The sequence below is a fragment of the Wolbachia endosymbiont (group A) of Volucella inflata genome (assembly GCF_947250665.1).
Classification (GTDB): Bacteria; Pseudomonadota; Alphaproteobacteria; order Rickettsiales; family Anaplasmataceae; genus Wolbachia; species Wolbachia pipientis.
On sequence record NZ_OX366338.1, the window covers coordinates 1,268,773 to 1,326,443 of the forward strand.

A 57,671-nucleotide genomic window follows, 5' to 3' on the forward strand; every position below is an offset into this window, starting at 1 on the left:
TTAGTGTTAATTTGGCTACCAGTATTCATTTGTCTTTGAATAATTCTGCTTGACGTGTTTTTTGATAGTGTGGAAAATTAGGTTAAGGGCTCTTCGAGCTAGAGTATTTATGAGGTGCACAAAAAGGATACCCACCCTTTTAATTATTGCAGTTTTAATAATAATGGTTTTGTTATCTCATTATTATTCTCACCTTCACGAAGACGTAGTGCACTTAAAGAGTGACAATAAAGAATTCAAAAAAAAGCCAGAAAATTCCATAGAGTCGACCATACTACATAGAGAAAAGGAAGTGTACGATCATGTTTTCCATCCTGATGATTAATTTGTAAATAAAATAGCAATTTATGTTTGCATTTTCTTATTAAAGAAGTAATATTAGCGTATTAATTATAGAATCAATCATTATGTTTGATGATAATAATCCTTGGAATCTGGGAAAGAAACCGGTAGGGAACAAAACTCCTAATAATGAAGATATTTTAAGTAAAGCTGTATCTGATATAAGGTTCTTTCTTAATGGATTAACCAGAAACAGGGGCAAAAAACCTTATTTCATCATTTTCATTATTTTGCTGTTCTATGCTTGCACTGGCTTTTATATTGTCCATCCTAGTGAAGAAAGTATAGAACTTACCTTTGGTAAATATTCTAATACAGAAACACCTGGTTTGCGTTATCACTTCCCCTACCCTATTGGCAAGGTTTTTAAAGTGAACGTTAAGGAAGTAAATCGTGAAGAAATTGGGGTAAGTAGTTCTTATGGGCGAGATACAGATCGCGGTGAAGGCGTGATGCTAACTGGAGATGAAAATATAGTCAACGTTAACTTCGAGGTTCAATGGCGCGTTAGAGATGCTAAGGACTATTTATTCAAAGTGCGGGATTACAAACCCGGTTTCAGTGTTAAAAATGCTGCTGAAAGTGCCATGAGAGAAATAATAGGTAAAAACACGATCTCTTTTGCACTTGGTCAAGGCAGACCAGAAATTTCTAGAGATACTAGAATTCTATTGCAGCAGATTCTTGATGGATACCAAATGGGCATAGAGATTTTATCTGTTCAAATGAAAAAAATTGATCCACCAGAAAAAGTAATCAGTTCGTTTAGAGATGTACAAAGTGCTCGTGCAGACAAAGAGCGTACTATAAACGAAGCATATGCTTATAATAATGATATTATACCTCGAGCAAAGGGTGAAGCGATAAAGATAAAATTAGATGCACAAGCATATGAAAATGAAGTAATAAATGAAGCAAAAGGTAATGCAAATCGCTTTTTATCTCTTTATGAGGAATATAGACAGAATCCTTCTCTCGTTAAGAACCGTATTTATCTTGAAACTATGGAAAATATTTTCAGTAAGGTAGATAAAGTTGTTGTAACTGATGATCTGAAAGGTATGTTTTCTTATTTACCTCTTACGAATTTAGGAAAATAACCATGAGTAGTAATATTAAAATTGTTTTTGTTTCTGTATTTGTTGTTTTATTGATTGTTTTATTTAATTCAATATTTGTTGTGCAAGAAACAAAGCAAGCGATAGTTATACAACTCGGTAAAGTTGTAAGAGATGTTAGGGAAAGTGGCTTATATTTTAAGTTACCATTCATAAATAGTGTAGAGTTTCTTGATAAAAGAGTTTTAGATTTAAGTCCTGATAAGATCCCAAGGGAAGTGATAACAGCGGATCAAAAACGTATTATAGTAGATGCATATGCAAAATATAAAATAACAAATCCTGTTATTTTTTACCAGGCTGTGAGGAATGAATCAGGGCTGGTTAGAAGATTATATCCGGTTATAGAAGCACACATAAGAGAAAATATAGGCAGATTTTCGTTGATTAGCTTGTTGAATGAAAAAAGATCAGAGGTTATGCAATTGATTCAGCGTGGAGTTTATTCTGAAGCTGAAAAATTTGGCATAGAAATAATAGATGTAAGAATTAAGAGAGCAGACTTACCAGAAGAAAATAGTTCTGCAATATTTCGCCGTATGCAAACTGAAAGGGAAAAAGAAGCAAAAGAAATTAGAGCAGAAGGAGAGCAAGCTGGGCAGGAAGTTAGATCAAAAGCTGATAAATTAAAAAGGGAAATTATCTCTAGTGCAGTAAAAGAATCGTACGAAATAAGGGGCCGTGGTTATGCTGAAGCAACTAGAATTTATAATGAGGCATTTAAGGTCGATGAAGAGTTCTTTAACTTTTATCGCTCTATGAGCGCTTACAGTAAATCATTTGCCGAAAATAATACTAAATTTGTACTTTCACCAAACAATAACTTTTTAGATATTTTAAATAAAGGATGGAAATAGTTTATGAAAATTATTTTATCTATATTTGCATGTTTTTTAATTGCGTTTTCTTCATACACTAATGTGTTCGACTGGAACGCAAAAAAAGTTGTTGATGCTAACACTCCTGCATGCAGATGTGGTCAAGGACTTGCCGATTTAGTGGAAGAACTCATTCCTGCGGTTGTAAATATTTCAAGCGAACAAATCATCAAACAAGAAAATAATAGCAGAACTAGAGTTCCACCTATGCCAAGAAATAATTTCTTTGATGATTTTAGAGAGTTTTTTGAGCACTTTGATCAGTTTTTTATGGATAGGGGCCCTAGTGTTAACAGAGAGGTGGTGTTGCTTGGCTCTGGGTTTATTATAGATAAAGATGGAACCATAGTAACCAATTATCACGTTATTAAAAACGCCCAAGATATCACAGTTACTATGAATGATAATACTCATTTTAAAGCAGAAGTTTTAGGCTATGACGCAAGAACTGATCTTGCTGTGCTTAAGATTCATTCTGATAAAGATCTTTCTTCTGTTGCATTTGGTGATTCTGATAAAGCAAGGGTTGGTGATACGGTTATGGCAATAGGTAACCCATTTGGTTTGGGTGGCTCTGTAAGCACAGGAATTATATCTGCAAGGTCTAGAGACATTAGTATCGGCACTATGAATGAATTTATTCAAACCGACGCTGCAATTAATAGAGGCAACTCTGGAGGGCCATTATTTGATTTAAATGGAAAAGTTATAGGCATTAACACCGCTATCTATTCCCCATCTGAGTCTGGCGGTAACGTGGGTATAGGCTTTGCTATACCATCTAATTTAGCTATGTCAATTATTGACACATTAAAAAGTGGCAAAAAAATAAAACATGGTTGGCTTGGTGTGCAAGTTCAGCCTATAACGAAAGAATTCGCTAAGTCCTTGGGTTTAAAAGATACAAAAGGTGCACTGGTTGCAAGTATAGTAAAGGATAGTCCTGCAGAAAAAGGTGGAATTAAGGTGGGTGACATATTATTAGAATTTGATGATAAAAAAATTGATAGAATGACACAATTGCCTCAAATGGTTTCAAGAACTGAACCTGGAAAAAAAGTACAAATTAAGTTACTTAGAAAGGGCAAAGAGGTCAATATTAAGGTTATGATTGAAGAATCTGTAAATGATGGTCAATGTAATAATCAAGAAGAAAATAAATCAACATCTGATCACATAACTGGGTTAATTGTTTCAAACCTGCCAAAAGAATCAAAAGAAAGTAATCCTACAAAAGGTGTGATAGTTACCAATGTAGATAGTAACAGTAATGCCACGCTGCGTGGTATTAAAAAATGAGACATTATTATCCAATTAGATGGAACCGATATAGAAAATACTAATGATTTTCAAAAACAAGTTGATTCAGCAGTAAAGAAAAACGGTAAAGATTCAATAATGTTGCTCATTTACCGCAATGGAAATCAATTCTTTACTTCGATAAAGTTGAAGAAGTAATTTTATTCACTAAATTTACAAAACAGTAGTGTTGTAAGCTCGCTACTGTAACACTTCAATCTTATAAAATAAATAAAAATCTACACTAGATTTCTTGCATAACCATATAAAAAACCAAAGGATGTCATCCCAGTGCCCAGACACTGGAAACTTCACTGTAATGAGCACATTGAGCAGCTGTATAATAAAAACTGGATTCCAGTGTCAGCTACTTGCATGACGCCGTCATAAAGGAACCAGTGTCGGCTACTTGGATGACACCATAGGGGTTACTTGGGTGATATACTATAGGAGGTCTAACATGAACTTTCTAAAATTCATTGAACTGTGCTTTCAAACAGTGGTGCCGGGATGTGAGTATAATGATTATCAGTACATAAAAATCATAGCAGACAGGCTGAAAGCAGCGAATGCTGGCGAAGTAAGGCGCATAATATTCAATATGCCTCCGCGTTCAATGAAGTCCATATGTGTGAGTGTTGCGTGGCCCGCATGGATACTGGGAAATCAGCCAACTGCAAGAATAATAGTTGCAAGTTATTCTAAGTTGCTTAGGCTCTGTGGACAAAATTTTAGAGAAGCCATACAAGAGCTCCAACAAAATTGAGAAAACCCATAAAAACCTCAGCAGTTTTATCAAATCTGGAAAAAATGCGCCTAAAATTTTTAATTTTACCAAAAAAACACTCAATCAAATGACGTTCTTTGTAGATATGCTCATCGTAATACCTTTGCACTTTTCGATTCCGTTTTGGCGGAATAACTACTGTACATCCCTTGTCTTCAAGACTTGTAACAAAGGCATTGCTATCGTAGCCCTTGTCAGCTACTACAGTAGAGTTATAGATACTTTCGGTCAACACTTGTGCCTGCGTAATTTCATTTCTTTGACCAGGAGTCAGAGTAAATTTAAGTGGATTTCCAAGTGCATCGACAAGCGCATGTATTTTAGTTATAAAGCCACCTTTGCTCCTCCCTAAAGCTTCTTGATCCTTGGAGTTTTTTGTATATCCAGATGAACATGGATGGCCTCGGATGATCGTACCGTCGATTATAGCAACTTCTAAATCAGGCTCTTGTTTAGTATATTCAAGCAATTTTTTCCAGACATCTCTTTCACACCATCTTTTAAATCGCTTATGTATACTCCTGTAATTACCATAAGTTTTTGGTAAAAGTCTCCATTGGCAACCACTTCGCACTATGTACCACACTGCCTCTATGAATATTCTTAAACGTTTTTCATCTTTGCTGTGCATTCCTTTTACGCTTTTTATGAACTCTAAAATTTGTTTCCAATTTTCCTCTTTGATGTAATATTGCATATGGTAGTTTCTCCATTTTTTACCTATTAGGCTAAACTACCATCTTTTTCTCTCTTTTCATATTTTTTGTCCACAGAGCCTAGTGAAAAACATTCGCTTGATACGAGGTGCATAATGCAATCTGATTGGTATAAAGAGCTGTTTCCAGAGGTAAAATTATCCAAAGACCAGAACACTAAATATAAATTCCAAACAGTGCAGAGAGGATTTAGAATCGCAACATCAGTTGGAGGAACATTAACCGGTGAAGGTGGTGACTTTATTATTGTGGATGATCCGCTTAACCCTGCTCAAGCTTTGAGTGAAACATTTAGAAAACGTGCCACAAACTGGTTCGATCAGACTTTAGTAACGAGACTCAACGATAGAAAAAAAGGAGTAATTGTGCTTGTGATGCATAGGCTCCACCTGGAAGACTTAACTGGGCACCTCTTATCCAAGCCAAAAAACATATGGCATCACATTTGTTTGCCAATGATTTCTGAAAATAAGGAGGTTATTTATTCAATTAATAACCATACTGGTGTCATTCCAACCCCCCCTCCTGTCATCCCAGTGCCCAGACACTGGGATCCAGAAAATTCAACCGCAAAAGACTGGATTCCAGCATCAAGTGCTGGAATGACACTACCTGCAAGAGTATTATACTCAAGAGAAGAGAATGAGTTATTATATCCCCTGGAGGGAGGAAGAGAAGAAGTTGAGATGATAAAAGTTGAACTCGGGAGTTACGCTTTTGCTGCTCAATATCAACAAAACCCCCTGCCGCTTTCAAGTGGTATAATAAAACAAGAGTGGCTAAAGCGCTATAAAAATTTCCCTGATAATCTCTCACATGTATAGCTCTTTTCATAATGGTCCAAACGGGTTAAAATAAGAGTTTATAGTAGTGAAGGTAAGTATGCCAGCAGCATATAGTTATGATTTAAGAAAAAAAGCAATGGAAGTGCTAGACGAAGGGGAAAGCAGAGAAACGGTAGCAGCAAGATTTAAAATTGGAAGAACTACATTATGGGAGTGGCAGCAAAGAAAAAAAGAAACAGGAGATTTTCAGTCGAAAAAACTTGGAAATGGAGGTTATAATCACAAAATTACCGACTGGAATAAATTTACTGAATTTGCCAAAAAACATGGTGGAAAAACTCTATCGGAAATGGCTAAGCTTTGGAGTAATGTTAGTATCCCAACGATTCATCGAGCTCTTAAAAAAATTGGACTCACACGCAAAAAAAGACATATGGATACAAAGAAAGGAATGAAGAAAAACGTGCTGAATTTTTGAAAATTATAGCAACAAAAGAACCTCAAAACTTAGTATATATAGATGAATCTGGTATTGATAATACCGAAGACTATCCCTATGGATATTCTCAGAAAGGACAGCGGTTTTATGCTCTAAAATCTGGTAAAAAAATTCAACGAATCAGTATGATTGCAGCCTTAAACGGCAGAAAAATAGTTGTTCCGTTAACATTTGAAGGCCACTGTAATATGGATATCTTTAATAAATGGTTTGAGCAGTTCCTAGGCTCTGTGGACAAAATTTTAGAGAAGCCATACAAGAGCTCCAACAAAATTGAGAAAACCCATAAAAACCTCAGCAGTTTTATCAAATCTGGAAAAATGCGCCTAAAATTTTTAATTTTACCAAAAAAACACTCAATCAAATGACGTTCTTTGTAGATATGCTCATCGTAATACCTTTGCACTTTTCGATTCCGTTTTGGCGGAATAACTACTGTACATCCCTTGTCTTCAAGACTTGTAACAAAGGCATTGCTATCGTAGCCCTTGTCAGCTACTACAGTAGAGTTATAGATACTTTCGGTCAACACTTGTGCCTGCGTAATTTCATTTCTTTGACCAGGAGTCAGAGTAAATTTAAGTGGATTTCCAAGTGCATCGACAAGCGCATGTATTTTAGTTGTAAAGCCACCTTTGCTCCTCCCTAAAGCTTCTTGATCCTTGGAGTTTTTTGTATATCCAGATGAACATGGATGGCCTCGGATGATCGTACCGTCGATTATAGCAACTTCTAAATCAGGCTCTTGTTTAGTATATTCAAGCAATTTTTTCCAGACATCTCTTTCACACCATCTTTTAAATCGCTTATGTATATTCCTGTAATTACCATAAGTTTTTGGTAAAAGTCTCCATTGGCAACCACTTCGCACTATGTACCACACTGCCTCTATGAATATTCTTAAACGTTTTTCATCTTTGCTGTGCATTCCTTTTACGCTTTTTATGAACTCTAAAATTTGTTTCCAATTTTCCTCTTTGATGTAATATTGCATATGGTAGTTTCTCCATTTTTTACCTATTAGGCTAAACTACCATCTTTTTCTCTCTTTTCATATTTTTTGTCCACAGAGCCTAACACCGATTTTGGAACCTGGACAAACTGTTATCCTTGATAATGCTACTTTTCATAAGTCTAATAAGATTACTGAACTTGCTAAAGGAGTTGGTGCAGAAATTTTATATCTACCGCCTTATTCTCCCGATTTTAACAAAATTGAGCATCATTGGTTTGCTATAAAAAACAGAGCTAGGAAAAACATTCCTCTATTCACATCTTTTCGTCATGCTGTTGATTCTGCTTTTCTATGAACTTTCCGGACTATTATGAAAAGAGCTATAACTCAAAGCTGGGACACTGCAGTTTCAACAAACGATTCCAGCGACTTTAGCGTCTGCACCACCTGGGCAAAAATAGATAATAAATTCTATTTACTTGATGTATATCGAGCAAAGCTTGAGTACCCAAAGCTTAAAGAGCAAGTTCTGTCACTAGCTGCAAGATGGACGCCACACGCAATTTTGATTGAAGCAAAAACGAGTGGTCAACAATTAACACAAGAGCTAAAGGCAAATAGCGATCTACCCATTATCGAAATAATTCCACACAATGACAAACTCACTCGATTTTATCAAATTGTTCCGGTGATAGAGTCTGGCAGGGTTTTTTTGCCACAGCAAGCAGTATGGCTCAATGATTTTGAGTACGAAATTTTAATGTTCCCAGAAGCTCGCCACGATGATCAAGTGGATAGTACCGCGCAATATCTGCAATGGACAAGAAAAACTAACACCAGTGCTTTCAGGGTCAGGGACTTTGGCCCTAACCCTAATAAAACACTTGGGTGGCTCAGAGCGGTGGATTAGATTAATAAACCTAAATTACTTACCTGCCTCAAGAGAGAAAAGACTACCAACTCTGACTTTTTTTATAACAGAGGAGACCGACTTAGAACTGGGGCTCGATGAGACCGACAACCTACCACTCTGCGAAAACCCACCACTAGCTTCTAGTTTATCTTTATCACTTCCAGTATCACTAGTCGATTTTTGTGAAGACGATCCTGAATAACAACCACTATCTGCAGAACTTGTAGAAACGTTACGACTAATTTCTTGTTCATCATCAAAGAATTTAAAAAGTAAGCCTTTTTTTGTCTTAAAAGGTAAATCTGAGTGTAGTTGCTTCCCCTTCTCAGGAGGAAGAACTGAGCACACTTGCTCTGCTCTCTCAGAAGTAGAAAGAAGTGAACGCAGTGTCTCACTATCAACATAAAGTAAGTGTAGTAACTTCTCGTACCTAGGAAGAAAAAAGCCGGAGTTTAGCTTCTCCTTCATCTCAGGAGAAAGAACTTTGCATAGTTCCTCCCTCTGATCAGGATCAAGACGTTGTTGCCACTCTGATCCACCTTCATGCGTAGGAGAAGTCACTTCTGAGGGTGGATTACTTTTTGCTTTTATTCTAGTTGGGAATGAAAAAAATGGCTTAGACACAGATGATTTTTCAGTTACATGATACACAAGATCACTTTTACTTGAACACATCGTATCACGCTCTACGCTACGTCGCTTAAAAGGCGATAACTTTGCTAGTATCGGCATTCCTTTTTTACAGAACAAACCACCCCCATGTTTCTCCGGAGATTCACTTTCTTTTGACTTTGGTTCAGAACACTCATCACGACTTTTTTGATCACTTTTACCAATAACTTTCTGTTCTTTATGTCCCTCATTACAAATGTTCTCCGTATCTTTTGGAGAATCTTCAGAAACCCCAAGATTTAAGAATATTGAATCATCCCATGCTGTAGGAAAAGGAATCGATGGTGGTCTATATCTCACTTGCTGACCCCGAATCTCTATTAGCATACTTTCATAAGCACCTAAAGATAGCTGTGATTGATCACAAGTGGATTGACTTGGATCTATTTCCTCCAGCACCACCTGAAACAGCCCCCCTTTTCCTCCCTCTCTTTCTGATCCTTGCCTGGGAGGCCTCTCTAACCCTTCACCACGACTTTGCATGGGAGACCTCTGTGCCTGTGGTTGCTCAAACAATGATCTTGGAACACCACTTGGAGAATGTGCAACAGAATCCTTAGGTTGTGGAGGTGAATCACCAAGACCACTATCGCTGTCTCCTCTAGATTCAAAAAACCTACGTCCAGTTTGTTCAGGCGGTGTTCTTGGTGGTTCTGGAGGTGTAGGAGAATCGAGTGGTGATTGCAGTTGTGATGACTCTGCACTATTTGTACGTGTAGGAGAAGTTACTGTTGAGGAGGATTGACTACCTCTTATCGAATCACGTCTCCTAAAATTTCCAGGATCAACTGCAAATTCAAAACGTTTGTTTTCTTTATTATATGTAATTGCAGACTCCATAATTTTAGGAAGTAACTGAGCAATTCCTTTATTAGAGAAAGCGTAAATTGGGTTTTCACAACTGTTAATATCTGGATCTGCTGTCTTGCCTCTGATATCACTCATAAGATTTTTATATTCTATATTAATTTTGTACACATCCTTACGCTTTAAAAATTCAAGCTGACCACTATATCTTTCTGTTAAAGGTATAAGAACAAAACTTTCACCGTTCTATATTTTCTTTTCGCCTGTAAAAATATCATAAGCGTTAATTGATTTCCTTATCTGTTCAAAAATAAAATTGCCAAGAACATCCTTAAAATTCTCAACTTTAGAATCTTCTGTGCCTGGAGTTCTAAAATCAAGCGCTACTCGCTCTCTAACATATTCTGCTACACTCCTGACTACCTTATCGCCAATGTTTTTAATATACAACATATCATTCTTATATTCATAAAAGTCTGAGCTCTTAAGGCCACAGTTTTTTAACCTTGAGTTAAACTCTTTAATATACTCCTCTTTAAGTAATTCAAAAGTCTCTGAATCATATCTCCTCTTAAGGTATTCATCGCTAAAAGCAATACAGTACAAATAAGGCATGCCTATTGCTCCCGTTCCAACAGTTCTATTGACCCATTCATATGCTTCTTCCTCAGATATCTCTACTTCTTCTTGTAGACGTGCAACCACTTTTGCTTCCACAGCCCTCTTAAACTCATTAGCAAAATGAACCTTCAAGTTACGAATTACTTCATTATTTGTAGAATCTGTAAGCTCCACTTTCTTTACATTTTCGTCTATATCTTTTTCCTTCCCACTATTTACAAACGGAAAATAGTTTAAGTTATAATATTTACGTGCTACCTCACTTCCACCACTGTAGTGCCGCTTTATTATCTCCTCTCCTACTCCTCGCAGATATTCTTTTGCATTAGTATTACTAACAAATAAGCCAACAATCTTTTTACCTTCCACAGTAAAATTAGTATTGATCTTATCAGAAGCATAATTATTTAAATTAAACGCATTAACCAGCTCTTTTATATCCATAACTACCTCTATTAAAATTGTTAAGAAACAACACTACTTGCTTTTATCTTTACTACTACCGGCACTAGTAGCACTACTACTACCCAGTTGTGTATTAGGCTTACTGCTTTCACGTTGCCGCTCGTAGTTTTTATACTTATCAGGACCAATCCATTCCAACCTTTCACTTGGAATCCACGAACCATCAGGTTGAGGTCCTGATTTGCTTTTTTTATCATTATCATTTGGCATATTACCCTCCAGTAAAAATATTATGTAACTAATATACTAAAAATAAAATTAAGTGCAAGCACTTTTTTATATTTTTTTTTAAAAATTTTTATTCACTCTTTTTTCATAACTCTAGTTTCTAGATTCCAGCGTCACGCGCTGGGATGACAAGAAAGAGGTACCAAAAAGAGACCTTTTCTTGTCGCCTTAGTAGCCATTCTAACATAGAATGTCATCCCAACTAAGAAGGGTGTCATCCCAGTGCCCAGACACTGGGATCCAGTGTTCTTTATCACACAAGTAGCTAACACTAGCTATCTCAATGGTGTATTACCATTTCCTCTTGCTGCAGGTTCCTCAAGTACATCAGTAAATTTTGACTTAGGATTTTCTTTAGCATCACTTGCAACACTATGCTGACCAGCACTAGACTTTTCATTATCAGCAAATTCCTTTCTTTGAGCAACTTTTTCTCTAAGTTTAGCAAAAGGGTCATTTGTTTTATGCTCATCAGTAGACTTGGATTCTTTCCCATCAAATTTTTGCTCATTAGTAGGCTTGAGTTCCTTTTCATTAAAATCGTTAGTAGTACCACATTTATTGGTAGACGTGGTTCTTCTTCCATTAACACTAGTATTCGTATCCCTTTTTTCGAAACTAACATGCCTTGCTGTACCAAAATCAAATTTTATTCCACTTGCCACAGGCTTCTCCTCCACAGTTTTCTGTGGACACACCTCTTTCTTCGGTTCCTCAGGCTTCGCTTTTTTATCTTCTTTATTTACTTCTTGTTTTGGCAAATTCTCAATATCCTCCTTACCTCTATCATGTGTTTGCACAAAAGGCACTCGATCTTTCAGAGAATTCGACAAAAGATCAAGATCTGGTTTGCTCAGAGGGACTGGCCTTACAAATCCTGGTGAAACGTCAAAAAGGAAAACTGGCACTTTAGGCTTTTCTCTTTCATCTACCTTGATTTCTATATCTTTATGAACTTCTTTAATTGCTTCTTCCTTTAATGATGTTTTTTCTGCTTTTTTATCTTCTTTTTCTGTAGATGCTTCTACCGCAGCCGCCAACTCAACTCCAAACATCTCTGCGAACATTGTAACAATCCATCCGACAACGGCCATTTGTAACCTGAGTTTCAGATCTTGCAATGCAGTTAATCTTTCTAACGCCCTTGCAAACTCTTCTTCTGACAACTCACCACTGCCTAATTTCTCCTGCAATTCTTTTATCTCTTTGTCCAACCTCTGATTGAAACTTAAATCGCGTGCAAAAATCTTCTTGATTAACTCCTTAAGCTTGTCACGCATAAATTTAATTATCGAAAGAAGCCAATTTTTTTCTTTCTTCTCCTTGAGCATTTGGTAGATTTTCGGATCATCTACATTTACTTCAAAAAGGTTGAAGAGAGGTTCAAAGAAACTCCAGAAATCTCCCAGTGGTTTTTCACAATTGAAGTAATCTTCATCATCACCTTTTCCGATATGTAGCTCTGCTTGAGATGATATTTCATCGATACAGCTAGAGGCCTGACGCTCACACTCGAGCCTCCTGAGCAAATCTTGTCTGGTGAGCTCCTCTACGCACTGCCTCTATTGCTCTGATATAGCTAAAGTGACTTACGATAATTTGAAAAACAAAAATTCGTCATTCCGCTACTTGTTAGCGGAATCTATACCGCGAATGAATCGCGGTATGACGTAGGACTGCTGTCATCCCAGTGCGTGACACTGGGATCTCGTTCCTTAACTTTATAGTGTAAATTATTTCAAATTGTGTCTAGGCTCTGTGGACAAAATTTTAGAGAAGCCATACAAGAGCTCCAACAAAATTGAGAAAACCCATAAAAACCTCAGCAGTTTTATCAAATCTGGAAAAAATGCGCCTAAAATTTTTAATTTTACCAAAAAAACACTCAATCAAATGACGTTCTTTGTAGATATGCTCATCGTAATACCTTTGCACTTTTCGATTCCGTTTTGGCGGAATAACTACTGTACATCCCTTGTCTTCAAGACTTGTAACAAAGGCATTGCTATCGTAGCCCTTGTCAGCTACTACAGTAGAGTTATAGATACTTTCGGTCAACACTTGTGCCTGCGTAATTTTATTTCTTTGACCAGGAGTCAGAGTAAATTTAAGTGGATTTCCAAGTGCATCGACAAGCGCATGTATTTTAGTTGTAAAGCCACCTTTGCTCCTCCCTAAAGCTTCTTGATCCTTGGAGTTTTTTGTATATCCAGATGAACATGGATGGCCTCGGATGATCGTACCGTCGATTATAGCAACTTCTAAATCAGGCTCTTGTTTAGTATATTCAAGCAATTTTTTCCAGACATCTCTTTCACACCATCTTTTAAATCGCTTATGTATACTCCTGTAATTACCATAAGTTTTTGGTAAAAGTCTCCATTGGCAACCACTTCGCACTATGTACCACACTGCCTCTATGAATATTCTTAAACGTTTTTCATCTTTGCTGTGCATTCCTTTTACGCTTTTTATGAACTCTAAAATTTGTTTCCAATTTTCCTCTTTGATGTAATATTGCATATGGTAGTTTCTCCATTTTTTACCTATTAGACTAAACTACCATCTTTTTCTCTCTTTTCATATTTTTTGTCCACAGAGCCTAGCTGCAAGTATAATAATTTCCATTTATAGATAAAGTATGTTGCAAATGTTATGCCAAAGAGTATAATAAAATCTATATCAAATACTTTACAAGAAAAAGTGACGATAGAGGCAAAAGCAAATATTAATAAGGATAATTTAAGAAAAGTGCATGCTAGAGTTTGAAGAAAGAGTTTGAAGAAGCAGTAAAAATAAAAAATATTATTGAAAGGTTAAATAGCACATGATATAATATATATAGTGTAAAAATGTAAGTAATTTTATTGACATCTTTACATTAATAGTTCTTAAATATTTAGTACTGTAGAATTAAGTTTTATGAAGGGAGTAAAAATGGTGGAAAGTTTTTCAGGTAACAATAAAGATAGTAATTTTATTGAGGGGACAAAAATAATGGAAAATTTTTCAGATAATAACGGAAACGGTAGCTCGATCTTCCAAGGAAAAATCAGGGAGCAAGATTTCTCTGCAGAGCAGAAGTTAAATGAACTAAAAGCAGCCGTAGAGGAGCTCACCAGACAAGATTTGCTCAGGAGGCTCGAGTGTGAGCGTCAGGCCTCTAGCTGTATCGATGAAATATCATCTCAAGCAGAGCTACATATCGGAAAAGGTGATGATGAAGATTACTTCAATTGTGAAAAACCACTGGGAGATTTCTGGAGTTTCTTTGAACCTCTCTTCAACCTTTTTGAAGTAAATGTAGATGATCCGAAAATCTACCAAATGCTCAAGGAGAAGAAAGAAAAAAATTGGCTTCTTTCGATAATTAAATTTACGCGTGACAAGCTTAAGGAGTTAATCAAGAAGATTTTTGCACGCGATTTAAGTTTCAATCAGAGGTTGGACAAAGAGATAAAAGAATTGCAGGAGAAATTAGGCAGTGGTGAGTTGTCAGAAGAAGAGTTTGCAAGGGCGTTAGAAAGATTAACTGCATTGCAAGATCTGAAACTCAGGTTACAAATGGCCGTTGTCGGATGGATTGTTACAATGTTCGCAGAGATGTTTGGAGTTGAGTTGGCGGCTGCGGTAGAGGCATCTACAGAAAAAGAAGATAAAAAAGCAGAAAAAACATCATTAGAAGCAACTAAAGAAGTTCGTAAAGACGTAGAAATCAAGGTAGATGAAAGAGAAAAGCCTAAAGTGCCAGTTTCCCTTTTTGATTTTTCATCTGGATCTCCAAGGCCAACTCCTCTGAGCAAACCAGATCTTGATCTTTTGCCAAAACCTATAATGCCTCCTATATTTAAGGAGGTTATAAACAATGAGAACCGCGAGGAAACAAAACCAAAAGTGGAAGAAGAGAAGAAAGCAAGACCTGAGGAACCGAAGAAAGAGGTGTGTCCACCGAAACCTACAGGGCAGTCTGTAGAAGGGACAAATCAATCAAAAGGAAATGAAGAGTTTAAAATAAGTAACAGGAAATCAAGAAGAGAAGCACGAGGTAAACCTCCTGTACACAATTATCCAATTGGTGATTGGCAAGAGCAAGCTTCATTAGGCACTAGTGGTAAGTCTAATGCTAGTGCTGAACATGAAGGTTCTGTGAATAACGCTCAAGAAAACCCTAAGTCAAAATTTACTGACGTATTTGAGGAACGTGCAGCAAGAGGAAATGGCAATACATCATCGAGAAGTTAGTGTTAGCTACTTATGTGATAAAGAACACTGGATCCCAGTGTCTGGGCACTGGGATGACAAGGAAGGGTAGCGCGTGACACTGGAATCTCGAAATTTGGATTTTATGAAAAAGAGTGAATAAAATTTTTTGAAAAAAAATATAAAAAAGTGCTTGCACTTAATTTTATTTTTAGTACATTAACTACATAATATTTTTACTGGGGGATAATATGGATAGTAATAAAGGTTCAGGTTATGAAAAACGAAAATATGGTGATAATACTGCTCCGGGAGGAGGAAGAGTTAGAGCGGATGCTATAGATCCAAGAAGAGTTGATGACTTTAGAGAGAGAATTAGACGTAAAGAGGAAGAAAAAAAACAAAATCAGTCTAGTAGTCAAGGTAGTGGCAAAAGTGGTAAGTAATAGCAAGTTTATGATAATTTAAATAGGGGGTGTTATGCCTAGTAAAATAAATCAAGAGTTAGTAAGAGCATTTAATATTAATCTTTGTCATAATGAAGTTGCTATTACTAATCTTACCGTACAAAATGTACGTCGAGGTTTATACAAGAAAGATTATATTGTTATCTCATTTGATAAAAGTATGGACGCTGGTCAATGCATGAAGTACTTGCACAACATGAAGGAAAGAATAGTAGAAACATTTTGCAGAAGTGAAAGTACTGCTGGTATGTCTTTTGATACAAGTTTTTTCCCTTTCAAATTTAATAAAAAACAACTGGATAAAGATAGTAGAAGAGGGTATAGGTTTTTAGTACCAATAGATCGAGGTGTAATCTTTAATTTGAAGTGTTTGCTAGCTAATGGAGTTGCAAAAGACATAGCAGAGGATATAGGAAAAAACTTTGGTGTAGAATATGCGGCAGAACATACGGATCATATAAGCTTTGACAGGGAATTTTATCTATATTGTAGGCGTTTTAATGATTGGAAACTAAAAGTACGCTTTATTAATTTATTGTCATCGAAAATTATAGGATACGGAAATGCTCCAATGGACTACTTGGAAATAATTGATAATCGTGTATACATAAAAAAAAGCATTTTTGATAATGTTGAGTTTATTAAGAACATAGTAAAAGACAAAGCATCTTTGATATGTCGCGATTTTGAGGTTCCAAGTAGCGAGGATGAGGTTGTTGAGAGTCTAAAATTTCCAATAATTGATTTGCTTTATGAAATAGGTATACCGGTTGATTTTATATTTCATACTTCTTATACAGGCAGCGGTGAGAACTCAGTCCTTGTACCTGCTGCTATGAAAGTTATTTCTAATATTGAATATTATGAGTTTTTAAGTAAGAAAGAAGTGGACTATATTAATAATGTATTTGGTATGGTTGTGTTAAATAATATTGAAGATTGTACTTCATCAAAACATCTACCAGTATCTGGTAATGGAGGAATATATGGAATAGACTTTTATGATGAAGATATTTCTTATTGTGTGCTGAATAAAATCATAGAAAACTCTTTAATCAATGCAAGGCATGAACTGTCCATTGATCCTGAGCTTGTGCGAGCATTGTCGCCTGCGCAATCACCATTCAATTCTCCTACACATGCAGGCCCGAGTGGACTAAGAACACCGCCCAACCAAAGAAGAAGCATAGATAGTGGTATTGGTGAGTCACCTCCGAAACCTAAGGATTCTGGTTCTTCAAGTGGTGGTCCAAGTTCTGGCTTAACTGAATTGTCATCACCGACACAGGAGTTTCCCACGCAGAGTCAGGGTGAAGAATTAGGAAGGTCTTCCAGGCGAGGGTCAGAAAGAGAGGAAGAAACAGGGAGGATGTCTCAGTTGGTGCCTGAGGGGGAGATAGGTCAGGCTAGTACTTCTTCTCAGCAAACGGACGATATGCCACGCAGGTCATACACGAGCAGATATAGACGGACACCGTTAATGTCACAACCGTCGACGCTTAGAGAACTTTCATTATCGGAAAGTGCTTATGAAAGTATGCTAATAGAGATTCAGGGTCAGCAAGTGAGATATAGACCACCATCGATTCCTTTTCCTATAGCATGGGATAATTCAATATCCTTAAATCTTGGGGTTTCTGAAGATTCTCCAAAAGATACGGAGAACATTTGTAATGAGGGACATAAAGAACAGAAAGTTATTGGTAAAAGTGATCAAAAAAGTCGTGATGAGTGTTCTGAACCAAAGTCAAAAGAAAGTGAATCTCCGGAGAAACATGGGGGTGGTTTGTTCTGTAAAAAAGGAATGCCGATACTAGCAAAGTTATCGCCTTTTAAGCGACGTAGCGTAGAGCGTGATACGATGTGTTCAAGTAAAAGTGATCTTGTGTATCATGTAACTGAAAAATCATCTGTGTCTAAGCCATTTTTTTCATTCCCAACTAGAATAAAAGCAAAAAGTAATCCACCCTCAGAAGTGACTTCTCCTACGCATGAAGGTGGATCAGAGTGGCAACAACGTCTTGATCCTGATCAGAGGGAGGAACTATGCAAAGTTCTTTCTCCTGAGATGAAGGAGAAGCTAAACTCCAACTCTTTCTCCCCTGGGAAGGAGCGGCTTTTATATTTGACGCATACTCCTGAGGGGAAAAGGGAGCTAAGCAGATCTCTATGTGAGGGTAAAGAATCACAGTTATTGCGACTTACAAAAGCACAATTACCTGATAACTCTAGTTCTGAAAGAGATAGTGGTTATTCTTCAGGATTACCTGCTTCTCCTGCTTTGCCACATAAGGAAAGTGTCTCTTCAGAGGTTAAAGAGTGTCGTACTGTAGAGCATACGCGAGAAACTTGGGGGAAACGAATTTAGGTTTTTAGATATATCTTAACCACCTAAATGGTTTATTAGGGTTAGGGCCAAAGTCTCTGATCCTGAAAGCACTGGTGTGAGTTTTTCTTGTCCATTGCAGATATTGCACGGTACTAAATATTTAAAAAGTATTAATATAAAGATATCAATAAAATTATTTACATTTTTATACTATGCCCATAGCATCATATATTACTTAACCTTGCAATAATTTTTTTATTCTTGCTGCTTCTTCAAATTCTAAATTTTCAGCATGCTCTATCATTTGCTTTCTCAAATCATTCTTATTAGTATTTACTTTCGGTTCTGCTATTGCCCTCTCCTGTAAGGTGTTTGATATAGGTTTTATTATAGTCTTTGGGATAATATTGTGCAATATATTATGTTCTTCTTGTTTTTTTCTTCTTCTTTCAGTCTCTTTTAACGCACGATCCAGAGAACCAGTGATTTTATCTGCATACAAAATTACTCTACCTTCAGCATTACGCGCAGCACGACCGATCGTTTGAATTAATGAAGTTTCCGATCGCAAAAATCCTTCTTTATCAGCATCCAAAATTGCAACCAACCCACACTCTGGAATATCAAGACCTTCCCTCAGCAAGTTAACACCTACTAAAACATCGATTTCTTTAGATCTCAATTTGTATATAATTTCTATTCTCTCCAGCGCAGCAATATCAGAATGCAAATAACTCACTCTCATATTTAACTCACTCATATATTCAGCTAAATTTTCAGCCATCTTTTTCGTCAATGTAGTGATTAAAACACAAAATCCCTTCCTGATCGTCACTTGTGCCTCATGAATTACATCATCAATTTGACTCTCTATTGGTTTCACAATGCAGATTGGGTCTGTAAGCCCTGTTGGACGGATAACTTGCTCTATAAATACATTATTGGTCTTTGCCAACTCATACTTTCCGGGAGTGGCTGAAATGTAAATAGTCTGCGGCCTAACTTCCTCCCACTCTTCAAATTTTAATGGACGATTATCAAAAGCGGAAGGGAGCCTGAAGCCATAGTCAATCAATTTCTTTTTACGCGCCTCATTACCACTGTACATTGCACCAACCTGAGGAACGGTGACATGACTCTCATCAACAAATAAAATTACGTCTTTGGGTAAATATTCAAACAAAGTAGGCGGTGGATCCCCAGCTTCCATTCCATAGAGATACCGCGAATAATTTTCAATACCTTTACATATTCCTGTTGTTCTCATCATTTCGATATCAAAATTAGTGCGTTGCTCGAGGCGCTTTGCTTCAACAATCTTGTTTTGCGAGTAGTAATAATCCAAGCGTTCATGCAGCTCTTTTTTGACTAGTTCAATTGCCTGCAACAAAGCCTCACGCGGGGTTATGTAATAGCTATTTGGAAAAATGGTGATTTTATTTACGCCTTTGGTAACATTGCCCGTTATAGCATCAACTTCAAAAATTTCTTCTATTTCATCGCCAAATAACGATAAACGCCAAGCTTTATTTTCATAATGGGAAGGAAATATATCAATAATATCGCCGCGCACTCTGAAATATCCTCTCTCAAACCTGGCATCAGAGCGCTTGTATTGAAGATCAGTTAAGTTGCTCAGGAAATCATTAATACGAATTTTATTTCCAACACTAAGCGGTATGATCATGCTGCGGTAGCTCTCAGGCGAACCAAGACCGTATATGCAGGAAACACTGGCAACTACGATCGTATCCCTGCGCTCCAAAAGGGAGCAGACGGTGGAATAACGCAGCATCTCAATTCTTTCGTTAATTGCAGAATCTTTTTCGATATAAGTATCAGTTTGTGGTAAATAGGCTTCAGGTTGATAATAATCATAATAAGAAATGAAGTATTCAACAGCATTATGGGGAAACAATCCTTTCATTTCCTCATAAAGCTGTGCTGCTAAAGTTTTATTGTGTGCCATAATTAATGCAGGCCTGTTTGTCCTTGCAATAACATTTGCCATAGTAAAAGTTTTCCCAGAACCAGTAACTCCAAGCAAAACCTGATCTCTTTTATTGCTATTTAGCCCTGCAATTAAGCTATCGATTGCCTGTGGTTGATCCCCAGCCGGTTGAAAATGTGTAGCGATTTGAAATTCCATAGACTTTACTTACTATCTTTGATTCATTGTATAGTAAACACTATATTGCTTTTAAGATAAGTTGTATAGCTATCATAAAGCCATAAAACATTAACCAACAATGTCATGCAAGTAGCTGACACTGGAATCTTGTTTCAATGCTAAACAAAATACCATAGAATTCAAGAAGACAATTCCTAAAAAATCCCTACATCCAAAAAAAGGCAAAATGCTGCTTGAATAAGCTAAATTTTTTTAGATGCAAAAACAATAAAACATAGTTGATACTAAATTATAGTACTCCTATGACAACGTTACAAAAATTAAGGAAATGGATAGCTCTGATCAATTGGAATAGTATTTTCAGGTACCGGTGGTCAATATGACATTTTTAAAATAAAGATTTAGAACCTGTTTAAAATCTTCTCAATAGAAGAGAAATGAAGGAAAGAACGACCATTTGTAGGCTAGTGTTAAGTTTTCGCTCGCAATTTTTCCACAATCGTCTGCATTTTTCTAACCAAGCGAAAGATCGCTCTACAACCCATCTTTGTGACAATACAGCAAAGGAATGTAATTCACTTCGTTTTATTACTTCTACAGTTGCTCCAATAATCGTTTTTATTTGAGTTGCAAAATTTTCTCCTGTATAACCTGCATCAACCAGTATATTTTTAACTTCCGAGAGGTTTTCTTTTGCGCTTTCAACCATTCTCACAGCACTGCTAACCCCAGTTGTAAATTAGAAAAAATAGAAAAGGTAAGGAAATAGGTTAAACTCCGAGGTATTTGATATTCATTCCTAAAATAGAAGGTTACCAATGAAAGAGAAAGTAACAGAAATCTTTTGTATAGTCGATGATTTTTGCAATACAGTCGGTGAAAATTTTGCAGAAAAACTTCTACCAAGTGGCAAAAAACCAACCAGGACGCCAGAGATTACGCATTCAGAGATTTTTACCATAATATTGCTATATCACCAATCCAAGTGCGACAATTTTAAAATTTTCTATGTGCATTATTTGAAATTATTATACGAATCAGCGTTTCCAAAATTGCCATCCTATAGTAGGTTTATCAGGCTAAAATCGCGGGTTTTATGGTATTTAGCGCTCTTAATGCAATGGTTTTGCGAACAGTCAAAAGTGACAGGGATTTCGTACATAGATGCAACATCTATCGCTGTTTGCCATCCAAAAAGGACCTCGAGAAACAAAGTTTTCAAAGGGTTGGCAAAGATTGGAAAGACTACTTATGGGTGGTTTTTCGGTACATCTAGTAATCAATGAAACTGGCGAAATTCAAGGGGTTACGGTGATAAAAGGCAACGTTGATACCTGTGCCAAATTTAACTAAGAAATTGACTGGATTATTGTTTGGAGATAAAGGATATATCAAAAAAGATCTTTTTCACGAATTATTCGATAGAGGGTTAAAGCTTGTAACCAGTATAAAAAAGGGTATGAAAAACTCATTAATGGCGCTAAATGAGAAGATTTTGTTAAGAAAAAGATCGATTATTGAGACAGTTTTTGGCTCTCTGAAAAACAAATTTGAGATTGAGCATACTCGCCATAGATCACCGATAAATTTTTTGGTACACATTTTTTCTACGCTTGTTTCATATTCCATGCAGCCGAAAAAGCCCTGCATTTCTAAGCTTTACTTCGTTGGCTAATCCGCAACTGGGGTATATAGGGTTGACACCAAGGCAATATTCTTCTGGAGAAGTTGATCGGCATGGCAGCATATCAAAGATGGGACCAGCGGAATGTAGAAGTATGTTATATGAAGCTGCACAAACAATGCTTACAGTTACCAAGAGGACATTTAAATTAAAAAACTGGGGTTGCGAAGAAAAAAGGAATGAAAAAAGCAATTGTAGCAGTAGCAAGAAAATTAGCTGTAATTATGCATAGGATGTTGGTTGATAAAACAGAATTTTATTATCAATAAACATCAAAAGAGCATAGGACAATAATTTTATTGAAAATAAAGATAGCAATGCCGATGGAAGGGACAAGCAAGAACTTAGTTAGACTTCGTGGTAAATATGTTGCCGTCCACTTCCGCCTAACAAGTATAATGCGGCTTGACAAATTTATTGTCATCTCAGACCGCGGAGAGAACCATATGCTACTTTTAACTTATGTAAAATTACCAAGGATTATGGAGAAGATATGCTGTTTTGATTTGTGTGAAAATTATTGTTGACTTATGTGCAATTAGAGAACCTAAGTCACTTTAGCTATATATAAAAGGTTTAAGTGGTTGTATTGATGTATCTTTGTATTAAAAAACACCCAATAAGCAGAGTTGTAAGTGGAATAAACCACAAAATGTAAGTGCTAGGTGGTACGATTATAATTGAATTGCCGTAAGAATTTTTTAACTCTGAGATTATCTCTTCATCAGTGTATCCATCATTGATTTTTTTACGAATTGCTCCTCGCATATCATACGCGATCTGAGATCCAGATTCAGACAATGATTCGCCAGAACATATTGGACACCTTATTATTTCAAATAAACTTGTTGCTCGTTTTTCCATGCTTTTATCTCTGAGTTTATTATCCAGAGTAAAAGCGTTTACACCTGAGTGAAATATCAATATGAAAAGTAAACTAACTACTGCTCTCATCCTTGGTTAATTGGGTTATTTTACTGAGTTGGTTCATAAAATCAGTAGTGGATAACTTTCCAATAAAGCTTGACCCTACATCATCATCGTACTTTATTGAAAATTGAATGCCGTCATCAGTTGTTTTTTCTGATAAGAAAGATACTAATTTTTCGAACGCATCTGAAGTTTTTGAGTCACCAATCATAAACGAGATTAATTCTTTATAATTTGATATAGCCACGTTAATTTTGTCTTTAAATGAAGACGTAACCAAATTATAATTTTGCACTCCACCATCTGCAGCAAGAGAAAAATTATTACTTTGAATTAAAAATTTCTCTATGTTGAAATTAATTCTGGAAGCTGAGATGTGGTTTACAAATTCGTAATCAAATTTAGTGTCGATACTAAGGTAACTTTCAGGACTTGCAGTATTTTTATACCGATAAGTATAAAAATCAAATCCTAGTTTAGTATTTCCACTTGGTTCTTTATCGAGGTAAAATTGAATGTAATTGCTTTTATCATTCACTTCAGTTATAACACTTTGCTGATTTTCTAAAACATCACATTTTAATCCATAATCTTCGTAACGAAGTGTATCTATATAGTCTATCACGGTACTATTTTTGTTGAATCGCAGTGAAGATGGTAAATCGTTTAGTCTAACAACAAAGTGGCTGCTATCGTTTGTGTGGCATTTTATATTCTTTTTCTCATCACCATGAACAGCAATATCAACTTCATTACTTGGTGTATAAATATATACTGATTTATCGAATAATCTGTTTTTTATCAGTAAAGCCTCGGATGAAATAGTCAATTGCTCATTGGAAAGTTTTGGGTTTGTCACACGGAAAATTAGGTTAGAAGGAAATCCACTAAAATCATGTGAAATATCGAACTTTTCGTCGTTAATGTATAGTATTGTTTCAGCTAAAAGATTTTTTACCTTACATGCAGAAAAATACCAAAAACCACTATACGCTACAGGAATAAACAAAAGTAAAGAGATGATAATATAGATAAAAATCTTACGCATGATTCCCCTGTTTATCCAATGATATATTTCTTGTACCCCTTGGTATGGTTACACACAAGCCGTCGATATCTTTTGTGATTTTTATTTGGCATCCAAGCCTCGACGTCTCTGTTAAGCCGAAAGCTAGGTCTAACATATCATTTTCCTCATCAGATATGGGGTTATGTGTTTCTACAGCATCATAAAATTCTGGATCAACAATCACGTGGCATGTAGAGCAAGCAAGAGAACCTTCACATGCACCTTCAAGCAGATCTGGATCACTTCTGTGGGCTAAATTGAGCAGAGTTTCTCCCTCTGCAGCTTCATAGCTTTTCTTACTCCCATCAGGTAAAATAAAAGTAACAGATGGCATATTATCCCTATTAAAATCCTTACTAATTTCTCTATATCCTACAGGTAATAACCAATATTTGCAAACTCTTTGCAATTCCAGTGCCTATATTTCTTGTTATCCAAGTATCTCCTTTAGCATAGATCCCGCTAACAAGCAGCGGGATGACGGTTGTCAGGCTAGTGCCTTCTCCTGTCATCCAAGTAGCTGACACTGGTTCCTTTATGATGGCAGCGCCTCTATGATGTCATCCCAGTGCTCCTTTCTCGTCATCCCAGTGCTTGACACTGGGATCCAGGAAAGTTTGCTTGTAAGCAAGCAAACTAGCACAGAAAGTGGTTACAACATTTTCAATGAGATTATATGGAAAACTGGATTCCAGTGTCAAGCACTGGAATGACATCATAGGAGCACTGGGATGACAAAAAAAGGAGCACTGACCATTTTCGGTCTCTTAAGTTGCTTTAGCTACAAACATTAAGAAATTTACCAAATGAAAAAAAGGCAAAAGAAACCCTAGTCATTGTCTATTTTCAGTATTGGCGTTTTTTAAGTCTTAAACGCTGCAATTTAGCTGCTTTTAAATGCAACTAACCTTAGCTTTAATATTTAAGAAATTTACCAAGCAGGAAAAAAGGCAAAGAAACCCCGTAGTAGCTAGCATTCAAATTCTCCCTTGTCAATTTGACGTTTTTTGCTGTCTTAAACGCTTTGTAAGCGCGTTTCGGCTTATATAGGTAAAAACCTAAAAATTTTTAAAGACATGCGATGCACGTAGTGCGAAAAATTAAACATGAGACGCCAAATACCCTAAGTTTTTTGTCATTAACCTGCACAGATTGCGAAGATAAATAAATAGCTTCAGTTTCATGATAAGGGGACTGGCAGAGTTTGTCAAGGAAGTTTTTTGTTTCTATTGAATGACAGTTGTAACCTACGAAAGAAGTCTGTTGTAATTTGTACGATATCTTTATAAAATGGCTCGCATAAGTTATCTAGGCTCTGTGGACAAAATTTTAGAGAAGCCATATAAGAGCTCCAACAAAATTGAGAAAACCCATAAAAACCTCAGCAGTTTTATCAAATCTGGAAAAAATGCGCCTAAAATTTTTAATTTTACCAAAAAAACACTCAATCAAATGACGTTCTTTGTAGATATGCTCATCGTAATACCTTTGCACTTTTCGATTCCGTTTTGGCGGAATAACTACTGTACATCCCTTGTCTTCAAGACTTGTAACAAAGGCATTGCTATCGTAGCCCTTGTCAGCTACTACAGTAGAGTTATAGATACTTTCGGTCAACACTTGTGCCTGCGTAATTTCATTTCTTTGACCAGGAGTCAGAGTAAATTTAAGTGGATTTCCAAGTGCATCGACAATCGCATGTATTTTAGTTGTAAAGCCACCTTTGCTCCTCCCTAAAGCTTCTTGATCCTTGGAGTTTTTTGTATATCCAGATGAACATGGATGGCCTCGGATGATCGTACCGTCGATTATAGCAACTTCTAAATCAGGCTCTTGTTTAGTATATTCAAGCAATTTTTTCCAGACATCTCTTTCACACCATCTTTTAAATCGCTTATGTATACTCCTGTAATTACCATAAGTTTTTGGTAAAAGTCTCCATTGGCAACCACTTCGCACTATGTACCACACTGCCTCTATGAATATTCTTAAACGTTTTTCATCTTTGCTGTGCATTCCTTTTACGCTTTTTATGAACTCTAAAATTTGTTTCCAATTTTCCTCTTTGATGTAATATTGCATATGGTAGTTTCTCCATTTTTTACCTATTAGGCTAAACTACCATCTTTTTCTCTCTTTTCATATTTTTTGTCCACAGAGCCTAGCAGTGCAACTAAACAAATACAAAAATCAAAACGTCGCGGTTTTTGGTCTTGGTAAAACTGGTTTATCCGCCATTAACGCTCTAACAAAGAGTGGTGCAAGAATATATGCATGGGATGATCATGAAGAGCAAATAGCAAATGCAAAAATGATGTATAAAAAATGTAATTTTATTCATCCCAAGGAATACAATTGGCATGAGATCAGTGCATTGGTTTTAACCCCTGGAGTGCCAACAGAGCCACATTGGATAGTAAAACTTGCAAGGAGATTTGATTGCAAAATAAAATCAGACATTGAGCTATTTCTTGAAGCTAAAACTACGAACCAGAAGGTAATAGGCGTCACAGGAACAAATGGTAAATCAACCACTACATCACTAATAGGGCACATATTAAAATCTGCAGGGAAAAAAGTAGCTATTGGTGGAAATTTAGGCGTTCCTGTTTTGGATCTAGAAAGAGATGCAGAAATTTATGTAATCGAACTCTCCTCTTTTCAATTGGAGTTGATGAATGAAATTAACGTGGACATTTCAGCACTGCTCAATATTACACCAGATCACATAGATAGGCATGGAAGTATGGAGAACTACATAGCAACTAAATTAAAACTGATAAACGGTAGTGAGGTTGCCGTAATAGGATGTGACAATGAGATTACTGCTGATATATTCAACAAATTCACTGGAGACAAAATTCCAATCTCAGTAACATATTCCCCGATGTCATTCCAGCGCGTGACGCTGGAATCCAGAAAAGAAAAACCATTGCCAACTACTCAGATGACAGAGGGTGGTGCAAGAGATCTAATATCATTGGCAGGTAACAATTTGCTTGATTATAGTGAACAGATTACTGGTATAGATCGAAATTATCTGGATCCCAGTGTCAGCTACTTGGATGACAAAAGGGGCACTGGGATCCAGAAGATCTCGTTAAAACTAGAGAATCATAGCTTATCAGTAAGCGACGTGAAAATAAACCTAATATCCAACGCAGAAAACATAGCAGCCACATATGCCGTATGTAAGGTACTTGGAGTAGATAGCAACACTATTATCAATGGAATCAAGTCCTTTTCAGGACTGAGGCATAGGAATGAACTGCTTGGCAAAATAAGAAATGTGTTTTTCGTGAACGATAGCAAAGCAACTAATGCAAAATCGAGCGAAAAGGCGATCTTATCTTATGAAAACATAAATTGGATCGTTGGTGGAAGAAGCAAAAAAGGTGGAATAGAATCATTAAGCAAGCATTTTACAAGGGTTAGAAAAGCTTTTCTTATTGGAGAATCAACCGAAGCTTTTGCAAATGTTATGGAGAATAAAGTAGATTATGTTAAATGTTGCAATCTAGAAGATGCATTCAGATTGGCTTTTGAAGAGGCCTTAAATAGCTCAGAAGAAGTAACAATATTACTTTCTCCCGCGTGTGCTTCTTTTGATCAATGGAAAAATTTCGAGGAACGTGGTGAAGCATTTTGTAGAATGTTTGAAAATCTCAGGTACAATCACACATGCTGTTTAGTATGATGTTGCGTGGAACAAAAGTTAATAATAGATAAGCTAATTAGGGTTATTCCATTTGAAGGGATAAGCGATGAAACCCTATTAAAGGTGTGCACTGACCTTAATCTAGCTAATAGCTTTTGCAAATTTCAGAATGGAATATATAGCGCTTTGGAGCACATAGCAGAGGACTTAAATAGCTCAATGGAAGCTGAACTAAGGAATTCTAATTTAGAAGATATGAAAGTGCGAGAGCGAGTAAAGTTAGCCATTCAAATACGCCTTTCAAATTACGCTAAGCTACCAAATTATAGAGAACTTTTAAAAAATGTTTTATTATTCTCTGTATCACCAAAAAATACATATTTTTCTAGTAAACTTTTATACAGAACTGTTAGTGCGATTTGGTATGGCATTTATGACCAATCAACAGATTTTAACTACTATACAAAAAGAGCAATATTAGCTGGAGTGTACTTAAGTACGATACTTTTTTTTATCAATGATTATTCAGAAGATTTTGTGGATACTTTATCGTTTCTTGATAACCGTATCAACAATGTCATGACATTTCAAAAATTCAAAACTCGCTTAAAAGGAATCATAGGAAATTTCTTATAAGCTATTGATTGTTGGTAGAAAAGTACTTGAGCACGATCCTGAAAAGGTTTGTGAAAATAAAAATATTCATGCTGATCATAAAGAACATTTAGTTTATCGTGAGGATAATAATGGTACAACAAAATACACCAGTTACGAAGAAAAAGAAAATAAATTTATTGAAGAAGCACATGAATATTTAATAGACTCTGAATTTAATAAAAATTTTGATCTAGGGCAGTACAGAATAAGTAATTTCTCCGGAAACTTGACGAAAATAGAACTGGAACTCATCAATGAAAAGTATATGCAAGTTTAAGTTAATAGAGAAAGAAAAATTATTCTTGCTATACCGTAAACACGTTCCAAAATTACGCTAAAATTTTCGTTGCATTGAAAATCTTCATTTTTTTTGATCTCTAGAATTATCAATGCATCATCACTTAACCAGCCTGAGTTAGCTAGTCCATTCAACGTTGATTCAACTAGATTGCTATTGTAAGGTGGGTCTATAAAAACTATGTCACATTTTGAAATAGGTTGTGGTAAGCAGCTAGCACTGCAGCAAATTAGCGTAACATTGTCCGTAATTCCAAAATCTTCTGCTGTTTTTTTAGGCAATTGCAAATTGTAATAATCTGAATCTACCATAAATGCATGTTTAGCGCCGCGAGAAAGCGCTTCAAATGAAAAAGAACCACTACCACAGAATAAATCAAGTACATTCAAGTTATAAATAGGTTTTCTTGAGGAAAGCATATTAAATATTGCTTCTCGGACAATACTCATAGTTGGCCGTGCAGCTAAATGCTTACCTGTAGTTATTTTTCTTCCGCGATATTTGCCTGCAATGATGCGTAGCATATTAAATAAGCTCCAAAATAATTAATTATTTATACTATATGATTAATGTCAATATGGCTTTAGCAGTTTAATAGAGAGAAGCTATCGAGTCGCTTGTAAGAAAAACACAAACACAAGACTCATCAGTTATCTTTTTCTGATTTGCCTGCTGCATTAATTGCTTGACCAATCTCATCTTGTAAATCATCATGATCATTTTTTTCATCATGATTTAGCCCTTCAATTCTGCTTTCTAACTCTAACTTAATTATAGTATTGATTTTATCTATATTATCAAGAAAGCCTCTACATTCTTCTTCACTATACTCTTCACCAGATGCTTTTTTTTCAATAAATAGGTTTTTAAATCCTGCTAGATCAGAATTCTGATCGGTATTTAGTACAACATTTCTCTCTATGAAGCTAAGGTCTGATAGCAATAAACTAACCTCTAATAGCTCTTCACTTTTAATGTTTGCAAGATTATCAAGATTGTCTAAAATATTAGACATCTTAAGCCTTTCTTGTGCAATCTCTTTGTCTTCCTTATCAAATTCAGACAATAAACCATGATTATCTACAAATTTCTCACTCAAAGCTTTATTCAATTTAGCAAAATTGACATCCTTGTCAAGTGATGTGTTATCCCGCAACAAGTCTACCCTTGCCCTACGCGCATTTAAAATGTCGTCGTAGTCATTTAACTTTATGTTGCCATCTTTGTCTTGCTGCAATTTATAATAATCAAGGCCTTTGAAATTTTTATTAGTCTTCATCTTCAATCCTCTTCTCATCTCCTTTTGCATCTGGTTTCCTCATTGGTTCCGGTAATTTCCTTTTACTGTCTTCTCGATTTCTTTTTTCCTCTCTTTCAGCACGTTTTTTTATAGCTTCCTGGGTATTCATTTCAAAAAGTGCCTTAACGTACTCTTCTGGATTTTTTGGTTCTTTAAATAAAGGCTTAAGATTATAAACTTCGTCTTTTCGATCTCTTTCTTCTTTTCTTCTAGCTCTTTCAGCACGTTTTTCTACAGCTTCTGGAGTGTTCATTTGAAAAAGTGGTGAGAGGTTGTAAACTTTATTTTGACTTCTTCTGCCTTCTCTTTCAGCACGTTTTTCCATACCTTCAAAAGCAGATCCAAAATCATCAATTTCATCTGGGCCTTTTGGTTCCGTGCCTAAATTTCGTGTCACTTCATTTGATTGATCAGGCTTATCTTCTTCTGTTGGCTGATCATGCTGTAGTTGATTAGGCTTGTCTTCTTGTTCTGTGCTTAGTTCTCGTACTACCTTATCTGGCTGACCTCCCCCTCGTAGTCGAAGAGGGTCGCCTTCTTCTAGTGGCTGATCATGGTTATCTCTTACTAGTTCCGTGCCTAACTCTCGTTCTACCTTATTTGATTGATCAGGATTGTCTTTTTCTGGTTCTCTCTTACGGCCGATAGTGTAATCATGAAGCTTCTCTAAGAAATCTCGCCTATATTCTTTTGCTCTATAGAGTAGGTTATGATCATAGCCATGCTTTCCTATAGAGTCAAGGCCATGCTCCCAAGTAAATTTCATAGCATCTTCTATTGTATAGCCCAAATGTGATCCTACATACCCTTTGTAATATTCTAAATATCTATCAATTCTTCTATGCACAACATCTTCTTTATCAACTCCAAATGCCCTGTAGATCTTTTCCTCAAGTTTATCAACATCATTTTTAGGTGATGTTGCAAATTTTGTTGCTTCAATAGTAGCACCTACAAATTTACGTGGCACATCAATAGCGTATTTCAGCACTCCTCCAACTCTTGGTACTCTCCCCAGCAGATTAGCTGCACCTCCGGCTAATCTATCCGGTAAATGAGTAGCCCAACTGCCTAAAGACTCAAGTCCTCTACCAGCAAAATTTTGCCACTGCTGTTTGAATCCTTCCATTATGCCAGTCAAAGGCGATGCCTGATACATACTAGATATATTGTAAACGCTGAATCCACCACCAGCGATACTTGAGCCCATTTGTTGTACGAACGTGCGTAAGGAGAACATTAAAAATGAAAGCAAGAATAGTACAAAGATCTCTCCTGCATTGATTAAATAACCTCTCTGTATGTCTTGCACCCTTTGGTAATCGCTATTTTCTTGATAATTTTTGCAATCCTCACAATCTTTACATTTCTGACAGTATTCACTGTTGGGATCCTTATATAAATCATGAAGTTTCAGTATTCTACAACCTTCTTTTTCTACCGCACTCCGCACTAAAGATCTTATTTCATTAATTATTTCCCTATAACTATTGCATTTATTTATATCTTGACAGTAGCGTTTTATTATTTCACTAACATCACCTATCCTTTTCTCTATATTGTTGATCAGTAATATAATGTCAGCCCTCTCTGATGCATGGGATAAACTATTTGTTAAGCGTACTAGATCTTTTGCACTGCAGCCATTACTAACTACCATATCACTTTCTGCAATATAGTGGTCTGCTGGATTATCTTTAGTTCCAGGCATTGGATTAAAGAAAGGATAATCTATATAACGAAACCCTTTTATATGTTCACCATTTTTATCTTTAGGGTAATCCGGTGGAAGCGGGATATATCCAGCGCCTCCAGTAAATTTTATTGTACCACCTTCTCTGCTTATCTTTTCTATACCTTCTATACTTTTATCTATGTTAAAAGAAGAAGCTTCTCCAAGAGTGTAAGGTACAAAAATTTGCCCTGGGGTCCAACCAAAGTACTGCTTATCAACGATACAAAAACCGCCAAACACCCATTTTGGAGCACATAACTTTACCTCGAACCATTTATTGTAGCATACAGTAAAACCTAGTTGTCTATAAAAGGTGTTCATTATCATTGAAGCCAACAATGACAAGAGAGTAAATATCATAATCGATTGTAAACAAAAACTGATGCAGAATTTTATCCAACCTTCAAATAGACTTTTCAGCGGTGAAAATAAAATAGAGATCAGGAACAGTGGCATGATAGCTATAAGAAAAGCTATACCCATAAAGCCAGAGAGAAATATTATGTAAGCATACAAGCACAACAAGAAGTATAGCACAATCCCTATGAAAATTGCCGGTATCATAAGAAGGCTTGCCCACATTTGGTAATGTAAAAACGCTGCAAACTTTTTCCAAACAGAATAAGCAAAAAATTTATTGAACATGTCCTCCATGAAGCTAAACAACTTAGCTTCATCTCCTTGAGCAATACTTCCGGTGTTCATGTTGGGAGCAAAGTTAGTAATTACACTTATCAAGTGTTCAAGACCTTTAACGAATAAAACAAGAAAATGATCATAGAAAAATCTAAAACTTCCAGGAGATATAAGCACTATTACTAGAGTGATTTTCATCATTCTGATGAGCATATCATGCTTAGTTTCTCGTATCATGCCAAAAAGATAAAGAAGCGATGAAATCATTACAAATAGAACAAGCAAGGAAAGAACAAAATTGTGAAAGCTCGTACTTTTTTCAGCTATATTTTCGAACATAGCTTGTGCAACTGCAGGATCATTGCTATTAAAATGTTCTTTGCAATTTTCGTTAATCAATAATACACATTTTAGATAGTTATAAATGTAATCAAAAAACCCAAAACTACTTGGCTGCTGCACTCCACTTAAGAACTCAAAAGAGTAGCCACCTACATTATCTAAGTAATATCTATCTAATATTTTTACATATATTTTCCATCCCTTTTTTAACTTCAACTCATTACAATTTCTGTCCTTTAATTTAGTGTTATCTCTGTCTAAAGTAAAAAATCCATTGTCGCCCTCTGCTGTGGAGTTATAACCTAGATGTACAGTAGGATATTGAGGATCGCGCATTAACTTTAGATTTTCGTTAGGATCATCTTTCCCCGTTTGAAACAAAAGATAAGCACCATGACCATTGGTAAACCAACATGGAGCACCACGTGATACTGTATTTGCGCTATCATCTTCATTAATGCACTTGCAATTTACAGTGCAACTTGTATCAGACTTACTTGAAAATTTTTGTATGCTAGGTTTATAATCATTACAAACTAAGTGAAAATTAGGTAAACTATTATCACTTTGTTTACCTTCAAATTTAGTTGCATATTTTAACTGCTCCAAGCTTTGTAAGGTATAACTGCCTTTTTTAGATTCCTTCTTGTTATTATTACTCCAAGATGTCCATGCACCATTAACTCGCACTTTTAAACTATCTCCATTGGTTTCGAGTCCGGTATCCTCCCACTTCACCACTTGGTTATGGTGAAAACCATAATTAATTTCGCCAGTTTCAGGATCAATAACTTCTCCATCTCCTGGAATAAACGCATCGTGGTCGCTTGAAAAATGAGCGCTTACTGCAATAGGTTTAGGACCAAAATAGTCAGCAGATATGCACCTTGGAAAAGGCATATCATTCTTACTACAACCTGTGATCAGCATATAAGCTGCAAGAAGTAATACCCTAAACCAACATTTGCCTAAGCGTGATTGCATATCTAAACTTTTTCCAAATATAGAAATAAATTTCTAAAACTTTACTTAAAATATCTTTTTAATTAGTTACTCCATAACATCATTCATATCTTACTTCTCTCCATTTCCTTCCTTGTTTTTAGCTTTATCACTAGGATCACTTCTTATTGTTTCATCAGGATTTTTTTGCTGACCTGATTGTTTTGGTGCTTCAGGTTTAGAGCTCCCCCTCTCCTTTTTATCAGGACCTTCTTGCTTACCTGATTGTTCTGGTATTTCAGATTTAGGGCTCATGGAATTATCCTTCACGTCAACTTCCGTCCGATCTTTACCCACTTGTTGCCTAATGTTCTGTATAATACCTTGGGTCTTATCATCAAGGCCAACGGTGGACAGCATAGCTTGCGATGCGCTCTTAGCAACTTGACCAACACTGCCAGCAAACCCAAAACCAGAGCTGAATAGTGCTTGTGCCATAGCTTCCGATATAGAAACAAAAGCTTCCATTGCACCGGCAATAATGAGGTATATAAACGCCTGGATTAGGTCTATAGGTAATGCTGCAAAGTGCCCACCAGCTCTTTCTCCGGTACTTAATGCAACATCAACATTAGTGCCAGGACTGTATCCAAGAGGCAGTATTGATTTCATCAGGCATAGATCATACGATAAGAAATTTACGCTAATTAAACATTGATAGCATGCAGAAAAATTTGTGAGATTGTATAGAACTGAATACATCAACTGATTTAAAAGAGATAAAGATGAAAATAAAATAACTGGTTGTACTGCAACGTGAGCCAGCGTTTTTATCCAGTTATCAAACAAGGATTTAGTCTGTTGGAATAGAATAAATACAATAAACAAAGGTGTTAACGACAATAAAAACGCTACTAAAATAGTAGATATTACATATTTCAATGTAGCACTAATAATGCATTTTAAAAACGCATAAGTAGCGCAGAGTATTGCCCAAAATGCAATAAAGCCAAAAGGACCAGAAAGCATCAACGATAAAAACTTTAGCCAAGTTTCTGCTGTGAATAATACTCCTGCTGTCAAGTCTAAGAATGCAAATTTTCTCTCCCCTTCTCCTACATAGCCAGAAAAACTATCAACTAAATAAATGCTACCATCTATAAAAAGTCTGGATAAAGCTGTACCAAAAAGTTCCCAGCTTCTATCGCTAAAGGCAAAAGCTATAAATGCTATCTTGAACATTCTTACAATGAAATCAAATTTACTTAGCTGTATTGTTCCAAGCATATAGCCAACGACAGTAAATATAACGTATAGAGTAAGCAAAGCTCTTACCCCTTGAAGAAGACCTCTTGCATATCCTTTGTATGAATCTTTAACGCTGTCCCCAATTACTTCTTCTTTTATAAGTTTAAATACCCCGTTTACATTCGATGAAATAAAATCATTAATTTTTCTTTTAACAAATAAAGTTACTGTGTACTTACTATTTTCATAATATTTGCCATTTTTATCTGTAATGTCATCTCTCTCTACGTTGCTTACATTGATGCCGAAATATATCTTCTTAGATTCTTCGTTCTGAAAGTGTTCTCCGCTTATTACATCTAATATGGTGTACTCATCTTTTCCGTTTACTCTTTCTCTCACTCCTACCACTTTAAAATCATTAGTTCCCACACCATGCAAATCTTTAGGTGGCTCATCACCTAAATATACATATAATTTTTTGCCATTAATATATTCACATGATCTAGTCACTTTAACATGGTACCCTCCTCTATTATAGTAATAATGACCATAATCTGCGATAGCGAGCATCACACTACTACCGGGCGTTACCTCGTCATTTACTGGATAATCATTGTTCAATTCCAGAGAAAAATCCTCGAATTTATTGTTACCGCCAATTTGCGAACACATATTATCCCCTTTTGCACCCTCTTTCTTTGGAAGACATTGAATGCCTTTAGCAGTATCTTGATCATCAGGCTTGCCAATTTTTGCAACAAGCGCTTCAGCCCAAGAGTCATTATCTTTAGTGTTTAATGTAAGATCAATGTTACTCCCTGTGTTTTCTTCAATCTTCTTAAGTTTGTCTTCAACCTCTTTGAGGTGAGAGTACATGTCACATTTATTTTCTCTTTTGTTTTCTTTATTTTTTTTATCATACTTATCGTATCTTATAGAAGAGACACAGTTCCGTTCTCCTGCTCGACCTGAATCATAGCTCCATATACCTTTTCTAGTATAGCATATATTCTGATAGTAACAATTAAGCTCATAAGAACTGTACTTTTTTTTCTCATCCAAACTACAGTTTTTTCCATCACATAACTCATTCAATCCTATTTTAGCTCGGCGTAAATCGAACAGCGAGCCATGTATCCATGGTTCGTTGTTTTTAACATAACCTTTATTAAAATGTACCTTATTATCATATGGAGTGTACCCATTGCCAACTAGCACTTTGCTTTCCTTTGCTTTTGTTTTATCAAGAGGTAAAAATTTTATTTTATTTCTCTTTCCATCCTTGCCCTCACAAAAAAATTCCTCTCCCTCTTGCTTGCTAACATTCAATATTTCACTTGCTGACACTTTTTCACCTCCTTCTTCAGCTCTATAACAATTGTCATCAAAGCTGATACCTTTCCCTCCTGGATTGTCATAATCAATTGTTATTTTTCTGGGAACTAAGCTAAAGCTTAACTTATCACCAGGATTTACTTTAATTCCAGTGTCTACATAACGTCTATTGCTGCCAAATCCTTTACCACCGCACAATTCGTTTTTATTTACGCCTTTTTCATCAACGCCATAATTATTAGGCACATCGTTAATATTTGCAGCTTTACTATAATTTGGTTCTGAGCCATCAGCACAAAAGCTAGCTGGCACAAGTACTTTCCTTGGATTTTTGTCTTCTTTAAAAGGGCAAAAATTTACTGATCCATCGAGGGTGAATTTGATTTCCTCACCCTTACTAATTACTTGACCAGAATCAACCCAATGAATTTTAACTTCTTCACCAGCTTTATGAACTGGAACATCCACGTTAACACTAGTGTTTCTGCTCTGCAACCCAGGTTCGACACAATCCATGTTACAACCAGTGATTGCAAGACACAGTATCAACAATAGTGATCTTTTACTTATCATTGCTGTCTTCCTGGTGGTGGTATCTGAGGCGTTGACCTTTGAGTCCCTTGTGGTATTTGAGGTCTTGACGTACCTGACTGTTGAGAAGCACCTCCTCTTTCTCTTCTTTGAACGCTTTGTTCATCTAACCCTACTATTCCCATTAAGCTTTGTTGATATTGTCCCCCAGGTTCGTTTTGCACATAAACACCAACCAACGAGTCAGATATTTTCGAAGAAGCTTCAACTAAAGCTTTCATAGCGTGTCCCAAAATAACAAAAGCCATCATAGCGGTAATATTAGGTGTATATTTGGAAGCATAACCATAGAAGATACAAGGGTTAAAAATCTTTAGGTTAATACTCAGTATACACGTAGAGCAGAGTTCAAAATCAAATACTGAATACACAATATAATCCATAACCTGGCTTATCAGTGATATAAAAATTAAAAGCACTACTGGATGAATCGCAAATCTTGCTAAATTTTTAACCCAGTTGTGAAACATCTGCCTAGTATACGCAAATAAAAGACAAATAATAAAAATAGGTGCTAAAGAAAGTAATAACGCAACTATTGCTATAGATGTAATAAAAGAAAATAAGGCATTAAAAATAGATAAGCTCACTGTGATTAAACCCCAAATCACCAAGCAAAAAGATACAATGCCCAAAGGACCAGAAAATATAAGAGATACTATTAACAATACTGAATGCGATGACAAGAACCTATTGAGCGGTAAATCAAGAAACTCAAAAACATTTGAAGTAGTGCCTCTAAAATTTGCTATTTCTATTAGTTGTTTTGGAGTGTTAATAAATATAGAGAATGCGTTGTTATAAAAAAAGTTCCAGCTATTATCCTGCAATAGCTGGGCGATGATTCCTATCTTTACGCATATAATTAAAAACTCATATATAGAAATATGAGTTAATCCAAAAAAGTAATAAAGAGTATATAAGATTATATATAGTACTAATAGTGATATTATAGTAGATCTAATGGTATTTGTTCTGCTTGATTTTATAAAACTTTCGTAAAGAGACTTTACAGGACTAGTATCAGAGTGAATTGCGTTAAGATCTTTGTAGCTAGAGCCGAAAAATGCAGTTTTCACTTTTGCATCAAAGAAATTATATATTGCACTAAAAGTTCTTGTAGGTGGCTCTTTAGTTGTTAGGTTAATGCTAAACTGACCTTCATTTTTGTAATCGCAGCCATGGTCTCTTATTCCGTAATATATGGTGCCTGTTTTGTCTTTTAATTTTCCTTTCAAGTTTTCCATATATTGGATGTCATGAACTTTGCTGATATCTACAGATATATCCGCTTGGTTTTCACCAGGCTTATGCTCAGGAAGTTTGTCAGAGACGCTTATATACAAGCTATTCTCCAGACTGTGGTTCTTTGTTACTCTTATATTGAAACCACCCTTGCCAGTACCATCACCTAACGTAAAAATTAACTCTGGTTTTGGATGGTCACGATCTATCTTATTATCACAATTAGTGCATAAACCACCTCCTGGAATGTGTTCAAAATCTTCACCATCCATATAAACACTTAAGTATTGAACATCAATTTCTATTTTTGCATCCTTTAAAATGTCACTAATAGCCTCACCAACAGATTCTTTATTAACAGACTTTAAAGCACTTGTAATGGATGTATCCAGATTGCGTTTTGCAGCATTCTGTGCACGATTAGGCAAACAAAGCTTTTTTCCACGATCATCAAAGCATACATATTTACAGGCTAGATCTAAGATATATGTATCTATCTTGCTTGCTTGACTACTTGAAAGCGAGCTGCAGTCTATATCTTTTCCTTGTTGTTTTATAGAATTGACAATCTTTTCAATCTCCTTTCTTTTTTCATCTTGATCTGACTTTGAAAAATCTGAACTCTGATATTCTTTTCCATTTTGATGCAGCCAGTATTCATTGCTTCGTATGTATTTATTAGGACATATTCCATCCTGACATCCTTCTCGATTTAAAACATGTGCAAAATACTCCTTTTCTTTTTCACTGCACTTTTCATCAATACTTACATACCTGATTTTTGTATCATTTTCTTTATCTTTACACACTTTACTTCCAATAACACTAAAGCTTATCGAATCACCGGCTTCAAGTGCAAATGGTAATGTAACATCATTTCTCCCAGGCCCAATTGCAAAATCTTCATACTGCTTAGGACAAAAATTAATATTGCTAGGCACTATATCAATCTCTGTTACTCTTATTCTATCTGAGATATTAACACCGGAATCAACCCATTTTTGCTCTGTTGACACTATATCTAGTTTTTTACGCAAACCTGATAAATTTTCTGGCTTAATACAGTGATGTTCCCCGCAGCCTGACAGAAAAAAAAACGGTATTATCAGCAAAAATTTTAGCATAAATCCAACTCATTCAGTGCTTTTGTTAACACTCTCGGAGCTACTAGAACCAGAACCTCGAGATTTACTCTTGTCTCCACCACTCAACTTCTTAGCAGCAGCACCAGCAACTCCAGCAACACCCCCAGCAGCAGCTTTGGCAGCAGATAAAGCTTTGCCCACCATTTGTCCAGGTGTCTGACCTGAGCCAAGTGCTGCTCTATGGTTACCAGCAAGTTCAGCAGCTATGCCAGGAAGAATGTTTAAAAAGTGGTAAAAGAGGAATAACACTAGACACAATTTTAATAATTCTCCGATGAGAGAGCTGCCAAATTCCATGTATGTAAAATCAAATAGACCAAGTATAGTGCTCTTTTTAAAGCTGTAGTTTTGCATCATACAAGCTAGAGTAGTTTCATTGTTATCACATTCCCCATCTCTCAATTTAAACCACTGTTTTTTCTTACTAGCTGAGGGTTTTGCTTGGTTATTTTCATATGACTTATCCGGTTCAAAATTTAAATTTTTATAATAGATTTTATCACATGCTATAAACATAAAAGACAAAAACGCAAAAAGGATAACCGGGTATAAGCTATAGGTGATCAATTCTCTTACCCAGCCGTCAAAATATCCTTTGGTGTGTTGGAATAAAACCATAGGGATGAACAAAGGTGATAAAATGATGATTACACTCAAAGCAACTAGAGATAAAATAAATACATAGCACAGCCACAAAATAACCATCATCAGCAAAATGGCCATAAATATAGCAACAAGAGCTATTAAAATCTGTCCACCAGCAAAAATAATACCGATTACCGAACCTGCAACTAATAAGACAGGAGCAGCACCAAGCAAGACTGCTAACGTTGCAACACCTCCAGTACCAATTTTGCCACCAATTCCATCTAAAGGGGCACCTAAATAAAATAAAATTCTACAATCAAGCCTATCCCAAGGTGCAAGATAACTGTAAGATACCCTCTTTCCTGCACGAGTATATTCATAATCTGTACCTGCTTTATAATTACATATGCCTTTACTTTCAGATGATGCTTTTAGCACTATCTCTGACAAACCATTTGAGAGACGAGTTAATTCTCCATAATAATGAGACATGGTACTGCCTGTTGTGAAGTAAATCACTAAAGCGAATTTTATGATCAACATATACATTTCTTGAGGCCTCTGAACTCCACCAGACATGGCTTTTATAGAGAACAGTATTAAAGCTAAAACTAAAACAGCAGTTACAGTGTTTTTCAGCCTTTTCTGTGCTACAGATATAAAACTCTCACCATTTGGTACACCTTTACCTGCAACTAAATTATCTAACGATTCCTTAATGCATTGCACTATCATAGAAGTTACGGGAATAGGAGCTAATGATTTACTCCCTGCCTGGTTATAACAAGCTTCAGAGACATACGAGCTAAAACAGCCAGCATTATCATAACCTACAAAAATTTTCCCCCCTTGTCCGTTGAGTCTTTTTTCTTTAGATCTGATAATAGTTTTATAGTCATCATTATTACCAATAGGAACTTTTTCCTCTCCTGTACCATCTTTATTTTTGAATATCATCACAGATTTTTCACACATAGGAGCAAGTGGGTCAGGTGGCAATTCCGTGCACCCCATATCAACCCCTTGCGGCCAAGGAGTCATTTCGATACCAAGCATGCTAACACTGGCTAACTCCACACATAATCTGCCCGTTTTTCTCACTGCTTTGAATGTAGCTCCATGTATGGGTTCGCTCTGTCCTGCTTTGAGAACTTTACATTTCAGCTTACCATCAACTCTTGGTGACCATGACCCATCTACATACCCAGTGTCCTTCTCTCTAACATCAAAGTCTATATCACCAAAAATATTACCAAAAGTTAAAGGATTTCGATGACATACTTCTATATATTCACTGTATTGCACACTATTTTTTGGCCAGTAATAACTCTCTGTACTCTCCTGAACGTTAGAATTTAAGGCTTCTTTTTCTGCTCTTTTCCCGTCATAATCTTTTTTGTTCACTTTTTCCCGAGCTTTATCTTGCAAACAAGAAAAATAATCATCTTCTGTTTGGTAATTTTTATTGGTGCAGCCACTATAATCTGTATCTTTTAATTCAAAGTTTTTATATTTTCCATCATGGTCACGTGCAACTGGGTGTTTAACAAAACTGTGTTCACAAACAACAAGCCCCCCTATGGCTTTCCAGACTCCAACGATTGCAGCTATCATTCCAACGACAACAAGAGCAGTAAATAAACCAGCAGAAGAAACGATCAAAACAATACCAGTAAATATTGCACCAACAGCAATCGCTATTCCAGCAAGTGCCGCAGCCGTTTTAAACGCTCCACAATCAGGATTAGAGGCACGATTGAAGCTGCCAGTAGAATTAAATCTACTAACAAATTCAGTTTTTTTAGTGCCACTCACCTCATCTGCAAACACTGGATAAGAAAGTAGAAAATCTATATTTAATAAAAATATTGCAATTAATAGCAATGACAGCTTAGTCTTAAACATTTTTTACCTTCTGATAAAATATAGGCAACCATACTTTTGGGTTGTCCCCAACTTCTTTTAATATATCATGTAACAGTATGACACTTTCTGCACGTCCGGATAATACATTGATTATATCATCCAGATCTTTTAAGTCTATTCTAGCTACTACAGCATTGACTCCTTGTTTCACCAAAAAGAATCTAGTACTTGGATCTGTGTGCTTAATTAATATATATTCACGTTCAGTTAACATAAAAACATCCCGATAGACACTAGTAGCTTTCAGATTTGGTAAAAAAATCTGTGTCGCTGTTTGTTGTACAAGCGTATCGCTAATAGTACTTTTACTTGCATCCTCAACACTCTGAGTAGCAAAAATCACAAAAGCATTTAGTTTTCTCAGTACCTTCAACCAGTCTTTTATCTTGGGTGCAAAAACTGGATTATCTATTAACGCCCATGCCTCATCAAGAACGATAATAGATGGAGTGCCATCAAGAGATATACTAATCCTATGAAATAAATAAATCAAGACCGGTCCAAGAGCAACAGGATCTTTGAGCAAGCTAGCCATCTCAAAACCAAATACTCTTGCTCGTGAAAAATCTAGCAAATCTTCTTTATTGTCAAATATTGCAGCATGAGAACCATTATCATGCCACATAGATATTGCCCCAGCTAGAGTATCAGGACCTGCAAGCCCTAAAAACGGTACGAGGTTTCTCAAGAATCTGTCTTCTTTTCTTAATTTAAAATTTCCTTCAATTGCATCATTAATTCGTGCAATATCTTCTGAAGTAAATTTATCATTATACACCGAAATTAAAGACTTTATCCACTCCATTAAAAATGTTCTATTATCAGAGGTGTCACCAAGTTGTAAAGGATTAAAATTTGTTTTAGTTCTTGGTTCTATTACAGTATAGATACCACCAAGTGCTCTTAAGAAAATCTCTGCACCGCGATCTTTATCAAAAAAGAATATCCTTGGAGAAAACTTCATCGCTTGGGCACACAAGAAATTCATTAAAACAGTTTTACCAGCACCAGTTGGACCAATTATCATAGTGTGTCCAACATCCCTTATATGAAAGTTGAAAAAAAATGGAGTACCAGATGTCGTGTCAAAAACTGTAACAGCATCTCCCCAGTGGTTATTGAATTTATTACCAGTAGGATAATTATGTTGAGATGCAAATCCAGCCAAATTAAGACTACTTATTGTAGCTTTTCTCACTATATAATCGAAATTACCAGGAATTTGCGCCCAAAATGCTGGTTCAAGGTTAACTCTCTCACGTATAGGGTAAACACCGCAATTAGAAAGCTCTGATTCTACCAACGACAGAGCGTTATCCAATGATTTAGGACTTTTTTCTATACATAAAATAGTCAGGTGATGTTGACCAAACGCAATCTTACCACTCATTGCGTCATCAAGCGCTTGAGAAATTTCTGCTATTTGAGAAATAGCTTTATCTGCAGACTGTATCATTCGATTTTGCTGTATCTGCATTTTTCCAATCGCCATTTGCCTGTTTATAAATTGAAAAGATTGCGTAATTATAAACTCGTAAGGAAGTTGTAAAAACGAATCAAGCATTCCTGCAGAAGTATGATTTCCATATTCTTTGATACTAATTATTCCAGCATATTTACTCTCATTATGAGTCACAACCTGTATCATCTTACGGCCAAAGAATAACCTATGTACTGGTAAGTACCTTGATATTTCAGTTCTTAGCGGAAAAAGCGTATTTGTAACGAAGCCACAATTTACGATTCTAGATAGAAACTCCATTATTTCGCAGAACAAACCATCTGGAGTTTCTTTTACTCCAAGAATTTTAGGCGAATAATTTCTAAGGCTTGTCACTACACGATTTGTCGTTTCCTCTAAATCTTCATACGTGGCACGTATATCACTTTCCCAAGCATGTTTTGAAGTTACATGTCCGAATTTTTTTAGTAGATGTGACAAAAATTCTACTCCTTTTGTGTCCGCTCTACGGATAATCGTAATGTATAGGTCATTAATAAATGATTGCCTTGTTGCGTGTTTTTCTCTCCATTTTAGATTTACGTGATTAGCGAAAAAATTCGGCAAACCTTGACTTGCAAATTCATCAGAAAAAATATTTTTCTTACGTCTGATAGTATGAAAATACAAACTAAATGCCGGAGATGAAATGCTTCTTAGCATCTGATTCCTGATGTTGTTCTGTATGACTAAATCCTCGTCATCGGCGGTTTCAAATGCAAAACCACTTAATTTTATAACCTTAACCAACCAATTTTCTTTTGTCATCAAGGTTGTGCTATTCCAATAGCAAGAATAAGGAATAAATTCAGCAGCGTGAACTTCCCTGCTCAGAGTAGATTTATTCTTTGATTGAACAGCCCTAAACCTCAGCATCACACAACGTTAAGCAATATCATAAGAATTGGCTCCATGGTAAAAACGATTTAAACATTTCGAGCACTTTCCTAATTTTACCATAAATAATTCAATAAACAACGGTTCTTTTGCAGAAGCTATATAACCAAGTCCATGTATACCTGGTAACATTAAGAGAATCACTCTCAAATCATTTGAATTAATGAAAATTAGCATGCAAATCAGGACGTTTAATATTGCAAACATATAACTCACACCAAAGAGCATTGCAGGTCTTGTAAGACCTTTAAATAATTGATCTGTTTGTATACTACCTGTGGACATATCTTTAACCTTCTAATAATAACTAATACTATATCATTATGTTAAAAATCCATTGAAACTAGTAGCACTTTAAGTTAAGATACGTTATTTAACCCAGATAATGACAAGTTGGCCATTTCAAGAAGCAGAAAAAATATTGCAAGAGTTTCCTAATAAAAAAGAAATAATATTTGAAACTGGTTATGGGCCCTCTGGTTTACCCCACATAGGAACCTTTGGAGAGGTTTTCCGCACTACAGTTATTGTAAATGCATTAAAAAAAATAGCTCCTGGTATAAAAACCAAAATCATTGCAGTTTCAGATGATATGGATGGTTTGCGAAAAATACCAGATAATGTGCCAAATCAAGAGATGCTAAGAGAGCACTTAAATAAACCACTAACTATGATACCTGATCCATTTGGCACTCATCAGAGTTATGGTCATCATATGAATTCATTGTTGTGTAAATTTCTTGATATGTTTGAATTTGAATACGAGTTCAGGAGTGCAACAGAGTGTTATAAATCTGGCGTTTACGATGAAAAACTTTTACTCTTGCTGAAAAATTATGATAAAGTGATGGACGTAATGCTTCCATCATTTCGGGAAGAAAGACAGCAGACTTATAGTCCATTCTTGCCAATATGCCCAAAAACTTCTCAAGTTTTACAAGTTCCAGTAATTGAAACAAATACAGATAAAGGAACAATCACATATGAAGACCCAAACGGGAAAAAAATAGAAATTTCGGTGACAAAAGGAAAATGTAAATTGCAGTGGAAACCTGATTGGGGAATGAGGTGGGCCGCATTTGGAGTAAATTACGAAGCTCACGGAAAAGATTTAACTCCATCTGCTGTGCTTTCAAGTCAAATATGTGAAATACTTGGAGAAAAGCCACCACTTCTGTTTTGCTACGAGTTTTTCCTTGATAAAGAAGGAAAGAAAATATCAAAATCAAAAGGAAATGGCATTTCAATTGAAGAGTGGCTAACTTACGCACCAACAGAGAGCTTAGCATTGTACATTTTTCAGAGTCCTAAAAAAGCTAAACGTTTATATTTTGATGTGATACCAAAATCAACTGATGAGTATCTAGAGTTTGTTAAGCGTTATCATGAGAACAAAGAAAAGGATATAAATAATCCTGCTTGGCACATTCACCAGGGCAATGTTCCCAGTATAGAAACTTCAGGCATAAATTTCTCACTACTTTTAAACCTAGCAGCGGCTTGCAACGCCGAGAACAAAGAGATCCTATGGGGTTTTATATCCTCTTATGCACCAAACGTTACACCAGAAAATAATAAAATGCTTGATAGACTTTCAGACTTTGCAGTAAAGTATTATCACGATTTTATCAAGCCAACAAAATCATATAAAACTCCAAATGAAAAAGAGAAAGAAGCGTTACTAGATTTGAAGGACACTTTACATTCTCTATCTATAACTGCTACTGCTGAAGAAATTCAATCTCAGGTATTTTCTATTGGAAAAAAATATGATTACACTAACTTACGTGACTGGTTTCAGCTATTATATGAAACGTTACTTGGCCAAAAAACCGGTCCAAGAATGGGATCTTTCATAAAGCTTTATGGAATGGATAATACGATTTCTCTCATAGAAAGCGCTATTAAATGTATACTTTAGAGTTTACCTTCTTTTATTTGAGCTCTTTAGTTTTAATAAGAATTCCTTGACAAACTCCGCTAGCCCCCTTATTATAGTATTAAGGGTATTTATGACTCAAAACTTGCTTTTGACCTGCAGGCTCAATGACAAAATTCAGTAAAAAACTCAGGATATTTATTGGCGGATTACATAAAATTATAGCGGCTGCATGTCTTTTTTATTTTTTCTACATTCAGCCAAATCGCGCTTATTTTAAGCGTTAGCACATTATTACAGCGCCAGTTTAAATTATTATAGGGTCAAAACTCCCACCATGGGGCTTCTTTTGCCTTTTTTTTCTTTTGGTAAATTTCTTAATATTTGTAGCTAAACGACAACCGTCATCCCTGTAAAGGTCAAGTATCCCGCTGCGTGTTAGCGGATGAGATACCGCGGCGGTATGACGGTCTGCGGCGGTATGACGGTTAAGTAGGGTGTCATTCCAGTCTGGAATCTAGTTCTTATTGTACATTTACTTGATGTAGAGTTAAGTTTTCTGGATCCAAGTAGTCTGGGCACTGGTATGACAACCTCTTGGATGAAAACCAGTGTCAGCTACTTTCATGACACCATGACAACCGTCATCCCGCTACGTGTTAGCGCCGCGGCGGTATGACGTAGAGTGCTTAGAAGCGGTTATTTTGCTATAAATGGCTGTAATAGCATCATCTATTTTATTGCTATCACAGCCTGTTTGTGCAAGTTCAGCATTCCCACCACAGTTCTTTTCAACTGCTATTGATATTAGTTCCTTTGCGCTAATCTTATTGATTAAGTCTTTACTTACTTTAATAATCAAAACTGTTTTATCTTTTTCTGTTGCCGTGAAAGCTATTACCGTTTTTGGTTTTTGTTGCTGCAAAACAAACTCTCTTATTACATTTGCTGGAATATCAGTGAAAGTGTGGCTTATAAAATTTATTCCATTTATTTCAGTGCTTTTTATATTCTCTGCACTCACAAGCTTTTTATATAGGTTTCTTATTTTGGTTTCGGATTTTTTGTGTTCTTGACTTAAAACACCTAATCTGCTTGTTATTTCACTTACTGGCACTTTTACGAATTCTGCAACTTTTTTTAAGTTAATTTCATTATCACGTACATAATTAATTGCTTCCTGACCAGTTAAAGCTTCAATTCTCCTCACTCCAAAAGCAACAGAACTTTCTGTTACTATCTTAAATAAACCGATTTCTCCAGTATGTTCAACGTGCGTGCCACCACATAGCTCTTTCGAATCTCCAATATTTACAACTCTAACCTGATCACCATATTTCTCACCAAACAACGCCATGGCTCCTTCGTCTATTGCCTGATTCATGCTTTGAATTTTTGTAGATGCAGAAAGATTTTCTCTGATTAGAGAGTTTACCATATCCTCTACCCAGAATAACTGATCTTGAGTCACTTGAGTGTTATGGCTGAAGTCGAATCTCAGTCTATCTGGTGCAACTAGGGAACCTTTTTGGGTGACATGATCACCTAGAATTTTTCTGAGTGTAAAGTGCAGAAGATGTGTAACTGAATGATTTCTTCTTAAGGTTTGCCTTCTTTCCTTGTCAATGCTTGCTGTAACTATGTCACTTTTACAGATTGAGCCAGATTTAACTATGCATCTGTGCAAATATAGGTCATTAACCTTATTGGTATTCTCGACTATAATAATACTTCTATCAGATTTGATCAGACTGCCAGCATCTCCTACCTGTCCACCTGACTCGCCATAAAAAGGTGTTTTATCAAGTATAATGGTTATCTTTTCTCCCTCCTTTGCAGAATCAATTACTTCATTTTTGGAGGAAACTATAGCTAGTATTTTCGCATCACTTACTTCATTGAACTCATAACCAACAAATTTTGTTTTGCCAAATTTATTGATCAAATCAAACCATACTTGCTCAACAGATTTTTCACCAGATCCAGCCCATTTAGCACGTGCTCTCTCTTTTTGTTCTCCCATTGCATCATCAAAACCCTTCTGGTCAAAATTTATTTTTTTCTCTTTTAAAATATCAAGTGTAATATCCAAAGGAAATCCGTAGGTGTCATATAGCTTAAACGCTGATTCTCCAGGCAAAGTATCGCCCGATTTTAAATCTGTAGTGAATTTCTCCAGGAGATTGATACCTTTCATCAAAGTGTCTTTAAAATTTTCTTCCTCTGATTTTAACGTCGTTTCTATTAAGCTTTTGGCTCTGACTAATTCAGCTCCCATATAAGCCGAACTCGTGCTATCTATCAGCGCAGGAAAAATGCGATGGAGTAGAGAATCATTATATCCAAGCAGGTGGATATAACGCGTGGCTCTCCTAATTAATCTGCGTAATACGTAATTCCTGCCCTCATTTCCAGGAAGCACTCCTTCTGCGATGAGAAATGCAGCCGCGCGAAGATGATCTGCTATGATCTTATGCGCTATTTTATTTTCCGTATTTCCACAGTACTCTTGTGATTTACTTATCAGAGCAGAAAATAGATCAATATCATAGTTATCATGGACGTTTTGCATAACAGCCGCTATTCTCTCAAGGCCCATTCCAGTATCGATGCATTTTTTTGGCAATTTGTGTAAATTACCTTCTTCATCTTTGTTAAACTCCATGAATACCAGATTCCAGATTTCAACAATTCTATCACCCTCTTGTAAATTAGAACTCCCATGGTCATAAAAAATTTCAGAACATGGACCGCACGGACCAGTATTTCCCATACTCCAAAAGTTATCATCCGTTGTAATTCTTATGATTTTATCACTTGAAAAGCCACTTATCTTATGCCAAATCTCGTACGCCTCATCATCAGTATGGTAGACGGTTATGGATAGTCTGTTTTTATCAAGAGATAACTCCTTAGTGATAAATTTCCACGCAAATTCTATCGCAGTTTCTTTAAAGTAATCACCGAAGCTAAAATTTCCGAGCATTTCAAAAAATGTATGATGCCGAGTTGTATAGCCAACATTTTCAAGATCATTGTGTTTGCCGCCTGCCCTTAAGCACTTTTGACTTGAGACAGCACGTTTCATTTCAGTTTTTTGAGCACCAGTAAAAATATTTTTAAACTGCACCATACCAGCATTTGTGAACATGAGCGTTGGGTCATGTTCTGGAATCAAAGGAGAAGAAGAAACCTGCTTGTGGCCATTACTTACGAAAAATTTTATAAATCTTTCTCTGATTTCGTTTAGCTTCATCGTTTTTATTGAGGTTATCTATAAATAATAAGTTGTAATGGAAATAAAATCAATACCACTCTCTAGATCTCAGAACTTCTAGTGACATGCACCTTGTGGTAAGAAAAAATCAATATATTCACGATAAATTTACCTCATATCTGTGTTTTATATGTGGAAATTGGAATGGAAATTTATGTAGGCAAAGAAAAAAGAATAGCAAATGTGGTGACTCAACACTGGAATGACATAAAAGGATCAGACAGAGATTGGCCAGAAAGGCATGAAATAGACACTGCAGAAATAATGGAATCATGGCAGCATTGTTTTGTCATTGAAGTCAAGGATCAAGGTTATATTTGTGAAAATGCAGGAGAAAAGGCTGTTGAATTCTATGGTTTTGAGAAAAAGACGCGCATTGATAATAAGTATGCAATTGATGCACCATTTTTGCGACTATATAAAATAGATGCAGTTATTGATAAACTTGATACTGTAATAGAGAGTAAATGCCCGATCAATGAAGAGGAAGAAAGTGAAAGTGTTAAAATGAGGCAAGTATTGTTGCCACTTGGGAATAAAGAAGGTATAACACACATATTGGGCGTAATTACTTTTAAACTCCTTTAATATACAATTTTAATTTGATTCTTTAATAAAATTATTTATACTAATGCTTAATTACTATTAAAGAACTCAATAGTAGTGCTTGTAAATTTATTTGGAATATGAAGAAAATAAAATTAAAAACCAAATCTTCTGTTAAAAAGCGCTTTCACCTTACAGCTAAGGGTAAAGTCATTTCTACTCAGTCAGGCAAAAGGCATGGCATGGTAAAGAGAAGTAAATCTAATATTCGTAATCAGCGTGGTACAACGATTCTTGGTAAATCTGACTCGCGTATAGTTAAGCTTTATATGCCTTATGGTATTTAATAAAATGGAGGTAAAATAAAATGGCTCGGGTAAAACGTGGAGTCACTACTCACGCTCGTCATAAAAAAATATTGAAACTGGCAAAGGGTTATAGAGGGCGCGCAAAAAGTTGTTATAGAATTGCATTACAAAGAGTTGAAAAAGCACTGCAATATGCTTATAGAGACAGAAGAAATCGTAAACGTGATTTTCGTGGTTTATGGATAATACGTATTAATGCAGCAGTAAGAGAGCATGGGCTTACTTATGGTAGGTTTATGCATGGTCTTACACTTGCCGGCATTGATTTAAATAGAAAAATTCTTGCTGAGATGGCAGTTAATTATAAGGATGATTTTGCCAAATTAGTAGAAACTGTAAGTGGTAAATTAGCGGAGAATTTTTAAAGCAAAAACACCATGAGAATTATTTTCATGGGATCACCAGGATTTGCTGTTAATTCTCTGAGCTTGTTACTGAAATCAAAGAGCGAAGTGGTGGCAGTATACACCAAGGCTCCAAAACCTTCGGGGCGTGGACAGAAGCCAATGAAATCTCCAGTACATGTTATCGCTGAAGAAAGTAACATAGAGGTATGTACTCCTATCTCTCTAAAGTTCTCGGCAGAGCAAGAAAAATTTAGAAATTTCAAGCCAGACGTTGCGGTTGTTGCCGCGTATGGATTGATACTTCCAAGAGAAATTTTGAATATTCCAAAATATGGTTGTATTAATATTCATCCTTCATTACTACCAAGGTGGCGTGGTGCAGCCCCGATACAGCACACAATTTTAGCAGGAGATCAAGAAACCGGGGTTAGCATTATGCAATTGGATGAAGGATTAGATTCCGGCCCTATTTTAAAACAGGAAAAATTTCTTATCGAAAAGAACGATAATTACAAGACATTGCATGATAAATTATCTAAGCTAGGCAGTGATTTACTGCTGAAAGTGCTAAACGAAATTGAAAAACAGCTTCCCTTAAAACAGAACGATAACGATGCATGTTACGCTGACAAAGTGGAAGACTATAAAATTTATGCAAGTGATGCCTGTGAAGTTGCTTATAGAAAGGTTAAAGCGTTTTACCCAAAAGCGTTTATTAAGATAGAGAATAAACGTATCAGGATACTTGATGCTGACTTTGAAGCTTTCGCTTCAGAACAAGGTGAGATTGTTAACGATAATATGCACATAAGTTTAAAAGGTGGCATTTTAATTCCTAAAGTTGTACAAATGGAAGGAAGAAATCCTTGTAGTATTGAAGATTTTATTCGTGGTTTGAAATCAAGCATGGTAAAAAAATTTATAGAATAGACTGCTTTGAAGGAAAGGTTAGGAGGGCTAAAGCAACTTCTACAATTTGGTATTCCGCTGCTTGTTAGCGGAATCTACAACAAGATACCGCGTTTTGGTGTACGAACATTGCAATTTGCAGGTAATTTGAGTAGTAGATGGTGTCATTCCAGTGCTTGACACTGGAATCCAGTTTCTATTGTACAGCCACCTGGTGTGCTCATTTAAAGTGAAGTTTTCTGGATCCCAGTGTCTGGGCACTGGGATGACATCTTTCTTGGTCTCTTGTATCACAATGTTCGTACAGTTGGTGCGACCCGAAAGTCGTGATTTTGTGATGGTTAAATTCCATCTTCCCTAGACATCGGGGATAATGTATGTCTCACATTTTAGAGAGTGGCAACCTCTAGGATGCAAGCATGAGATAAAAGCAGGTAACACTAAACCTTATAGTGAATCCCTGCAAACAGAGTTAGATATGGTTACGAGAGGAACCAATGCCTGAATTGTCGTAACGAACGATATGCGAAATAAGGTTGGTTAACGCATAGACCAAAAGGTACGGAGAAAGTGGATAATTAGAACTTGACTGGTCTGATTAAGATGTTTCCCATCTCCCGGCAAAAAGTTGGAACCTAAGTCTAACATGAAACAATTTCATGGAACGGAGTAACATTATAGATGCTCTTATTCTTTAAGCAGGGAGCCACCCGTATGCACCTATAATGAGGGATTGTCTAAGAAGCCAAGGCCTAAAGTAATGTTTAAGATATGCTGACGTGGACACTGTAATTTGGAAGGTAAAGTTGTGAGTAGTGGTTAATATGTTATGAGCCAACATTAAGTGTTAGGTATGAATGAATACGACTTCTCTAGTAATATAGAGAATGCTGTATTTAAGCTATAAAAACAAATTTACCAAGCTTTGAAATGTTAATTACATGGAGAAGTATGTATAACAAACACCAAGTTAGAGAGAAGCCGGATGTGGTGAAAGTCACAAGTCCGGTTTTGAAGTCGAGTGGGGAGAGGTGACTTTCTCCACTTAGATAACTGGATACCGTGGCGGTATGACGTAGTAGCTATATATAGACAAATTCCTTTTTCTTAGATATAATTTTAAAAAACTTTCCATATAAAAATGAAAATAAAAAGAGCTTTAATATCAGTATACGATAAAACGAATATAATTGATCTTGCATCGTTTTTAATGCAGCAACAAATAGAAATTCTTTCAACGGGAAATACTTATAAAACGCTATCTAGTGCAGGAATAAAAACACAAGAGGTCTCAGATTACACACAATTTCCAGAGATACTGGGTGGTAGAGTAAAAACTTTACACCCTAAAATTCATGGAGGAATACTTTGTGATCGAGAAAAGCACAAAACAGAAATGCAAGATCTAGGTATTGAGCCAATAGACCTGCTTATAACTAACCTATACCCATTTTGGGAGACAGTAAGTAGCGGCTCAAATGAAGAGCAAATTATAGAACAAATTGATATCGGCGGAGTGGCGTTAATTAGAGCTGCAGCAAAAAACTTTCGTTTTACTTCAGTTATTTCTAGCATTCAAGACTACGAAGCACTAAAAGCTGAGATGATAAAAAATAACAATGAAACAACATTGGAATATAGAAAATATTTAGCAACCAAAGCATTTGCTCTCACTGCACACTACGATTCTAATATTCACAGTTGGTTTTTATCCCAGAGTAAAAATAATGAGTTGCCAGAGTTTTTCGCACTATATGGGCATAAAGCACAAGAATTAAGGTATGGTGAAAACCCTCATCAAAAAGCTGCATTTTATAGCAATCAATTCACCAAATATCCGCTGGAAAAAATACATGGAAAAGAGTTGAGTTATAATAATATAGTAGATATAGAGTCCGCACTTAACATAACTTCTGAATTCGAAGAGCCTGCAGCAGTGATAATAAAGCACAATAACCCATGTGGCGCTGCTGTTAGTAATAATGCTTTGGAGGCATATGAAAAGGCTCTATCATGTGATGAAGTAAGCAGTTTTGGTGGCATAGTTGCCTTAAATCGGGAGATAGATTTAAAGCTAGCAGAAAAATTAAACGAGATATTTTTGGAAGTAGTGATAGCACCATCGGTAAACAATGAGGCACTAAAAATTTTACAAAGAAAGAAAAATTTAAGAGTGATTATTCATAAATCTTTCCAACAAAATGTGAAATACCAAATTAAAAATGTTGTTGGTGGGTTTTTGGTGCAAGAAAATAATGACCACACAATAAAAGCAGAACAAGTAACAAAGTGCACTACAACAGAAAAAGAAAAGGAAGATCTTATTTTTGCCTGGAAAATATGTAAACATGTGAAATCCAACGCAATAGTTATAGCAAAAGATGGTTGTGCTATTGGCATCGGCGCAGCGCAAACAAGCAGAATAGATAGTGTAAACATTGCAGTGAAAAAAGCAGGTGAAAAATGTAAAGGTGCAGTGCTTGCTTCAGATGCATTTTTTCCATTCCCAGATAGCATAGTAGAAAGTGCAAAACATGGAATTACAGCTATAATTCAGCCCGGCGGCTCGCTGAAAGATCAAGATGTGATAAAAGCTGCAAATGAAAATAAAATTGCCATGTTTTTCACCGGCATTCGTAGCTTTTTTCATTAGGCTTGTATCTCATGTCAATGTACACTTTTTCGCGCATTTAACATTGCTTTGATCATAATTGTATACAAAAACCGTTTACAATCAGCGCTCAATATGATAAATTGAAACCAGTTTATTCCTCGGTAGCTCAGTGGTAGAGCAGTTGGCTGTTAACCAATTGGTCGCTGGTTCGAATCCGGCCCGGGGAGCTCTTCTCTGTTGAATTTTAGTGTTGATTTTATATGGGCATTAAATCAGTCGTTTTATGTATACTAGATGGCTGGGGAAATGGAGTAGAAAACAGTAAATACAATGCTATTAGCAACGCAAATCCACCCTGTTGGCAATATATTAGCTCTAATTATCCAAAATGCAGTTTATCCGCCTGTGGAACTGATGTGGGGTTACCTGGTGGTCAAATAGGTAACTCAGAAGTTGGCCATATGAATATTGGCAGTGGTAGAGTGGTAATACAAAGCCTTCAGCGCATTAATCAAGAGATTGGAACAATAGAAAACAATGTAAATCTACAAAGTTTTATTAATGATCTAAAAAGTAAGAACGGAGTATGCCATATAATGGGATTGGTGTCCGATGGTGGTGTTCATTCGCATCAAAAGCATATTTCAACTTTAGCAAATAAAATATCACAGCATGGAATAAAAGTGGTGATACATGCATTTTTAGATGGCAGAGACACATTGCCAAATTCAGGAAAAAAATGCATTCAAGAATTTACAAAGAGTATAAAGGGAAATGACACAAGAATTGCTACTGTTTCTGGGCGTTACTATGCTATGGACCGTGACAACAGGTGGAAGAGAACAATCGAAGCTTATGAGGCTATCGCATTTGCAAAGGCACCTTGTCATGATAATGCAGTATCGTTGATTGATGAAAATTATCAAAATAACATAACTGATGAGTTTATTAGGCCCGCAGTAATAGGTGACTATCAAGGTATAAAACCAGAAGATGGAGTGCTGTTGGCTAACTTTCGTGCTGATCGAATGATACAATTAGCAAGTATTTTGCTTGGCAAAACAGATTACGCTAAGGTAGCAAAATTCTCTTCAATTCTAAGCATGATGAAATATAAAAAAGATCTTCAGATCCCTTATATTTTTCCTCCTACATCTTTTACTAACACTTTAGGACAGGTAATAGAAGACAATAAATTGCAACAATTACGCATCGCCGAAACCGAGAAATACGCTCATGTGACTTTCTTTTTGAATTGTGGAAAAGAAGAACCTTTCTCTGGTGAAGAAAGAATACTCATTCCCTCACCAAAAGTTCAAACTTACGATTTGCAGCCCGAAATGTCAGCCTTCGAGCTCACAGAAAAGCTTGTAGAAAAAATTCACTCCCAAGAATTTGCACTGATAGTTGTAAATTACGCTAATCCTGACATGGTAGGGCATACAGGTAATATAAAAGCAGCCGAGAAAGCTGTGCTAGCTGTAGATGATTGTCTTGCAAAAGTGCTGAGTGCTGTTAAAAAGTCAAGCAACACCGCGTTAATTGTCACTGCAGACCATGGTAATGTGGAATGTATGTTCGATGAAGAAAATAATACACCTCATACAGCACACACTCTAAATAAAGTGCCATTTATTGTGTCTTGCAATAATCTAAAACTAAGAGACGGAAGGTTATCTGACATTGCCCCTACTATTTTACAGCTACTTAGAATTAAGAAACCGGATGAAATGACAGGCAGTTCGTTGATTTCTTGCATTACCCTCTGTCATTCCAGCTAGGCAGCGTTATGCACCGGAATGACATCAAATAGATGTGTTTTAACTTAATCCAACTTTTAAATTTTTCGCTGTTAGTACTAATGATTCATTAAAGAAGCTGTCAATATCACCAATACTATCTATATTTTTTGTACTGATAGATTGGTCAATTCTTTTGACCAAATTAGATAAAACTTTATTAGGGCCAATTTCAACAAATTTGTTAATGCCACGGCTTGACATATACAAAACCATTTCTCTCCATTTCACTCTGCTTACAACTTGCTTGGCGAGTAAAGTTTTTATAACTTTGGGATCACTCTCCTCTTTAGCTGTAACATTTGATATCAAAGGAACTATAGGACGGGTTATTTTAATACCCTTCAAAAACTCCAAAACTTTTTCATCAGCAGGTTTCATAAGAGATGAATGAAAAGGCCCACTAACCTGTAATTTAATTAGTTTCCTCACACTCGAGTTTTTGAATAAATCGGGTAACATTTCAAGAGCTTCTCTAGTGCCACTTATAACCACTTGTCCGCCACCGTTATCGTTTGCAATTTCACAAATTCCGTCAATTTGAACTGATTTCAATATATCTTCCACTTCATTTATCTCTGCTCCAAGCAACGCAACCATTCCGCCTTTACATTTCAGTGAAGCTTCATGCATTGCTTCGCTGCGAACTTTCAGCAGCTTGATTGCAGACTCAAGCTTTAACGCTCCTGCAGCACACAGCGCTGTATATTCGCCAACTGAATGCCCACAAACATATTTAACATTGTGATCAGTGAAAAGAGATTTGCCAAACACATGCTCCATAACACGTAGCATTGCAATTGATACTGCCATTATAGCTGGCTGAGCGTTTTCTGTAATGGTTAATTCTTCAATAGGACCGTTGAAGATTAAATGAGACAGCTTTCTATCCAATATGCTATCTACTTCATTAAATACTTGTCTTGCAACAGAAAACTCACTATATAAGCTCTTTCCCATTCCTACAAACTGAGAGCCCTGACCGGGGAAAGCAAAAATCATGATAGTTATTATTTATTCCTTATTAAATATACTACTTTATTTATTTTTTGTCAATATTTTAGAATAATGATTGACTTAGTGAATTAAGTTCACTAGAATATTAACTGACTAAAAGTTTATAAACAACAATGAATTATCATAAAATTATTATAGTTATGACAGACGGTCAAGAGTTTGAAACTCGTTCCACTTATGGAAAGGAGGGAGATAGGGTAAAACTTGATAGAGATCCTCTTACTCACCCTGCATGGACTGGAAGTTTGACAAGCGGGTTAGCAAGTAAAACTAGCAAATTAGCTAAGTTTAACGATAAATATGGAAGCATTTTCTAATTTTCCTTCTCTTTAAGTTTTAGAGAGTTTACTGAAGCATGCATAAATACAAAAATATAGGCTATGTTGCTTCTCCATCACCAAAATCGCAGGAAGTATCTAAACTATTAAAGAAACTTAATTTTATCAATATAACAGAAGAAAATAAGTCCGAAATCGATCTATTGATAGTTGTTAGCGGTGATGGCTTTATGCTACGCACTTTGCACAATTACGTCATAGAAAATAAAAACATGCATGTGTATGGGATAAACACTGGCAATGTTGGGTTTTTGATGAATAAATGCTTTAGCTGCAGTGAAGATTTAATTGATCATATAGAGCATGCAACTTCAACTCAGTTAACTTTGCTAAAAATGGAAGCAACAGACACAAGTGGCAAGAGATATCATTACATAGCAGTAAACGAAGTATACGTTTTTAGAAAAGCGAACCAAATAGTAGAGATGAATATTACTATTAATGATAAGCTAAAAGTAGAAAAATTTAGAGGGGACGGAGTAATATTATCTACCCCCACAGGCAGCACTGCATACAACTTCTCTGCCGGTGGCCCAATTTTGCCGCTAAATTCAAATTTACTTGCACTCACTTCTATCAATAGCTATTACCCAAGGCATTGGAATGGAGCGTTAATATCAAACGATACAATCGTA

The 57,671-nt window shown here is 36.0% G+C and carries 39 protein-coding genes, 1 tRNA gene and 12 pseudogenes (1 of these 52 running past the window's edge); 27 read left to right on the forward strand and 25 right to left on the reverse strand.

The window, feature by feature from the left end; translation table 11 throughout:
- Nucleotides 1-407 precede the first annotated feature (407 nt).
- From hflK to OOK85_RS06520, 5 genes and pseudogenes are all read left to right on the forward strand, one after another.
- Nucleotides 408-1,442 (forward strand): FtsH protease activity modulator HflK, encoded by a 1,035-nt coding sequence (gene hflK, locus OOK85_RS06500; protein ID WP_006279849.1) that lies wholly within the window; start codon nt 408-410, stop codon nt 1,440-1,442.
- A gap of 2 nt (nt 1,443-1,444) precedes the next feature.
- Nucleotides 1,445-2,317, forward strand: coding sequence for a protease modulator HflC (gene hflC / locus OOK85_RS06505; protein WP_182319521.1), 873 nt, complete (start codon nt 1,445-1,447; stop codon nt 2,315-2,317).
- A gap of 3 nt (nt 2,318-2,320) precedes the next feature.
- Nucleotides 2,321-3,796: pseudogene (locus OOK85_RS06510) on the forward strand (DegQ family serine endoprotease).
- 117 nt (nt 3,797-3,913) lie between these two features.
- Nucleotides 3,914-4,018, forward strand: a pseudogene (locus OOK85_RS06515) (WPE palindromic element domain-containing protein); the annotation flags it as partial.
- Nucleotides 4,019-4,097: 79 nt separating this feature from the next.
- Nucleotides 4,098-4,349 (forward strand): annotated as a pseudogene (locus OOK85_RS06520) (hypothetical protein); the annotation flags it as partial.
- Between the two features lie 19 nt (nt 4,350-4,368).
- Here the strand turns inward: OOK85_RS06520 and OOK85_RS06525 are convergent.
- A complete protein-coding gene (locus tag OOK85_RS06525) occupies nt 4,369-5,121 on the reverse strand; it encodes an IS5 family transposase (RefSeq protein ID WP_264702853.1) in 753 nt (250 codons plus the stop codon).
- A gap of 81 nt (nt 5,122-5,202) precedes the next feature.
- Between OOK85_RS06525 and OOK85_RS06530 the strand changes: the two are divergent.
- Together OOK85_RS06530 and OOK85_RS06535 are read left to right on the forward strand one after the other, a co-directional pair.
- Nucleotides 5,203-5,961, forward strand: a pseudogene (locus tag OOK85_RS06530) (WPE palindromic element domain-containing protein); the annotation flags it as partial.
- A 61-nt stretch (nt 5,962-6,022) separates the two neighbouring features.
- Nucleotides 6,023-6,732: pseudogene (locus tag OOK85_RS06535) on the forward strand (IS630 family transposase); the annotation flags it as partial.
- Nucleotides 6,733-6,791: 59 nt separating this feature from the next.
- Here the strand turns inward: OOK85_RS06535 and OOK85_RS06540 are convergent.
- A pseudogene (locus tag OOK85_RS06540) lies at nt 6,792-7,418 on the reverse strand (IS5 family transposase); the annotation flags it as partial.
- 73 nt (nt 7,419-7,491) lie between these two features.
- Between OOK85_RS06540 and OOK85_RS06545 the strand changes: the two are divergent.
- Nucleotides 7,492-7,734, forward strand: a pseudogene (locus OOK85_RS06545) (transposase); the annotation flags it as partial.
- Nucleotides 7,735-7,761: 27 nt separating this feature from the next.
- Nucleotides 7,762-8,289, forward strand: a pseudogene (gene terL, locus OOK85_RS06550) (phage terminase large subunit); the annotation flags it as partial.
- A gap of 15 nt (nt 8,290-8,304) precedes the next feature.
- On the opposite strand, the gene OOK85_RS06555 reads toward terL, so the two are convergent.
- From OOK85_RS06555 to OOK85_RS06575, 5 genes are all read right to left on the reverse strand, one after another.
- Entirely contained in the window at nt 8,305-9,942 is a 1,638-nt protein-coding gene (locus OOK85_RS06555) for a hypothetical protein (RefSeq protein WP_264702898.1), read from the reverse strand.
- A 75-nt stretch (nt 9,943-10,017) separates the two neighbouring features.
- Complete coding sequence (locus OOK85_RS06560; protein WP_264702900.1) at nt 10,018-10,836, reverse strand: hypothetical protein; 819 nt, start codon at nt 10,834-10,836, stop codon at nt 10,018-10,020.
- Nucleotides 10,837-10,869: 33 nt separating this feature from the next.
- Nucleotides 10,870-11,067, reverse strand: coding sequence for a hypothetical protein (locus tag OOK85_RS06565; RefSeq protein ID WP_264702902.1), 198 nt, complete (start codon nt 11,065-11,067; stop codon nt 10,870-10,872).
- Between the two features lie 293 nt (nt 11,068-11,360).
- The gene (locus OOK85_RS06570; RefSeq protein WP_264702904.1) at nt 11,361-12,614 is read right to left on the reverse strand and encodes a hypothetical protein; all 1,254 of its coding nucleotides are present in this window, start codon (nt 12,612-12,614) and stop codon (nt 11,361-11,363) included.
- Between the two features lie 241 nt (nt 12,615-12,855).
- On the reverse strand, nt 12,856-13,608 hold the full coding sequence (locus OOK85_RS06575; protein ID WP_264702906.1) for an IS5 family transposase: 753 nt from the start codon (nt 13,606-13,608) through the stop codon (nt 12,856-12,858).
- Between the two features lie 414 nt (nt 13,609-14,022).
- Here OOK85_RS06575 and OOK85_RS06580 point away from each other — a divergent pair, with 414 nt between their 5' ends.
- The 3 genes from OOK85_RS06580 to OOK85_RS06590 all read left to right on the forward strand — a co-directional run bounded on the left by OOK85_RS06580 (nt 14,023) and on the right by OOK85_RS06590 (nt 18,120).
- Entirely contained in the window at nt 14,023-15,327 is a 1,305-nt protein-coding gene (locus OOK85_RS06580) for a hypothetical protein (protein ID WP_264704216.1), read from the forward strand.
- Nucleotides 15,328-15,536: 209 nt separating this feature from the next.
- Nucleotides 15,537-15,731, forward strand: a complete 195-nt coding sequence (locus tag OOK85_RS06585; protein ID WP_264702908.1) for a hypothetical protein — start codon at nt 15,537-15,539, stop codon at nt 15,729-15,731.
- 34 nt (nt 15,732-15,765) lie between these two features.
- Entirely contained in the window at nt 15,766-18,120 is a 2,355-nt protein-coding gene (locus OOK85_RS06590) for a hypothetical protein (RefSeq protein WP_264702910.1), read from the forward strand.
- Between the two features lie 196 nt (nt 18,121-18,316).
- Here the strand turns inward: OOK85_RS06590 and uvrB are convergent, their stop codons facing one another.
- Both uvrB and OOK85_RS06600 read right to left on the reverse strand, forming a co-directional pair.
- Entirely contained in the window at nt 18,317-20,230 is a 1,914-nt protein-coding gene (gene uvrB, locus OOK85_RS06595) for an excinuclease ABC subunit UvrB (RefSeq protein ID WP_264702912.1), read from the reverse strand.
- 394 nt (nt 20,231-20,624) lie between these two features.
- Nucleotides 20,625-20,897 (reverse strand): annotated as a pseudogene (locus OOK85_RS06600) (transposase); the annotation flags it as partial.
- 133 nt (nt 20,898-21,030) lie between these two features.
- On the opposite strand from OOK85_RS06600, the pseudogene OOK85_RS06605 reads away from it, so the two are divergent.
- Together OOK85_RS06605 and OOK85_RS06610 are read left to right on the forward strand one after the other, a co-directional pair.
- Nucleotides 21,031-21,887 (forward strand): annotated as a pseudogene (locus tag OOK85_RS06605) (IS982 family transposase).
- A gap of 22 nt (nt 21,888-21,909) precedes the next feature.
- Entirely contained in the window at nt 21,910-22,128 is a 219-nt protein-coding gene (locus tag OOK85_RS06610) for a transposase (RefSeq protein ID WP_065095234.1), read from the forward strand.
- Nucleotides 22,129-22,472: 344 nt separating this feature from the next.
- Here the strand turns inward: OOK85_RS06610 and OOK85_RS06615 are convergent, their stop codons facing one another.
- From OOK85_RS06615 to OOK85_RS06635, 5 genes are all read right to left on the reverse strand, one after another.
- A complete protein-coding gene (locus OOK85_RS06615) occupies nt 22,473-22,850 on the reverse strand; it encodes a cytochrome c-type biogenesis protein (RefSeq protein ID WP_065094399.1) in 378 nt (125 codons plus the stop codon).
- A complete protein-coding gene (locus OOK85_RS06620) occupies nt 22,834-23,874 on the reverse strand; it encodes a hypothetical protein (protein WP_264702915.1) in 1,041 nt (346 codons plus the stop codon). Before OOK85_RS06620 ends, OOK85_RS06615 begins: the two co-directional genes overlap by 17 nt.
- On the reverse strand, nt 23,867-24,229 hold the full coding sequence (locus tag OOK85_RS06625) for a ferredoxin family 2Fe-2S iron-sulfur cluster binding protein (protein ID WP_182365771.1): 363 nt from the start codon (nt 24,227-24,229) through the stop codon (nt 23,867-23,869). Before OOK85_RS06625 ends, OOK85_RS06620 begins: the two co-directional genes overlap by 8 nt.
- A gap of 873 nt (nt 24,230-25,102) precedes the next feature.
- A complete protein-coding gene (locus OOK85_RS06630; RefSeq protein WP_264702917.1) occupies nt 25,103-25,237 on the reverse strand; it encodes a hypothetical protein in 135 nt (44 codons plus the stop codon).
- Entirely contained in the window at nt 25,225-25,977 is a 753-nt protein-coding gene (locus OOK85_RS06635; RefSeq protein ID WP_264702919.1) for an IS5 family transposase, read from the reverse strand. Before OOK85_RS06635 ends, OOK85_RS06630 begins: the two co-directional genes overlap by 13 nt.
- An 85-nt stretch (nt 25,978-26,062) precedes the next feature.
- Between OOK85_RS06635 and OOK85_RS06640 the strand changes: the two genes are divergently transcribed.
- From OOK85_RS06640 to OOK85_RS06650, 3 genes and pseudogenes are all read left to right on the forward strand, one after another.
- Nucleotides 26,063-27,592 carry a Mur ligase family protein gene (locus OOK85_RS06640; protein WP_264702921.1) on the forward strand — a complete coding sequence of 510 codons (1,530 nt, stop codon included), beginning with the start codon at nt 26,063-26,065 and terminating at the stop codon, nt 27,590-27,592.
- Nucleotides 27,593-27,598: 6 nt separating this feature from the next.
- A complete protein-coding gene (locus OOK85_RS06645; RefSeq protein WP_064125504.1) occupies nt 27,599-28,189 on the forward strand; it encodes a COQ9 family protein in 591 nt (196 codons plus the stop codon).
- 22 nt (nt 28,190-28,211) lie between these two features.
- Nucleotides 28,212-28,487 (forward strand): annotated as a pseudogene (locus OOK85_RS06650) (hypothetical protein); the annotation flags it as partial.
- Here the strand turns inward: OOK85_RS06650 and rsmD are convergent.
- The 8 genes from rsmD to OOK85_RS06690 form a co-directional block, all read right to left on the reverse strand.
- Complete coding sequence (gene rsmD, locus OOK85_RS06655) at nt 28,484-29,032, reverse strand: 16S rRNA (guanine(966)-N(2))-methyltransferase RsmD (RefSeq protein WP_264702926.1); 549 nt, start codon at nt 29,030-29,032, stop codon at nt 28,484-28,486. The pseudogene OOK85_RS06650 and the gene rsmD sit on opposite strands and share 4 nt — an antisense overlap.
- Before the next feature lie 122 nt (nt 29,033-29,154).
- A complete protein-coding gene (locus OOK85_RS06660; protein WP_264704217.1) occupies nt 29,155-29,787 on the reverse strand; it encodes a WD_0853 family protein in 633 nt (210 codons plus the stop codon).
- Nucleotides 29,777-33,505 carry a TrbL/VirB6 family protein gene (locus OOK85_RS06665; RefSeq protein ID WP_264702928.1) on the reverse strand — a complete coding sequence of 1,243 codons (3,729 nt, stop codon included), beginning with the start codon at nt 33,503-33,505 and terminating at the stop codon, nt 29,777-29,779. The genes OOK85_RS06660 and OOK85_RS06665 overlap by 11 nt, the downstream gene beginning before the upstream one ends.
- A 90-nt stretch (nt 33,506-33,595) precedes the next feature.
- Complete coding sequence (locus tag OOK85_RS06670; protein ID WP_264702930.1) at nt 33,596-36,622, reverse strand: TrbL/VirB6 family protein; 3,027 nt, start codon at nt 36,620-36,622, stop codon at nt 33,596-33,598.
- Entirely contained in the window at nt 36,619-39,009 is a 2,391-nt protein-coding gene (locus OOK85_RS06675; protein WP_319803667.1) for a TrbL/VirB6 family protein, read from the reverse strand. Before OOK85_RS06675 ends, OOK85_RS06670 begins: the two co-directional genes overlap by 4 nt.
- 9 nt (nt 39,010-39,018) lie before the next feature.
- Nucleotides 39,019-41,523, reverse strand: coding sequence for a TrbL/VirB6 family protein (locus tag OOK85_RS06680; protein ID WP_264702935.1), 2,505 nt, complete (start codon nt 41,521-41,523; stop codon nt 39,019-39,021).
- Nucleotides 41,516-43,921, reverse strand: a complete 2,406-nt coding sequence (locus OOK85_RS06685; RefSeq protein ID WP_264704218.1) for a VirB4 family type IV secretion/conjugal transfer ATPase — start codon at nt 43,919-43,921, stop codon at nt 41,516-41,518. Before OOK85_RS06685 ends, OOK85_RS06680 begins: the two co-directional genes overlap by 8 nt.
- 9 nt (nt 43,922-43,930) lie before the next feature.
- A complete protein-coding gene (locus OOK85_RS06690; protein WP_007548615.1) occupies nt 43,931-44,227 on the reverse strand; it encodes a type IV secretion system protein VirB3 in 297 nt (98 codons plus the stop codon).
- Between the two features lie 100 nt (nt 44,228-44,327).
- Here OOK85_RS06690 and OOK85_RS06695 point away from each other — a divergent pair, with 100 nt between their 5' ends.
- The gene (locus OOK85_RS06695) at nt 44,328-45,863 is read left to right on the forward strand and encodes a lysine--tRNA ligase (RefSeq protein WP_264702969.1); all 1,536 of its coding nucleotides are present in this window, start codon (nt 44,328-44,330) and stop codon (nt 45,861-45,863) included.
- A 610-nt stretch (nt 45,864-46,473) separates the two neighbouring features.
- Here the strand turns inward: OOK85_RS06695 and alaS are convergent.
- On the reverse strand, nt 46,474-49,077 hold the full coding sequence (gene alaS, locus OOK85_RS06700; RefSeq protein ID WP_264702971.1) for an alanine--tRNA ligase: 2,604 nt from the start codon (nt 49,075-49,077) through the stop codon (nt 46,474-46,476).
- A gap of 165 nt (nt 49,078-49,242) precedes the next feature.
- Between alaS and OOK85_RS06705 the strand changes: the two genes are divergently transcribed.
- The 4 genes from OOK85_RS06705 (at nt 49,243) to fmt (ending at nt 51,289) form a co-directional block, all read left to right on the forward strand.
- The gene (locus tag OOK85_RS06705; protein ID WP_010962890.1) at nt 49,243-49,686 is read left to right on the forward strand and encodes a PAS domain-containing protein; all 444 of its coding nucleotides are present in this window, start codon (nt 49,243-49,245) and stop codon (nt 49,684-49,686) included.
- 98 nt (nt 49,687-49,784) lie between these two features.
- Nucleotides 49,785-49,991, forward strand: coding sequence for a 50S ribosomal protein L35 (gene rpmI, locus OOK85_RS06710; RefSeq protein ID WP_015589253.1), 207 nt, complete (start codon nt 49,785-49,787; stop codon nt 49,989-49,991).
- Between the two features lie 20 nt (nt 49,992-50,011).
- A complete protein-coding gene (gene rplT / locus OOK85_RS06715; RefSeq protein ID WP_264702974.1) occupies nt 50,012-50,377 on the forward strand; it encodes a 50S ribosomal protein L20 in 366 nt (121 codons plus the stop codon).
- A gap of 12 nt (nt 50,378-50,389) precedes the next feature.
- A complete protein-coding gene (gene fmt / locus OOK85_RS06720; protein ID WP_065095289.1) occupies nt 50,390-51,289 on the forward strand; it encodes a methionyl-tRNA formyltransferase in 900 nt (299 codons plus the stop codon).
- Between the two features lie 87 nt (nt 51,290-51,376).
- Here the strand turns inward: fmt and OOK85_RS08040 are convergent.
- Nucleotides 51,377-51,532: pseudogene (locus tag OOK85_RS08040) on the reverse strand (WPE palindromic element domain-containing protein); the annotation flags it as partial.
- Between the two features lie 877 nt (nt 51,533-52,409).
- Between OOK85_RS08040 and purH the strand changes: the two are divergent.
- The 3 genes from purH to gpmI all read left to right on the forward strand — a co-directional run bounded on the left by purH (nt 52,410) and on the right by gpmI (nt 55,663).
- Nucleotides 52,410-53,921: a bifunctional phosphoribosylaminoimidazolecarboxamide formyltransferase/IMP cyclohydrolase gene (purH, locus tag OOK85_RS06730; protein ID WP_264702977.1), complete on the forward strand. Its 1,512-nt coding sequence runs from the start codon at nt 52,410-52,412 to the stop codon at nt 53,919-53,921.
- Between the two features lie 116 nt (nt 53,922-54,037).
- Nucleotides 54,038-54,109, forward strand: a tRNA-Asn gene (locus OOK85_RS06735).
- A 33-nt stretch (nt 54,110-54,142) separates the two neighbouring features.
- Nucleotides 54,143-55,663: a 2,3-bisphosphoglycerate-independent phosphoglycerate mutase gene (gpmI, locus tag OOK85_RS06740; protein WP_264702978.1), complete on the forward strand. Its 1,521-nt coding sequence runs from the start codon at nt 54,143-54,145 to the stop codon at nt 55,661-55,663.
- Between the two features lie 39 nt (nt 55,664-55,702).
- Here gpmI and fabD read toward each other — a convergent pair whose 3' ends face one another.
- Complete coding sequence (fabD, locus tag OOK85_RS06745) at nt 55,703-56,683, reverse strand: ACP S-malonyltransferase (RefSeq protein ID WP_264702980.1); 981 nt, start codon at nt 56,681-56,683, stop codon at nt 55,703-55,705.
- A 128-nt stretch (nt 56,684-56,811) separates the two neighbouring features.
- Here fabD and rpmE point away from each other — a divergent pair, with 128 nt between their 5' ends.
- Together rpmE and OOK85_RS06755 are read left to right on the forward strand one after the other, a co-directional pair.
- A complete protein-coding gene (gene rpmE / locus OOK85_RS06750) occupies nt 56,812-57,015 on the forward strand; it encodes a 50S ribosomal protein L31 (RefSeq protein WP_007548602.1) in 204 nt (67 codons plus the stop codon).
- Nucleotides 57,016-57,053: 38 nt separating this feature from the next.
- Nucleotides 57,054-57,671: the 5' portion of an NAD kinase gene (locus OOK85_RS06755; protein WP_264702985.1), read on the forward strand. The gene runs 177 nt beyond the window's last position; 618 of the gene's 795 nt are visible here — the first part of the coding sequence; the start codon lies at nt 57,054-57,056; the stop codon falls past the right edge of the window.

Excerpts from the sequence above, each read along its gene's own strand:
- hflK (WP_006279849.1), top strand. The coding sequence starts at position 408 with ATGTTTGATGATAATAATCCTTGGAATCTGGGAAAGAAACCGGTAGGG.
- hflC (WP_182319521.1), top strand. The coding sequence starts at position 1,445 with ATGAGTAGTAATATTAAAATTGTTTTTGTTTCTGTATTTGTTGTTTTA.
- OOK85_RS06525 (WP_264702853.1), bottom strand. The coding sequence starts at position 5,121 with ATGCAATATTACATCAAAGAGGAAAATTGGAAACAAATTTTAGAGTTC.
- OOK85_RS06560 (WP_264702900.1), bottom strand. The coding sequence starts at position 10,836 with ATGGATATAAAAGAGCTGGTTAATGCGTTTAATTTAAATAATTATGCT.
- OOK85_RS06565 (WP_264702902.1), bottom strand. The coding sequence starts at position 11,067 with ATGCCAAATGATAATGATAAAAAAAGCAAATCAGGACCTCAACCTGAT.
- OOK85_RS06575 (WP_264702906.1), bottom strand. The coding sequence starts at position 13,608 with ATGCAATATTACATCAAAGAGGAAAATTGGAAACAAATTTTAGAGTTC.
- OOK85_RS06580 (WP_264704216.1), top strand. The coding sequence starts at position 14,023 with ATGGTGGAAAGTTTTTCAGGTAACAATAAAGATAGTAATTTTATTGAG.
- OOK85_RS06585 (WP_264702908.1), top strand. The coding sequence starts at position 15,537 with ATGGATAGTAATAAAGGTTCAGGTTATGAAAAACGAAAATATGGTGAT.
- OOK85_RS06590 (WP_264702910.1), top strand. The coding sequence starts at position 15,766 with ATGCCTAGTAAAATAAATCAAGAGTTAGTAAGAGCATTTAATATTAAT.
- uvrB (WP_264702912.1), bottom strand. The coding sequence starts at position 20,230 with ATGGAATTTCAAATCGCTACACATTTTCAACCGGCTGGGGATCAACCA.
- OOK85_RS06615 (WP_065094399.1), bottom strand. The coding sequence starts at position 22,850 with ATGAGAGCAGTAGTTAGTTTACTTTTCATATTGATATTTCACTCAGGT.
- OOK85_RS06620 (WP_264702915.1), bottom strand. The coding sequence starts at position 23,874 with ATGCGTAAGATTTTTATCTATATTATCATCTCTTTACTTTTGTTTATT.
- OOK85_RS06625 (WP_182365771.1), bottom strand. The coding sequence starts at position 24,229 with ATGCCATCTGTTACTTTTATTTTACCTGATGGGAGTAAGAAAAGCTAT.
- OOK85_RS06630 (WP_264702917.1), bottom strand. The coding sequence starts at position 25,237 with ATGGCTTCTCTAAAATTTTGTCCACAGAGCCTAGATAACTTATGCGAG.
- OOK85_RS06635 (WP_264702919.1), bottom strand. The coding sequence starts at position 25,977 with ATGCAATATTACATCAAAGAGGAAAATTGGAAACAAATTTTAGAGTTC.
- rsmD (WP_264702926.1), bottom strand. The coding sequence starts at position 29,032 with ATGCTACGCATCATTGCAGGCAAATATCGCGGAAGAAAAATAACTACA.
- OOK85_RS06660 (WP_264704217.1), bottom strand. The coding sequence starts at position 29,787 with ATGAAGACTAATAAAAATTTCAAAGGCCTTGATTATTATAAATTGCAG.
- OOK85_RS06665 (WP_264702928.1), bottom strand. The coding sequence starts at position 33,505 with ATGCAATCACGCTTAGGCAAATGTTGGTTTAGGGTATTACTTCTTGCA.
- OOK85_RS06670 (WP_264702930.1), bottom strand. The coding sequence starts at position 36,622 with ATGATAAGTAAAAGATCACTATTGTTGATACTGTGTCTTGCAATCACT.
- OOK85_RS06675 (WP_319803667.1), bottom strand. The coding sequence starts at position 39,009 with ATGCTAAAATTTTTGCTGATAATACCGTTTTTTTTTCTGTCAGGCTGC.
- OOK85_RS06680 (WP_264702935.1), bottom strand. The coding sequence starts at position 41,523 with ATGTTTAAGACTAAGCTGTCATTGCTATTAATTGCAATATTTTTATTA.
- OOK85_RS06685 (WP_264704218.1), bottom strand. The coding sequence starts at position 43,921 with ATGCTGAGGTTTAGGGCTGTTCAATCAAAGAATAAATCTACTCTGAGC.
- OOK85_RS06690 (WP_007548615.1), bottom strand. The coding sequence starts at position 44,227 with ATGTCCACAGGTAGTATACAAACAGATCAATTATTTAAAGGTCTTACA.
- OOK85_RS06695 (WP_264702969.1), top strand. The coding sequence starts at position 44,328 with ATGACAAGTTGGCCATTTCAAGAAGCAGAAAAAATATTGCAAGAGTTT.
- alaS (WP_264702971.1), bottom strand. The coding sequence starts at position 49,077 with ATGAAGCTAAACGAAATCAGAGAAAGATTTATAAAATTTTTCGTAAGT.
- OOK85_RS06705 (WP_010962890.1), top strand. The coding sequence starts at position 49,243 with ATGGAAATTTATGTAGGCAAAGAAAAAAGAATAGCAAATGTGGTGACT.
- rpmI (WP_015589253.1), top strand. The coding sequence starts at position 49,785 with ATGAAGAAAATAAAATTAAAAACCAAATCTTCTGTTAAAAAGCGCTTT.
- rplT (WP_264702974.1), top strand. The coding sequence starts at position 50,012 with ATGGCTCGGGTAAAACGTGGAGTCACTACTCACGCTCGTCATAAAAAA.
- fmt (WP_065095289.1), top strand. The coding sequence starts at position 50,390 with ATGAGAATTATTTTCATGGGATCACCAGGATTTGCTGTTAATTCTCTG.
- purH (WP_264702977.1), top strand. The coding sequence starts at position 52,410 with ATGAAAATAAAAAGAGCTTTAATATCAGTATACGATAAAACGAATATA.
- gpmI (WP_264702978.1), top strand. The coding sequence starts at position 54,143 with ATGGGCATTAAATCAGTCGTTTTATGTATACTAGATGGCTGGGGAAAT.
- fabD (WP_264702980.1), bottom strand. The coding sequence starts at position 56,683 with ATGATTTTTGCTTTCCCCGGTCAGGGCTCTCAGTTTGTAGGAATGGGA.
- rpmE (WP_007548602.1), top strand. The coding sequence starts at position 56,812 with ATGAATTATCATAAAATTATTATAGTTATGACAGACGGTCAAGAGTTT.